This is a genomic window from Mesorhizobium sp. M0174 (genome assembly GCF_040322275.1).
In the GTDB taxonomy this organism is placed as follows: Bacteria; Pseudomonadota; Alphaproteobacteria; order Rhizobiales; family Rhizobiaceae; genus Mesorhizobium.
In genome coordinates this window covers 165,711-220,667 of sequence record NZ_JAMYTB010000004.1, presented here as the reverse complement: position 1 = coordinate 220,667, position 54,957 = coordinate 165,711, and the positions used below count along the sequence as shown (strand labels likewise).

Genomic DNA, 54,957 nt, shown 5'->3' with positions numbered 1-54,957 from the left:
CGCGCGGTCCAGGATGCGCTGCTCGACGTCACCCGCTTCTGGCTGGAGCGCGGCGTCGACGGCTTCCGCCTCGATACCATCAATTTCTACTTCCACAGCCAGGGCCTGGAAGACAATCCGCCGCTGCCGCCCGAGCAGCGCAACGACCAGACGGCGCCGGCCGTCAACCCCTACAACTACCAGGACCATCTCTACGACAAGAGCCGGCCTGAAAACCTCGGCTTCCTCGAACGCTTCCGCGCCTTGCTCGACGAATATCCGGCGACGGCCGCGGTTGGCGAGGTCGGCGATTCGCAGCGTGGGCTGGAAGTCGTGGCGGCCTATACGGCCGGCGGCAAGCGCGTCCATATGTGTTACTCCTTCGACTTCCTGGCGCCGGAGAAGATCAGCGCGGCAAAGGTGCGCTCGGTGCTGGAAACCTTCGGCAAGGTGGCCAGCGACGGCTGGTCGTGCTGGGCCTTCTCCAACCATGACGTGATGCGCCCTGCCTCGCGCTGGGCAGCCGGCGAGCCGGACCCGACCGCGTACCTCAAGGTCATCTCGGCGTTGCTGATGTCGTTGCGCGGCTCGGTCTGCATCTATCAGGGCGAGGAGCTCGGGCTCAGCGAGGCCGAACTCAGCTTCGAGGATCTGCAGGACCCATACGGCATCCGTTTCTGGCCGGAATTCAAGGGCCGCGACGGCTGCCGCACACCAATGGTTTGGGACGGCGCTGCCCGCAATGGCGGCTTCTCGACGGCAAAGCCCTGGCTGCCGGTGCCGGCCAAGCACCTTGCGCAAGCGGTCAATGTGCAGCAAGGCAAGGACGGCTCGCTGCTCGAGCACTACCGGCGCTTCCTGGCTTTCCGCCGTGCTCATCCGGCACTGGCCAAGGGCGATATCGAGTTCATCGAAAGCGACGGCGACACCGTCGCCTTCACACGCCGCGAAGGCAACGAGCAGATCGTCTGCGCCTTCAATCTCGGCGCAAAGCCGGCCGAGGTCGATCTTGGCGGCCGCTCACTGCAGCCCTTGCCGGGACACGGGTTTTCGGGACAGACTGGCGCCGGCACTATCCGCCTCGGCGGCTACGGCGCCTGGTTCGGGCGTATCGACTGAATTCAAGGAAGAACTGGAGAGTACCATGGCCGATGTCACGCTAAGGCAAGTGAGGAAATCATATGGCAATCTCAACATTCTGCACGGCGTCGACCTCGACATAAAGTCGGGCGAATTCATCGTCTTCGTCGGTCCGTCTGGTTGCGGCAAGTCGACCTTGCTGCGCTGCATCGCCGGGCTGGAGGAGATCACCTCAGGCGAGCTCAAAATCGACGGCGAGATTGTCAACGACGTGCCGCCGTCAAAGCGCGGCATCGCGATGGTGTTCCAGTCCTATGCGCTCTATCCGCACATGACCGTCTACGACAACATGGCGTTCTCGATGAAGATCGGCAAGGAAAGCAAGGCCGAGATCGACAAGCGGGTGCGCCAGGCGGCCGAGATCCTGCAGCTGACCAAATATCTCGACCGCCTGCCCAAGGCGATGTCGGGCGGCCAGCGCCAGCGCGTCGCCATCGGCCGCGCCATCGTGCGCAATCCCAAGGTCTTCTTGTTCGACGAGCCGCTATCCAACCTCGATGCGGCGCTGCGCGTCGCCACTCGCATCGAGATCGCCAAGCTCAAGGAATCGATGCCGGCCACAACGATGATCTATGTCACCCACGACCAGGTCGAGGCCATGACGCTGGCCGACCGCATCGTGGTGCTGAAGGAAGGCCATATCGAACAGGTCGGCACGCCGATGGAGCTCTACAAGCGGCCCGGCAATCTGTTCGTCGCCCAGTTCATCGGCTCGCCGGCGATGAACATCCTGCCGGCGACGATCGACAGGACCGGCAATCCGACGGTCGTCAGCCATGTCGGCGGCCGCAAGGCAACGGTGCCGATCGCAACGCCTGCCTCGGCGAAAGGCGCTGCGGTGAGCTTCGGGGTGCGGCCGGAGGATCTGATGACCGCAGCCGGCGCCGACTATTTGTTCGAAGGGACGGTCGACTATGTCGAGCAGCTCGGCGAGGTCCAACTCGTCTATGTCGACATCGGCCGCGCCGACCTGCCGCTGGTGACCAAGCTGCCGGGCAATGTCGAGGTCAAGCGCGGGGCGTCGATGCGGCTGACGGCGGATGCCGGCGACCTGCATATTTTCGACGCGGACGGACACTCCTTCGCGCTCCATGAAGCAGAAGCAAAGGCGGCTTGAGGCAGGCGTTTTTCCGCCACGCAAAAGACACGAGCGGTGGGCATGGCCCGCCGCTCGTGTTTTTAATTCCGGTTCGGCTGTTAGTTGTTGCCGAAGAGGTTGCGGTCGGCGCCCTGAGGCGCGGACTTGGGCACATCGCCAGACGAATTCAGCAACTTGTAGATCGGCGAGTTGCTGTTACGCACCGAATATGTCTGCGTCTTGTCGACATTGACGGTCGACTGCTTATTGATGTCGGTCCCGCCAACATTGTCGTTTTGGGCATAAGCGCCGCCGGCGGCAATCAAGAGAGCGGCGGCAGTAAGAACAATCTTTTTCATTTGGATACTCCTGGATTTCGGATCAAAGCGGCGGGCATGCCCGCCCGCCTTGATGGTGGGATCGGCTGTTAGTTGTTGCCGAAGAGGTTGCGATCGGCGCCCTGGCCGACCGGCTGCCTTTCAGCCTGATCCGACTTCTTGAGGGAGGCCGTGTACGAGCTGTCGACCGCGACGGCCGGCTGGTTGGCTCCGTTGGAACCATAATTGTCGCTGCCGGCGAAAGCGCTGCCGGTGATGGCCAAAACGGCGACGGTGGCAAGAAAGATCTTTTTCATTTCAATACTCCTGAATTTTTTCAGATCCCGGGCGGCGGATATGCCCGCCGCCCTGATGCTGGGATCGGCTGTTAGTTGTTGCCGAAGAGGTTCCGGTCGGCGCCCTGAACAGGCTGCTTGTCAGCATCAGCCGGCTTCTGAATGGAAGCCGTGTACGAGCTGTCGCCCGAGGCGGCAGGCTGGTTCGCACCATTGGAACCATAATTGTCGCTGCCGGCGAGGGCGCTTCCGGTGATGGCCAAAACGGCGACGGCGGCAAGAGCGATCTTTTTCATTTTAGTACTCCAGTATCTTAGTCTCAGTCCGTCTAGCGGCGTGTCTTGGGAGGAGTTCGCGTCGTTCGGACCGCCCCGATGTGGGAAAGCCAATGGCCAGTTTCCAATCACGAAGTTGTTTGGTGTGGACCAAGAATCTACACCTTGAAATTGCGCCACGGATTCCCTTCGCCACATTTTTATCGTTTAATGTCAACAAGATAGCCCATCGCCTCGGTCTGGCTGCAAGGTGACTTGGGAGGCAGCGTTCACAGCGTCCTGCACGCATTGTCAACAGAAACGAACCGTTCGGTTCGATTTTTTAAACCGATAAAAGTCGCAGCCGAGGTTGTTTGTCGAATCGTTAACCATTTCAGCCAAGCGCGGCCTCGCCGTTCTGCCGGTTTCGGCCCGTTTAGGCCGGCCGGCAAAGGCAGCAACCGGGCAAGCAGAACCGGGTCAGACCCCGTAGCGTTCGGTGCGGATGAGAGCCGCAGGCACCCCGGCATCGATCAGTGCCTCGGCGGCGGCCGTCACGAATGCGTTCGAGCCGCAGACAAAGGCCAGCTTCGGCGGCGCGGGCAGCCTGGTCATGGCTTGCACCATCATCGCGGCGTCGACCCGCCGCGCATAATCCGCCGGACGGCGGGCCGGCTCGCGCGTCAGCGTCAGCACCAGGTCGAAGCCATCCCGGCGCTCGGCGAGGTCGATCAGCTCGTCGCGAAAGATCATCTCGTCCCAGACCCGCGCCGAAACCACCAGGGCGGCGGCAACCAGAGACCCCCGCATCGCCCGGTGACGGACCATCGACATCAGCGGCACCACGCCCGACCCACCGCCGACGAGCAGGAGCGGTCCGCCATCGCCGTCGGACCAGACGAAATGGCCGCCGAGCGGCCCGCGCAATTCGAACTCGTCGCCCACTGCCGCGATCTCGTGAAAGAACGGCGAGACCTCGCCGTCCTCGAGTTTTTCAATCGCCAGCTCGATGGTCTCGCCGGTCTCCGGTGCCGAGGCGATGGAGTAGGAGCGCCGCGCCTGATAACCGTCAGGCGCCGTCAGCCTGACATCGACATGCTGTCCGGCACGGTAGGCGAAGGGCCGCGACGGCTGCAGGAAAAAGCTGGTGACGCGCGGCGTGCGCTTTTGGATGCGGGTGATGGTGACTATCTGCCAGGGCGACTGCGCCGCCGGTGCGTCGCTCATGGATCGTTCGTGTAGCGCTGCTCGCGCCACGGGTCGCCATAGATATGATAGCCTCGCAACTCCCAGAAACCCGGCTCGTCACGCTCGGTGAACTGCAGCCCGTTCAGCCATTTGGCCGATTTCCAGAAATAGAGATGCGGAACCAGCAGCCGCGCCGGGCCGCCATGGTCGGGGGTGATCGGCTTGCCCTCGTAAAGCAGCGCCACCATCGCCTTGCCGCCGGTAAGATCCTTCGTTGGCACGTTGGTGGAATAGCCGTCGAAACCCAACGCCAGCGTGAAGGCGGTGGGCGGCTCGATGCCGGCGTCGGCAAGGATGTCGTCGACCAGCACGCCCTGCCACGCCGTGTCGAACTTGGTCCATGCGGTGACGCAATGGATGTCGCGCGTCATCTTGGTCAGGGGCAGCGCGTTGAACTCGGCCCAGTTCCACTTCTTGATCGGCCGCGGCCCGTGCTTAAGCGTGAACGACCAATCCTCGGTGCGAACATGCGGCGTCGGGCCGGCCGACAGGACCGGGAAACCTTGCTCGAGATATTGCCCCGGCGGGATACGTGCACCCGTATCCGTCGGCGGCTTTCGTCCGGAAGAGAAACCTCGGGTAGCCATCGAGAATATCCGTTTGCGCAAGGTCCAATCGACCTTTGTCAGTTTTCTCGAAGACGCGCGCGCGGGCAACCGAAATCTTGGCTCGGCCGGCAATGCCCTCCATCGATCTTGGCAGCGCGGCGCCTGCCTCAGCCACTGACGAAGGGGACGGCGACAAACATCTGGGCGTCGCCGCGCTGGACAAGCAGCAGCACCGATTTCTTGCCGGATTTGGCAGCCTGCACAATCGCCTGGTTAGCCTGCCTGGCGCTTCTCACCGGATGCTGGTCGACGGCGACGATGATATCGCCGGGCTGGATGCCGGAAGCCGATGCCGCCTTGTTCGGGTCGACGCGCTCGACCAGTGCGCCGTGCTGGTTGCCTGCCAGGTTCATTGCCTGGCGTACATCCGGGGTGACATCCATCAGGCGGAGACCGAGCGCCGGTGCACGGAGGCCCTGCTCCGTCGACGGCTGACCCTGATCGCCGGTCACCGATCCCGTTGCCATGTCGTCTTCGTTGCGCCCGATCTCGACGGAGATCTGCAGGCTTTGGCCCTTGCGCCAGACATTGAGGGTTTCCCTCGTGCCGGGCGCAACGTCGGCGACAGCGCGCGACAGGTCCCTTGGGTCCTTTATGTCGCGATCGGCGAAGCTGGTGATGACGTCGCCGGTCTCGATGCCGGCCTTGGCGGCCGGCGATCCGTCGCTGACCTGCGCGACGAGCACGCCCGCGGGGTGATCGAGGCCGATGGCGCTCGCCATATCAGGCGTCACCGGCTGGATCTGGACGCCCAGGTAGCCATACTGGATGGAGCCGCCCTTCATCAGCTTGGCGACGACCTTTTGCGCCTGGTCGGAGGGGATGGCGAAGCCGACGCCGACACTGCCGCCATTCGGCGAAAAGATCGCCGTGTTGATGCCGACGACATTGCCGTTCACATCCGTCAGCGGGCCGCCGGAATTGCCCCGGTTGATCGGTGCGTCGATCTGGATGAAGTCGTCAAACGGCCCGCTGTGCAGGTCGCGGCCGCGCGCCGAGACGATGCCGGCCGTGACCGTGGTGCCAAGGCCGAAAGGATTGCCGAAGGCGAGCACCTGGTCACCCGGCATGAGCTTGTCGGAATCGCCCCATCTGACGGTCGGCAAGGGCTTGCCGGCCTTGACCTTGAGCACGGCAAGATCGTTCTTGGCGTCATGGCCGATCAATTTGGCGGGAAGCTCGGTGCCGTCGTCGAGCGTCACCTTGATCGATTGGGCGCCATCGACAACGTGATTGTTGGTGACGATGGTGCCGTCGCTGGCGACGATGAAGCCTGAACCGAGCGCCTCGGTGCGCGGCGCCTGTTCCGGCGGTGTTTTGGGAGCGGGCAATCCCTGGTCACCGAAGAAATGGCGGAAATAGTCGTCGAAAGGGGAGGTTCCGCCAAAGGGAGAGGCGTCGCTCATGGTGTCGGGCTGTTGTACTTTCATGACCGTCGTGATGGTCACCACCGCCGGCTTATCGGCCGCCACGACCGGCGCGAACGAGCCGCTCGGCGCCGTCATGCCGGTGACGGGAGGGGTGACCGTTGCCGCCAGGACATCATTCAGCCTGGGAGCGAGAGGCAGGGCGAAAGGGCTGACGATCAACGCTGCGCCCAGCAGAGCGGCGACGCGATGTCTGCGAAGGGTCTGAATTGGTGACATGGCCGTTGTCCGGGCGAGAGATTGGTGAAGCGCCCTAACGTTCCGTCACCGGAACAATTCATCGGCGCGTCGGTCGTCGGCCTTGCCTGTCTCGCCTGTCAGGCAGCCGACCGGATCGACAGCCCCGCATCTAGGGCGCCGATCATGGTTTCCAGATAATGTTACGAAGATTTAATTTTCGGCTGGCAACCGCCGTGCCGGGCTTGCGCCGAAACCCGAAAACAAAAACCCGCCTGACGGCGGGTCGTTGGGGCAAATCAGCACCATACCCAAGTTACTAGCATAGCTGCCGGCACAAAGCAAGAACAAAATAGTTGCCCAAGCCAATTCGCTTCAGGCCGCCCCTCACTGCCCCGCCAAGGCTTCTATGCCGCTGTCCCGTCCGTTCGCCTGAGATACGCCGAGGCGATCTCACGCATCCGCCTGCCGTCGAAGCTCGGTCCATGACCGCCATGGCCGATCCGGATCGGCAGATCGCGCAGCCGCTGCATGGTGCGGCGGTAGGCGGCACGATCGGAATCCGGCAGGTCGTCGATCAGCGTCGCGTCATAGATGGCGTCGCCGGCGAAGAACAGGCCGTCTGCCTCATCGAACAGCGCGATCGAATCCGGAGAGTGGCCGGGCAGGTGCAGGACGCGGAATTGCCGGTCGCCGAGGTCGATCCTATCGCCCTCGTCCAGGGTCCGGTCCAGCGGCGCCGGTGGAATCCTGTAATCGGCCGCTTTCCAGCCGTTTGCCGGCAGTCTGGAGACGGCGCCTTCGAGATCATGGAACATGTAGGCGTAGGTCACCGCTTCGTCCATGCTGTCGAACTGCGTGGCGCTGTGGCGCGGACCTGCCCGCAACGGAAACTCGTGCAGCGAGCCGACATGATCGAGATGGATATGCGTGGCGACGACGAGCAGCGGCTTGCCGGCCGGCGTGTCGATCTGCGGCGCCAGCGGGCAGATCCCCATGCCGGTGTCGACCAGCAGGTCGACATCGCGGCCGCGCACATGCCAGATGTTGGCGCGCACGAAATCATGCACGAACGGCTCGGTCAGCATCGTCGTCTTGGCGTCGACGATGGTTTTGCTGAACCAGCTGTCCATCAGATCAAGGCCGGCATCAGACGAACGGCTTGCCGATCTTGTACTTTCGCGGAACCAGCCGCTTCAGATAGACCATGCCCGCATCGGACAGCCGGTTGACGTCGGGCAGCATGAAATCATCCGGCATATGGCGCGTCTTGCCGGCGACGTTCTTCAGCGGCACCTTCTTCAGCACGGTTTTTTTGCCGTCATATTGCAGCGCCACCGAACCGCCGCCCTCGTCGGCCACGGTGACGGCGAAGGCGCCGGCATCGAAGGCCTCCTGCGCGTCCACCGCGCTGATGGCGCCGACATAGCCGCGCGGCATATAGCCGAGCGCATCGACGCGCGCTCGCTTGCCCGGCAATCCTTCGGCGAGCGCGCGCTCCAAGGCTGCCGGCAGGTCGCTGCCCGACAGCTTGACGTTGCCGTGCTGGTCGCGCTCCAGCCTTTCGGGCGGCACCAGGCTTTCGACCAGCGCCTTGCCGTCGGCGGTGCTGACGCCTTCGGAGACGGCAACGATGCAGCGCTTGTGGCGGTCGAGCGTGGCGCGCACGTCGTCGATGAAACCGGCCGCCGAGAACGGCCGCTCCGGCACGTAGACGAGATGCGGGCCGCTGTCCTGGTCGAGCTGCCAGGCCGCGGATGCGGCCGTCAGGAAACCGGCATGCCGCCCCATGACGATGCCGACATAGATGCCCGGCAGAGCGCGGAAATCGAGATCGACCGAAAGGAATGCTCCAGCGACGAACTCGGCCGCCGACATGAAGCCGGGCGTGTGATCGTTCTCCTCGAGATCGTTGTCGATGGTTTTCGGCGCATGCACGAAGGCGATCTTGCCGCCGGCGGCGTCGGTGAGGATCTGCTGCGTGCCCGAGGTGTCGTTGCCGCCGATATAGATGAAGGCGTCGGCGCCGGCTTTCTTCAAGCCATTGAGGATGAGGTCGCAATAGGCGGCATCCGGCTTGTCGCGCGTCGAACCAAGCGCGGCGCTCGGCGTCGCCGCGATCAGCCGCAGGCGGTCCTCGGGGATGGCGGAAAGATCGACGTAATTGCCGTCACGAATGCCGCGCACACCGTGGATGGATCCCAGCACCTTGGCGCCGGGATGCCGCTTGCGGATTTCGAGCGCAGCACCCACCACGGTCTGGTTGATGACGGCGGTCGGGCCGCCGCCCTGCGCGATGACAAAAGTTCCGGCCATTGTTCACGTCTCCCGGGCGATGAAATCGCAGGCACATTCGCCTGTCTTGCGGCATCGCGCAACGGCAGAGTGATCGCTGAAGGCGAAGCCGCCGTTCAGACGACGACGACCGGGTTCTTCTTGGAGACGCGGCTGTAGAGGTCGATGATGTCCTGGTTGATCAGGCGCACGCAGCCCGACGACATCGCCTGGCCGATGCTCCACCATTCGGGCGAGCCGTGGATGCGATAACCGGTGTCGCTGCCGTTCTGATAGATGTAGAGGGCACGCGCGCCGAGCGGATTGTCGAGGCCGCCCGGCTGTCCGCCTTGCCACTTCACTAGTTCCGGCCTGCGGGCGATCATCTCGGGCGGCGGGGTCCAGACCGGCCATTCCTTGCCGTACTGGATGTTGGCGCGGCCGGACCAGCGGAATCCGTCCTTGCCTATACCGACGCCGTAACGGATCGCCTCGCCGCCGGGCTGCACCAGATAGAGCAGCCGTTCCTGCGAGTGAACGACGATGGTGCCGGGCTGCTCGCCGGTCGGATCGACGACGATCTGGCGGCGAAACTCCGGCTTGATCTTGAGGTAGGGCACCTCCGGCACGTTGAAGCCACCGTCGGTAAGCGAAGCGTACATCACGTCGGGGCTGGTGATGTTCTTGTCGACGCTGATGCTCGGACGGACGGGCCGGATCGAGCCGGTGGTGACGTCGTCGAGCTGGAGCGACGGCAGATCCAGCGTCTGGCTGCAGCCTGTGACGCCGAGCAGCGCCAACGCGCCGGCGCCGGACAGCACCGTGCGGCGGGAAAGCTGTAGTTCGGTTTCGATTGCGTCGCCATTATGCGGCAGCGACAGACCGTGCGGCAACTCACGCATTTACCCAAACCCTACGCTGTCGGCGGGAAACACGGTCCGGCCGGATAGCAGGCATTTTCACCAATCATGGTTGAAAAAGCGTGAAGGCCAGCCGCCTGGCGTTAACGACGCGCTTTTTCGATTCTTGCCTCTTTACATCTGCGCGAGGCCAAGGATTTATCCTCTTCTTTAAGCTCAAGGAGAAGAAAATGTCCTTCGAAAACTGGGCCGCGTTTGCCGCCGCCTCGGCAGTCCTTCTGGTCATTCCAGGCCCGACCATCCTGCTGGTGGTTTCCTATGCACTCGGCCAAGGCTGGCGCACCGCGCTGCCGATGGCAGTCGGCGTGGCGCTCGGCGACTTCACCGCGATGACACTGTCGATGCTGGGCATCGGCGCGCTGCTGGCGGCGTCGGCCACCGTATTCACGGTGCTGAAGGTGATCGGCGCCGGCTATCTGATCTATCTCGGCATCAAGCTGTTTCGCGCCGGCGGCGCGCTCCGGGCCGAACCGCGCACCGATGCGGTGTCATCGGCGAAAATGGCGGCGCATGCCTGGCTGGTTACTGCGCTCAATCCGAAAAGCATCACCTTCTTCGTCGCCTTCCTGCCGCAGTTCCTCGACCGGCACGCGGATTTCTGGACACAGATGCTGATCTTCGAGACGACCTTCCTGACGCTCGCCTTCGCCAACGCCTTCGGTTATGCGCTGATCGCCGCAAGGGCGCGCAACGTCGTGCGCAATCCAAAGGCGATCCGCATCTTCAACCGCACTGGCGGCACGCTGCTGGTCGGCGCAGGCATCGCCACGGTGGCGATGCGATCGGGCAACTGAGGACACGCCATGGCGGTCAGGGATGCATTCGGCCTGACACTGTCTGGCGCGACGAAGGCCGGGTTTTCGTCCTACAGCCAGGCCGTGCGCGAATTGCAGTGCTTCATCGGCGATCCGGTCGGCTCCATTGACCGGGCAATCGCCGACGATCCCGGCTTCGTCATGGCGCAGGTGTTCAAGGGTTATCTCTTTGGCCTCGCCACCGAGCGTGAGGCGACGGCGGTGGCCAAGGCATGTCACGAGGCGGCGCTGCCGCTTGCCGGTACGACACGCGAGCAGGCGCATGTCGCCGCCCTTGGCCACCTTGCGGAGGGACGCTGGCATGAGGCCGCCCGCGTGCTGGAGGATATCGCCATCGAGTTTCCGCTCGATGCGCTGGCGCTGCAGACCGGGCACCAGATCGACTTCTTCACCGGCAATGCGCGCATGCTGCGCGACCGCATCGGCCGCGCGCTGCCGTCCTGGCAGAGCGGCATGCCGGGCTATCACGCCATACTCGGCATGCAGGCCTTTGGCCTGGAGGAAATGGGCGACTATGCGCGCGCCGAAAAACTTGGCCGCACGGCGGTCGATCTCGAGCCGCGCGACGGCTGGGCCCAGCATGCGGTGGCCCATGTCATGGAGATGCAGAGCCGGCAAAAGGACGGCATTCTGTGGATGCGCGCCAATCCCGAAGCGTGGACGCGGGAAAGTTTCCTGCAGGTGCACAATTGGTGGCACCTGGCGCTGTTCCACTACGATCTCGGCGAAATCGACGAGGTGCTGGCGCTCTATGACGGCCCGATCTACGGCGAGCGCTCGACGCTGGCGCTCAACATGGTCGATGCCTCGGCAATCCTGTGGCGGCTGCATCTCGGCGGCGTCGATGTCGGCAGCCGCTGGGCGGCGCTCGCCGCCAACTGGTTGCCCAAGGCCAGCGCCGGCCATTATGCCTTCAACGACGCCCACGCAATGATGGCGTTTGTCGGTGCCGGCCTCGACGCGCCGGCCAGCGGCTTGCTCGAGGCGCAGCGCGAGGCGATGTGCGGCAAAGACGACAACGCTGCTTTCACCCGGGATGTCGGCCATCCCCTGACGCTCGCCATCAAGGCATTCGGCGAGGGCAATTATGCCGGGACGATACGCCTGATCCGGCCGATCCGGGCGATCGCCCATCGCTTCGGCGGCAGCCACGCCCAACGCGACGTCATCGACCTGACGCTGATCGAGGCGGCATTGCGTTCCGGTGATGGCGCGCTGGCGAGGGCGCTTGCGGCGGAACGCGCGCTGGCACGGCCGGACAGCCCGTTGTCGGCACTGTTTTCACGGCGCGCAATCGCTCTCACGGCGAATTGACCAAGATTAAATCTTGCCTTAAAAACTGCCCCGGCCAGATTTTTTCGAGTGTCGAAAAAATCTTCGCGTGTTGACTGGAGCGTTTTTCCGGCAGCACGATTGCCGGGATATCTTCGCCGCTCGTGTCGCAGGACTAGGCTGGGAAGCAAGAAAGACCGTCGCCGCCAGGCCTGACGGACATGGGAGGAAGCATGTATCTCGGCCTCGATCTCGGCACGTCGGGCGTCAAGGCGCTGCTGATCGATGCAAGGCAGGGCATCGTCGGCTCCGGCCATGCGCCGCTCGATGTGTCGCGCCCGCATCCCGGCTGGTCCGAGCAGAACCCGGCCGACTGGATTCGCGCCTGCGAAGCGGCGATCGCCGAGCTGAGGTCCATGCATGCGAAGGAGCTCGCGGCGGTTAAAGGCATCGGCCTTTCCGGCCATATGCATGGCGCCACCCTGCTCGATGCCGCCGACCAGGTGCTGCGCCCCTGCATCCTGTGGAACGACACACGCAGCCACGCCGAGGCGGCTGCACTCGATGTCGACCCGCGCTTTCGCAAGCTGACCGGCAACATCGTCTTTCCCGGCTTCACCGCGCCAAAGCTCGCCTGGGTGAAAAACAACGAACCGGCTGTTTTTGCCAAAGTGGCAAAGGTCCTGCTGCCGAAAGACTTTTTGCGGCTCTGGCTCGCCGGCGACCATATTTCGGAAATGTCGGATTCGGCTGGCACGTCGTGGCTCGATGTCGGCAAACGCGCCTGGTCCTCCGAACTGCTCGCCGCGACGTCGCTCGACGAAAGGCAGATGCCGTCATTGGTCGAAGGCACGGCCAAGGCCGGTGCCTTGCGCGGCGAACTGGCTGCGAAATGGGGCATGCAGACGGGCATCCCGATCGCCGGCGGCGCCGGCGACAACGCGGCCTCGGCCTGCGGCATGGGCACGGTCGGCGCCGGCCAGGCTTTCGTCTCGCTCGGCACATCGGGCGTGCTTTTTGCCGCCAACGCGTCCTATCTGCCCAATCCGGAAAGTGCGGTGCACACCTTCTGCCACGCACTGCCCGGCACCTGGCACCAGATGGGCGTCATCCTGTCGGCGACCGATTCACTCAACTGGCTGTCGGCAATTGCGGGAAAAAGCGCCGTCGAGTTGACCGCCGAACTCGGCGATGCGCTGCAGGCGCCGACCGGTGTCTCCTTCCTGCCGTACCTGTCAGGCGAGCGGACGCCTCACAATGATTCCGTCATTCGGGGCGCCTTTACCGGGCTTGCCCACGAGTCCGGCCGCGCGGCGCTGACCCGGGCCGTGCTCGAAGGCGTCGCCTTCGCCTTCCGCGACAGCCTCGAAGCCCTGGCCAAAGCCGGCACGACGCTGACCCGGGTGACGGCGATCGGCGGCGGCTCGCGTTCGCGCTACTGGCTGAAGGCCATCGCCACAGCGCTTGGCCTGCCAGTCGATATTCCAGCCGACGGCGATTTCGGCGCCGCCTTTGGCGCCGCCCGGCTTGGCCTGATCGCGGCGACCGGCGCCGATCCCCGCGCCGTGTGCACGGCGCCGGCGACGGACGCCACGGTCGAGCCGGTCGCCGCCCTCGGCGGTGCCTATGCAGATGCCTATCAGCGCTACCGCCAGCTTTACCCGGCGATCAGGAGCGCCACGGCGTGAGCGGTTTCCCGCCCTCGCCGTGGCCTGCCGAGAAGGCCTCACTGTGCCGGCACCTTGTCGAGAAAGCCGGTAACACTTTTCAGCCGGCCATTCTCGATGACACCGATATCGGTGCCTTCGATGACGGACTCGACGCCTTCCGGCCCGAGATTCCAGGAGAAACGGACGGTATCGGCGAAGCCGTCCGGCTTGCCTTTCAGCGAGAACCTGAAGCCGGCAAAGCGCTGCTGCACGCCTTCGATCAGCGCGGCGATGCCGTCATGGCCGTCGCCCTGCATGATCGGATCGCGGTAGCCGACGTCCTCGGTGAAGGTCGCCTCGAGCAAGGCTTTCCTGCGTGCGGCGTCGCTCTCGTTCCAGGCGGCGATGTAGTTTTCGGCAATGGTGTTGAGGTCGGTCATGGTTCTGTCTCCTTCGTTGGGTGGCTTTGACATGAGCCTTTTCGACCAGCGCCAGCGCGAAACCAATTACGCCTGAGGTAATCAGGCCGAACCATGCGAGAGGAAAAGAACATGAGCAGCGGTTTTTTCGGCGACATCCAACAGATCAAATACGAGGGACCGGATTCGACCAATCCGCTGGCCTACCGGTTCTACAATCCCGACGAGATCGTCGCCGGCAAGCGGCTCGAAGACCATCTGCGCTTTGCCGTCGCCTATTGGCATTCCTTTGCCTGGCCGGGCGGCGATCCGTTCGGCGGCCAGACATTTGACCGGCCGTGGTTTCCGAAGGCCGGCAGCACCGACACCATGGAGTTGGCCAAGCTCAAGGCCGACGTCGCCTTCGAGATGTTTTCGTTGCTGGGCGCGCCTTATTTCTGCTTCCACGATGCCGACGTGCGGCCGGAGGGCCGGGACTTTTCCGAAAGTGCGGCGCGGCTCGACGAGATCGCCGATTATTTCTCGGAAAAGATGAAGCAGACCGGCGTCAAGCTGTTGTGGGGCACGGCCAACCTGTTCTCCAACCGCCGCTTCATGTCAGGCGCCGCCACCAATCCCGATCCGGACGTCTTTGCCTATTCGGCGGCGACGGTGAAACACTGCATCGACGTCACCAAGCGTCTGAACGGCGAGAATTACGTGCTGTGGGGCGGCCGCGAGGGCTATGAGACGCTGCTCAACACCGACCTTGCCCGCGAGCAGGAACAGGCGGGCCGTTTCCTCAATCTGGTCGTCGATTACAAGCACAGGATCGGCTTCGAAGGCACCATCCTGATCGAGCCGAAGCCTCAGGAGCCAACCAAGCACCAGTATGATTACGACGTCGCCACCGTCTATGGCTTCCTCAAGCGTTTCGGGCTGGAGAATGAGGTCAAGCTCAACATCGAGCAGGGCCACGCCATCCTGGCCGGCCATTCGTTCGAGCATGAACTGGCGCTGGCCAATGCGCTGGGAATCTTCGGCTCGATCGACATGAACCGCAACGACTACCAGTCGGGCTGGGACACCGACCAGTTCCCCAACAATGTGCCGGAGATGGCTCTCGCCTACTATCAGGTGCTGCAGGCCGGCGGCTTCAAGACCGGCGGCACCAATTTCGACGCCAAGCTCAGGCGCCAGTCGCTCGATCCGCAGGATCTGCTGATCGGCCATATTGGCGGCATGGATTGCTGCGCTCGCGGCCTCAAGGCGGCAGCGCGCATGGTCGAGGACAAGGCGCTGTCCGCCCCGCTCGCCGAGCGCTATGCCGGCTGGGATTCGGCCGAGGCCAAGGCGATGCTTGCCGGCAAGCGCACCCTGGAGGAAATCGCCGAGCGCGTCGTCAAAGAGAAGATCGAGCCGCAGCCCAGATCCGGTCGCCAGGAACTACTCGAAAACATCGTCAACCGGTACGTCTGAGGCATACCATCCCGCGGCCGCATTGTTCAGCGGCCGCGGGATAAAGACGACTTTCCGCGGGGCTGAAACCGACATGGTTTGCCCCGTGCGAAACTTTCGGTCTGCTTGCTGACCGGGCCTGGCATTTGCCTTAGCCGTGATCGAGGCCTCTCAGGTAGGCGCAGAACATGTCGGCCATGGCGTCGGCGTAGGCTTCAATCTCCGCGGTGGCCGCCTCATCACCAGCGCGTTCGAGCCATCCAAGGTGGCGCGCGCCAGGAACAATCTGACGGCAGGCGGTCTCATCGACCTGGTGGAAATCCGAGAAGGAGATGCGGTGCAAACATTAAGCGTCGATCTTCCCGAAACCGTCGACCTGCTTCTGCTCGACGGCGCCAAAGCGCTCTATCCAGAGATCTTGAGTCTGGTCGAAAGCCGCCTCAGGCCGGGCGCCTTCGTCGTTGCCGACAACGCCGATCTTTGCCCCGAATACCTCGAGCGGGTGCGCTCGACCGGAGGCGGCTACATGTCCACGTCGTTCAGCGAGGATGTCGAGCTGTCGATGCGGCTTGGCTGAAGCACTGCCTGACCTACTGGTACGATCGTGCCCAAGATGGGCGGCGGCGGACAAAACTTTGCCCGGCGCCGCCCATCAATCGCCTCGCTCTTGCCTTCAAACAGCCGTCACGAACCTCCTATAGTGTGGTTCGTGGCGGGAACGGAAAGAAGGAGGCGAAACGATATGCAGCACGAACGCGAAATCGACGCCCTGCTCTCATCTGGCGAGGCCGGATCGATCATCGACCGGCTGATGGCGCTGCCGCACCCGAAGCAAGGTGCGCTGAGTGCGAACGAATGGGATCGCGCGGTCGCCAGCCGCTTCGAGACCCATCTTGCGAGACAAATGCGCTCGCAGATCGACGGCAACAGCGACCGCCAGGACGCTGCCTGATCTACCTTTGTCTATGCATGCCGTTGTCCCAAAACCGCTACGGACTTTTGGGCGACATGCATTATCCCTGACGCAACCTGACCGGCGCTTCGCCGAACGCTCTTGAAAACGCTCTGGAAAATGCCGCGGCGGACGAAAAGCCCGTTCGCCCGGCAATATCGGCCATGGCCACGCGCGTGTCGACCACCAGCCGGCGCGCGGCGCCGAGGCGCAGCCTGAGATAATAGGCGCCGGGCGTTTCGCCGATCGACTTGCGAAAGATACTTTCCAGCGTTCGTGCCGTCACCCCGGCGCGCTTGGCCACCGCGGCTATGGTCAGCGGCTGGTCGATATGCGCTTCCATCAGCCGGATGGCTTGCGCCAACCTGGGATCGTAGCCGTCGAGACGGCCGAGCGAGACCAGCGGCTGCGCGTCGGTCGCGGCGCGCGCCTGGTCGTAGATGAAGACGCTCGCGACATCGAGCGCCACGGCCATGCCGAGCCGCGTGCGAATCAGATGCAGCATCAGGTCGAAGGTCGGCGAGGCGCCGCCGGAGGTGAACACCGGGCCGTCGATGACGTAGCGATCGGGGCGCACGTCGACGCCGGGAAAGGCCGACGAGAAATCCTCCATGTCCTCCCAGTGGGTGGTGGCGCTGCGCCCTTCCAGCAAGCCCGCGCGCGCCACCAGCCACGTACCCGCCTCGACGCCGCCGCAGGCGCGTGCCGCGCGCGCCGCCCGGCGCAGTCCGGACAGCAGGGCCGATGTGGCATAGTTCTGCGTGCCGAATCCGGCGACGACGACCAGCATGTCGGTTGGGTCAGCCGCATCGAAGCGGCCGCTGACCGCCACCGGCAGGCCGCATGTGGTAACCGGCGCCTCGCCCGTCACCGAGACCAGCCTGAAATCGAACAGCGTCTCACCGGCAATGCGGTTTGCGGCGCGCAATGGATCGACGGCTGAGGCGACGCACATGATCGATGAGCCGGAGAATACCAGCAGCGTTACCTTGAGCGGCAAACGCTCGGCCTGAAAGATCGTCGGTTTTTCGTTTTTGGTCACACGATCTTCGTAAAACGCAAAACAGTTTCCGGCAAGTCAGGCATTCTTGCCCTACGTCCTATTGGGAGAGAGTCCGATGCCGTTAGCGATGAACCGTGAGGTCTTCATTACCTGTGCCGTGACCGGGTCCGGCAGTTCGCAGGATCGCAGCCCGCATGTGCCGCGTTCGCCCAAGCAGATCGCCGATTCGGCCATCGAGGCGGCAAAGGCAGGTGCGGCGATCGTCCACTGCCATGTGCGCGATCCCGAAACTGGCAAGCCCAGGCGCGACGTACACCTTTATCGCGAAGTAACGGAGCGCATCCGCGCGGCGGATGTCGATGTGGTTTTGAACCTGACCGCCGGCATGGGCGGCGACATGGTGTTCGGCCCGCCGGAAAACCCGCTGCCGCTGAACGAAAAAGCCACCGACATGGGCGGTGCCAGCAACCGCATGGAGCACGTCCGCCAGTGCCTGCCGGAAATCTGCACGCTCGACTGCGGCACGATGAATTTCGCCGAGGCCGACTATGTCATGACCAATACGCCCGGCATGCTGCGTGCCATGGGCGGCATGATGACGGCGCTCGGCGTCAAGCCGGAAATCGAGGCTTTCGACACCGGGCATCTGTGGTTCGCCAAGCAATTGGTCGAGGAAGAAGTGCTGAAGCCGGACGCCTTGGTGCAATTATGCATGGGAGTGCCGTGGGGGGCGCCGGACGACCTCAACACCTTCATGGCGATGGTCAACAATGTGCCGGCGACCTGGAACTGGTCGGCTTTTGCCATCGGCCGCAACCAGATGGCCTACGTCGCTGCCGCGGTGCTCGCCGGCGGCAATGTCCGCGTCGGGCTGGAGGACAATCTCTGGCTCGACAAGGGCGTGCTGGCGACCAATGCGCAGCTGGTCGAGCGGGCGGTCAGCATCGTGTCGAATATGGGCGCCAGGGTCATCGGCCCGGACGAAGTCCGCAAGAAGCTCAACCTGACGAAGCGCGCACCGCTTTGAACGCGGAATCGGTTGGGAGGAGCCGCCGATGAAGACCGTGAAATTCACCGCCATGAAGGACGGCGACCGCGAGGATTACGCCTTCCTCACCGAGCACGAGATCGACTACGCGGCAAAGACCGGCGAACGGCTACTCGACGCGCTCGTCCGCCTGGATGCGGGCCTCTCGGGCTACAAGATCACCCGGCTCGGCCATTCGCTGCAAGCGGCAACGCGGGCCTGGCGCGACGGCGCCGACACCGACTGGATTGCCTGCGCCTTGCTGCACGACATCGGCGACATCTACGCGCCCTATAATCACGACGAGTATGCGGCGTCGATCCTGAAACCCTTCGTTCGCGAGCAATGCACCTGGGTGGTGGAAAAGCACGGCGACTTCCAGCGCCTCTATTACGCCCATCACCTCGGCGGCAATCCGCACGCCCGCGACCGTTTCGCCGGGCACATCTACTTCGACGATTGCGATGAGTTTTGCGAACGATGGGATCAGTCGAGCTTCGATCCCGACTACGAGACATTGCCGATCGATTTCTTCCGGCCCTTCGTGCTCGAAGTGTTCGCGCGCAAGGCCTATGACGCGTCCGTGATCCGTGCCGGCGAACGCGTCGCCCTCACCGACCCCGCAACAGCCAGCACAAGAACCGGAGCTTCCGCATGAGCATCATCAACAAGGCGGCAGCCATCGGCGGCGGCGTGATCGGCGCCGGTTGGGTCGCGCGGCTGCTGCTCAACGGCATCGACGTATCGATCTTCGATCCCGACCCCGAGGCATCACGCAAGGTCGGCGAGGTGATGAAGGGAGCGCGACGCGCCTACAAGCAGATGCTGCCCGGCGGCTTGCCGAAAGAGGGCAAGCTCACCTTCGCCAAGACGATCGCCGAGGCGGTGGCCGATGCCGATTTAATCCAGGAAAGCGTGCCGGAGCGGCTCGACCTGAAGCACCGCGTGCTGGCCGAAATCGACCTTTATGCGCCGGCCAACGCAATTGTCGGCTCCTCCACTTCCGGCATCAAGCCGACCGACATGCAGGTGGCGATGAAGAAGCATCCGGAGCGGCTGGTCGTCGGCCATCCGTTCAACCCCGTCTATCTGCTGCCGCTGGTCGAGATCGTCGGCGGCGAACAGACCTTTCCCGAGGCGATCGACGTCGCCAAGGAGATGTATGCCTCGATCGGCATGAAGCCGGTGGTGATCCGCAAGGAGATCGAAGCCTTCGTCGGCGACCGCCTGCTCGAAGCGGCATGGCGCGAGGCGCTGTGGCTGGTCAAGGACGGCATCTGCACGGTCGAGGAGCTCGACGACATCATGCGCTATGGCTTCGGCCTGCGCTGGGCGCAGATGGGCATGTTCCAGGTCTATCGCGTCGCCGGCGGCGAGGCCGGCATGCGGCACTTCATGGCGCAGTTCGGCCCGTGCCTGAAATGGCCCTGGACCAAGCTGATGGACGTGCCGGAGTTCAACGACGAGCTGGTCGAGCTGATCGCGACCCAGTCGGACGACCAGGCGCACGGTCTGTCGATCCGCGATCTCGAAAAGATCCGGGACGACAATCTGGTCGCCATCATGGAGGCACTGTCGAAGCAGAACAAAGGCAAAGGCTGGGGTGCCGGCGCCTTGCATAGGGACTACACCAGGCAGTTGGCCAAGCTTGCGGCAAAGAAGCCCAGCGCCTCCAGGGCGGCCGAAAAGGCCAAGGCTGAAAAGCCGAAGAAAAAGAAGAGAGGCTGAGACCATGGATTTTGGTCTTTCGGAGGAGCAGAAGCTCATCGTCGAGACGACGCGGGCCTTCGTCGAGAACGAGCTTTACCCGCATGAGCGCGAGGTTGAACGCACCGGCGTGCTGCGCCGCGAGCTGATCGAGGAGATCAAGGCCAAGGCGATCGAAGCCGGCCTCTATGCCGCCAACATGCCAACGGAAGTCGGCGGCGCCGGGCTCGATGCAGTGACCTGGCTGCTCTATGAAAAGGAACTCGGCCGCGCCAATTACGCGCTGCACTGGACCTGCGTGGCGCGGCCTTCGAACATCCTTCTCGCCGGCACGCCGGAGCAGCGCGAAAAATATCTGTTTCCCTGCATTCGCGGCGAGAAATGGGATTGCCTGGCAATGACCGAGCCGGGCGCCGGCTCCGATCTGCGCGGCATGAAGGCAACCGCCGTGCAAGACGGCGACGACTGGGTGCTGAACGGCACCAAGCATTTCATCAGCCATGCGGACCTCGCCGATTTCGCCATCGTCTTCATGGCCTCGGGTGAGGAAGAGTCTTCGCGTGGAAAACGCAAGAAGATCACCGCCTTTTTCGTCGACAAGGGCACCAAGGGTTTCACCGTGCGCGACGGCTACCGCAACGTCTCACATCGCGGCTACACCAATGCCATCCTCGAATTCGACGATTGCCGGTTGCCGGCCAGTCAGGTTCTGGGCGAGGTCCACAAAGGCTTCGACGTCGCCAATTCATGGCTTGGCGCGACGCGCCTGCAGGTCGGCGCCACCTGCCTCGGCCGCGCCGAGCGGGCGCTTGGCCACGCCGTCGAATACGCCGCGCAGCGCCAGCAGTTCGGCCAGCCGATCGGCAAATTCCAGGGCGTGTCGTTCAAGCTCGCCGACATGGCGACCGAGCTGAAGGCCGCCGACCTGATGGTGTTCGAAGCCGGCTGGAAGTACGATCAGGGTACCGTCACCGACCAGGACATGGCCATGGCCAAGCTGAAGGCCACCGAGATGCTTGCCTTCGTCGCCGACGAGGCGATCCAGATCCATGGCGGCATGGGGCTGATGGACGACCTGCCACTGGAACGCATCTGGCGCGACGCCCGCGTCGAGCGCATCTGGGAAGGCACTTCGGAAATCCAGCGACACATCATCTCGCGCGCGCTGCTGCGCCCGTTCGGGGGCTAGAGCGTGACCCCAAAAAGTGAAATCCGGTCTTTGGAAAAGATCATGCTCAGACGAAAAGATGACAATGCACAGGCTTGAACGTCTTTTGCGGCCGAAATCGATCGCTGTCTTCGGTGGTGCGCAGGCGGCGGCCGTCGTCGCGCAATCGATCAAAATGGGCTTTGCCGGCGAGATCTGGCCGGTGCATCCGACCAAGGACGAGGTCGCCGGCCGCAAGGCCTATCGCTCGGTGGCCGAATTGCCCAGTGCGCCGGATGCCGCTTTCGTCGGCGTCAACCGGCACTTGACCATCGAAGTGGTCAAGGCGCTGGCGGAGCGCGGCGCCGGCGGTGCGGTCTGCTTCGCCGCCGGCTTTCTCGAAACCGAGGCCTATGACGAAGACGGCGAGCGGCTGCAGGCCGAACTGGTCGAGGCGGCCGGCCAAATGCCGATCATCGGGCCGAACTGCTATGGGCTGATCAATTACGCCGACGGCGCGCTTTTGTGGCCCGACCAGCATGGCGGCATCAGGCTGCCGGAAGGCGGTCGCGGCGTTGCCATCATCACCCAGTCGTCGAACATCGCCATCAACATGACGATGCAGAAACGCGGCCTGCCGATCGCCTTCCTGATGACCGCCGGCAACCAGGCGCAGACCGGGCTTTCCGAAATGGCGCTCGGCCTGATCGAGGACGACCGCGTCACCGCGCTCGGCCTGCATATCGAGGCCTTCGATTCGGTAGCCGGCTTCGAAAGGCTGGCGGCACGGGCACGCGAGCTGAAGAAGCCTGTTATCGCCATGAAGGTCGGCCGCTCCGAGCAGGCGCGGCAGGCGACCGTCTCGCATACCGCGTCGCTGGCCGGCTCGGACGCGGCGTCCGGCGCTTTCCTGAGGCGGCTCGGCATCGCCCGGATCGATTCAATTCCCGCCTTCATCGAGGCGCTCAAGCTATTGCACGTCACTGGCCCCCTGCCCGGCTACCGGCTGTCATCGATGAGCTGCTCGGGCGGCGAGGCGTCGGTCATGGCCGACAGCGCCGAAGGCCGCTGGGTGACGTTTCCGCCACTCACCCCCGAGCACCGCGCGCGGGTCAAATCGACGCTCGGGCCGCTGGTCGCGGTGGCCAACCCGCTCGACTATCACACCTTCATCTGGAACAACGAACCGGCGATGACCGCCGCCTTCACCGCCATGGTGTCTGGCGGCTTCGACCTCAATATGCTGGTGCTCGACTTTCCGCGTCCCGACCGCTGCTCGGACACGGACTGGTGGGCGACGCTGCGCGCCTTCGAATCGGCGCTGAAGACCAACAGCGCGCAGGGCGCGATCGTCTCCTCGTTGCCGGAAAACCTGCCCGAGGAATACACTGCCGGCCTGATGGCGCGGGGCATGGTGCCGCTGTTCGGCATTTCCGAGGCCATGGACGCCGCCCAGGCGGCAGCCTTCATCGGCTGGGCGTGGCGCGAGCCGCAGGCGCAGCCGATCGACACTTCCGCGTCCGGCGCGCCGGCCGGCGACCATGTCACGCCGGACGAGGCCGAGGCGAAGGCGCGGCTCATCGAGGCCGGGCTCCCCGTGCCGAAGGGCGAGCGCGCCGGCAATGCGGTCGAAGCTGTGATCTCCTCGATGGCGCTCGGCTTCCCGGTGGCGCTGAAGGCTCTTGGCGTCATCCACAAGTCCGAGCTCGACGCGGTCCGGCTCAACCTCAGGGATGCCGAATCGGTCAGCACCGCCGCCCATGATCTCGGCCCGCTCGGCACCGGCCTTTATGTCGAGCGCATGGTGCGCGACGGCGTCGCCGAGCTGCTGGTCGGCTTCACTCGCGACCCGATGTTCGGCGCGGTGATGACGCTCGGCACCGGCGGCGTGCTGGTCGAGCTGTTGCGCGACAGCGTCACACTGATGCTGCCGGCGACCCGTGATGACATCGAGGCCGCTTTGCGCGGGTTGAAGCTGTTCCCGCTGCTCGACGGTTATCGCGGTCGGCCGAAGGCCGATGTCGCAGCTGCAATCGATGCGATATCGGGCATTGCTGCTTTCGTGCAGCAAAATGCCGGCGAGATCGAGGAGCTCGACATCAATCCTCTGATCGTCTGCACCGAGAGCAAGGGCGCCTGGATCGCCGACGCGCTGCTGGTGCTGGGAGAGAACAAAAATGTCTGACGTCATCACCACCCGCCGCGAGGGCACGATCCTCGAAGTCATGCTCGACCGGCCCAAGGCCAATGCCATCGACCTGAAGACGTCGCGGCTGATGGGCGAGACGTTCAAGGGGTTTCGCGACGATCCCGACCTGCGCGTCGCCATCGTCAAGACCGCCGGCGACAAGTTTTTCAGCGCCGGCTGGGACCTTAAGGCAGCGGCTGGCGGCGATGCCGTCGACGGCGACTATGGCGTCGGTGGCTTCGGCGGGCTGCAGGAATTGCGCGACCTCAACAAGCCGGTGATCGCCTGCGTCAACGGCATGGCGGTCGGCGGCGGCTTCGAGCTGGCGCTGTCCTGCGACCTCATCTACGCGTCGGACCACTCCTCCTTCGCGCTGCCCGAAATCCGCGCCGGCACGCTGGCCGATGCGGCAACGATCAAGCTGCCGAAGCGCATCCCTTATCACGTCGCCATGGACCTTTTGTTCACGGGCCGCTGGATGGATGTCGCCGAGGCGCATCGCTGGGGCCTGGTCAACGAGGTGCTGCCCAAGGAAAGACTGGAGGACCGCGTCTGGGAGATCGCCCGGCTGCTCGCCAGCGGCCCGCCGCTGGTCTTCGCCGCGATCAAGGAAACGGCCCGGGTCGCAGAATCGCTGACCTTCCAGGATGCCATGAACCGGGTGACGCGCCGGCAACTGCCGACGGTTGACGCGCTCTACGGCTCGGAGGACAATCTCGAGGGCTTTCGCGCCTTTGCCGAAAAGCGCGATCCGGTGTGGAAGGGGAAGTGACGCTGCGGAGATGATGGCGATCCTTCACACCCCCCTCTGCCCTGCCGGGCATCTCCCCCGCAAGTGGGGAGATCGGATGTCGCATCGGATTTCGCCAATTTCCAGCGTTGCAGGACAAGCGGCAAGGCCAAAGCTGCCGATCTCCCCCCTTGCGGGGGAGATGGCCGGCAGGCCAGAGGGGGGTGTCCAAGCTCAACCTTGGCGGCCCATTCGGCGCCCATGACCAACTACAAGAAACTCATCGACGCCGAGACCTGGGCCTTCATCGAACGGACCAATTCGTATTATCCGCCGGATACGATCGACTACACGATCGCCGAGCAGCGCGCGATCTACGACCGGATGTGCCGCGAATTCTCTGCCGGCTATCCGGATGGCGTGACGGCTGAAACCACCGTCATTGCCGCGCCAGCGCACGACGTCCCGATCCGCATTTATCGCAGCGCGGCGCCGAACGCCTCTGCGATGGTGCTCTATGTCCATGGCGGCGGCTACATCCTCGGCGGGCTCAACAGCCACGACGATGTCTGCGCCGAGCTTTGCGCCCGCACCGGCTATGAGGTGGTCTCGGTCGACTACCGGCTGGCGCCGGAACATCTGCACCCGGCCGCCTTCGACGATGCGATGGGCGCCTTCGAATGGGCCACCGCCACTTACGAACGCCCCGTCCTGCTCTGCGGCGACAGCGCCGGCGGCAATCTCGCCTGTGCCGTCAGTCATGCGACGCGTGGCCACGTGACAAAGCCGGTCGGCCAGGTGCTGATCTATCCTGGCCTTGGCGGCGACCGTTCACGCGGTTCCTATGTCACGCATGCCGAAGCGCCGATGCTGACAATGCGCGATCTGGAGTTCTATAACAACATCCGGACTGGCGGAGTGGACGCTACAGGCGACATCACTTTGTCTCCGCTCGCCGACGCCGATTTCGCCTATCTGCCGCCTACCGTCGTGATCACCGCCGAATGCGACCCGTTGTCGTCGGACGGCGAAGCCTATCGCGACCGCGTCGTTGCCGCAGGCGGACGTGCCTGGTGGCTCGAGGAGCCGGGCCTGGTGCACGGCTATCTCAGAGCCAGGCACACGGCCGGCCGCGCCCGCTCGAGCTTTACCCGGATTGTCGATGCCGTGACGGTACTTGGGAAGGGCGAATGGATCTGGTGAGGGCTGTCCTCCTCACCGCGAAGGGCCTTTATCGGCCGCTATAGCTCTACTTGCGGCGTCGGCGGCCGGAGACCCGCCTCAACCAAGGTCCCAAATGAAAGGCGCTCATCAGCAGGTACATCGGGACCATGCCGCCCAGCGGCGACGCGTCTTGCCCGGTCGAGCACATCATATCCGGCGCTCCGCCGAGAAACGTCAGCAGCGCGATGGTTGCGAAGGTCGGCGCGGCCGCAAAGGACAGCCAATCGGCTGCGCCAAGGCCGGCCGGGCTCGCATCGCCGGTGGATCCGCCTGCATGAATCTCGCTCATGGCCATAGTCCTGCATAACGAGCGGGATGCGGTCGAATGAACGTGCATCCCGCTCCTCCAATTGTCCTAGCCGCATTTCCGCGACGCCAAAGACGTTCTATTCGGTGCGGTTCCGGAACGCGGCCTCTCCGGCGTCCGACACCTCGACCCACTTTTTGTCGGGAACGGTTTCGGCGTCGTAATTGTCGTGCCAGTTCCACCACTTGTACGTCGGCGTCTGCGGATAGCCTTCGGGCGAATCCTCCCAAACCTCCTGGCGGCCGAGCGGCGACAGGTCGAGATAGCTCCATACGGTCCCCATCGCCTCGTCGCCGCGGTTGTTGATGAAGTAGGTACGGAACACGCGATCACCATCGCGGATGAACACGTTATGGCCGTGCCACTCGTCAACGCCGAAATCGGCATCGAAGCTGTCGGTGATGGTGTACCAGGGCATCTTCCAGTCCATCCGCGCCTTCAGCCGCGCAATGTCGGCCTGCGGTGCGCGCGAGGCGTAGGCAAGCGTGGTGTCGCGGGCGTTCAGATGGGCAAGATTGCCGACCTGGTCTGCCCCCAGCGAGCAGCCGCGGCAAGCGTGATCGGGCCAGCCGAAGACGCCGGGCTCGAAGAAAGCGCGATAGACGATCAGCTGACGGCGGCCCTCGAACAGGTCGAGCAGGCTCACCTTTCCGTTGGGGCCCTCGAACGTATAGGCCTTCTCCACCGCCATCCACGGCATCCGCCGACGCTCGGCGGCCAAGGCGTCGCGAGCCCGGGTCACGGTCTTCTCCTTCACGAGCAACTGCTGGCGCGCGGCCTCCCACGCGTCAGGCGAAACGACCGGTGGTGTCTTCATCGCGAGCCGCGTCGTCTGCTCGCCTGTGCCATTCTGATGTGCCGTCATTGTGCATCTCCCTTGCTGGTCTGTTGTCGCACCATTCCCGGCGCGACGTGTTGCTGATTGGTCATGAGCCAGGATAGGGGCGATAGCGGATTGGCGAGAGTGACAAGTGTGACGCGATTCCGACGGGTTCGCTGATCACGGCCGACTTCGCTGCCCGCGACGCCTCTGCTCATTCGTGCCGGACTGCTGAATGGGCCGCGCGCCGGCCAGGTAGCGATCATTGTCAAACGGTTCGGCCTGGTTGCTGTCCGGGCTCCACAGCTGCCGGTGCGTTCGTGTGAGATCGCCGAGATAGACATGCAGCGCACCGGATCGCGCGCTGCCCGTATTCGCAACCGCATGCACGGTATTCGACGCCATGTGCACGACGGCAGGCGCTGCGATGTCCTGCCTTTCGGGAACATCGAGTTCGCTGCCGGCAACGGGATAGATGAAGTTCGTCTCGCTGCCCCTGTAGATGCCGATCAAGGCATCCATCAGGTGGTTGTGGGGCGGGTACTGCAGGCCGGGCGACAACGTGATGTGATAGATCGTCAGGTTCGGGCTGGCATGCAAAAGAACCTCGTCGTCGTCTTCTTCGTGAGCGAGTGTTCCCGATGCGTGAAAACGGTTGATGTAATCGCCCAGGACCGTCCTTACCGCTTCGAGGGGATCTGGCCCCTTCGCGGCATTGACGATATCATCGGCAACAGCGTAGAGAGGCGAGTTGGCGGGTAAAGGCATATCAGTTATCCTCCCTGAGATGCTCAGATTTTCAACCTGAGGTGCTCACGCTAGCGAATGTCGATGCCAGCGTCAACCGGACAGCCAAACGGACAAAATATGAAAACGACGAAGTTGACCGCCGAACCGGCAAGGCCGGCCACGGTCGAGGCGACAGCACTGTCAGCCGCCGACGTCCTTCGCAGGGAACAGGCATATGAGCAGCTGAGGAACGACATCATTGCCTGCGTGCTGCGCCCCGGCGAAGCGCTGACCGAAAAACAGATCGGCGATCGATACCAGATCAAAAAGGCAACCATCCGCGCGGCGTTGGCCCGTCTGATGCAGGAAGGTCTGGTCAGGAGCGAGCCGCGCCGCGGCTACGTCGTTGCAACGCTCAGCCTGCGGGACGTCAACGAGATCTTCGATGTCCGCAGCTTGATCGAACCGGAAGTGTTCAGGGTGGCGGCATCGAACATTACCGAGCGCGGGCTGGAGGACATCGGGCTGGCAGCGAGAAAAGTGCTGAAGCCGGAGACGTTGCGTAGTCATGTTGCATTCCTGGCGGCGGATCGTGCGTTTCGTCTGGCCCTTGCGGGGCTCTCGGGAAATTTACGACTGGCGCATCTACTGGACCAGATACTCGACCAGTCGGCGCGGGTTCTCCACCTTGGGTTCAAATCCCGCGACTTCACCCAGTTGATCATCGCCCAGCAAAAGGAACTGGTTCTTGCCTGCGAGGCAGGCGACGTTTCCGGCATCGTCAAACTTGCCCGTTCGCAGTGCCTGTTTCTCAAGAAGCAGGTGCTCGAGGCTTTGCTTGCCGGTTCCAAGCTTCGGGACGTCAATTTGCAGCCCTTCGCCTAGAGCGGTTCTCCTGGAACCGGTAACCGGCTCTAACTATCTGTTTTGCCGCATTTATGCGGGCGCCGAATGATTCCATTTGGCTGCAAAATGCTCAGAGGGAAAGTTGGCCGTTCGGTGCGACCGCCACCTTGGCGCAACGGCGCCGGCGGGGCTTGTTCACCCCACCGAGGAAGATGCCGCCGAGCGACCAGAATGCCTGGCCGCCAAGCGACTGCTCCGGCTCCTGCTCGACGGCCTTTGCCGGCCGCAGTCAGTTCGGCGGCCGCGACAAAGCCGGCAAGGCCGGCGCCGACGATGATCACATCCGCATCGTCGGGCATCTATTTGGCCAAGATCTCGTCCAAAAAACCGGCCCGTTGCAGGATCACGGCCGGCCTAGACTGCCTCCCAGCCTTCCTTCTCGCCGGCGCGGAAGATGGCATCGATGACCTTCTGGTTGAGCACCGATTCTTCCAGGGTGAAGACACGATCCTTGCCACCCTGTGCCGCCCGCGCGAAGGCCTCGACTTCCAGCCGGTACTGTTGCGTGCCGGGAAAGCGGAAGACCTGCGCCTCGCTGTGGTTCTGGTTGTGCAGTTCGACACGGTGATGGTCGTAGAGTCCGGCATTAAACGGTGAGAACACCTCGATGAAGCCCTTCTCACCGTGAAAGACCATCACCTGGCGTGCCGCCATCTGTGTCGACAGGTAAAACGACAACTCGAAGTCGCCGAAATCGGCGCGGATCGAGGAATAGATGTCGGTGCCGAATGTCTTGTCGCGCTCGATCCTCGCCTGGACGCGCAGCGGCTCCTTGCCGGTCGAAAAGCGCGTCGATACCGTCGGATAGACGCCGATGTCGGGCAGCGCGCCGCCGCCGAGATCGAGCTTGTTGCGCATGTTGTTGGGGTCGACATTGTAGTAGGAGAACGCGCCCTGGACATGGCGCAGCCGGCCGATGGCGCCGTTGCCGATCAGCTCGCGCACCTTGATCCATTGCGGGTGGTAGACGACCATGAAGGCTTCGCAGACCAGCACCTTCCTGGCATCGCGCAGCTTGATCAGTGGCGGAATGTCCTTGGCGTCGAGAGCCAGTGGCTTTTCGACCAGAACATGCTTGCCGGCCTCGATCGCCTTGGCTGCCCATTCGACATGCTGCGAGGTCGGCAGCGGAATGTAGACGCCGTCGATGTCGCTGGAGGCGAGCAGTTCCTCATAGGAGCCGAAAGCATGGCGCGCCCCGAAGCGTTCGCCCAGCGCCCGAGCTTTCGACAGATCGCGGCTGGCGATCGCCGACAGCACGCCGTTCTCCGCCTCGACGATTGCCGGTAAAAGCTGCTCGCGGCCGATTTTGGCCGTCGACAAAACACCCCATCGGAACATCAGATTTCTCCTCTCGATTGCAGGCCTGGAGGTTTGCCTGAAATCGGCGGAAAAGCCAATGCGGGAGCATGGTTCCTCGCCCCACCAAGTGGGGAGAGGAACCCAGGTCCTGCAGCGACGGTGAAATCGCAGGGAGAACCGCTCAACCCCTTCTACCCGTCAGCGTCATGTCGAATTCGACGACGTTGGAATAAATCGGCGTGCCGACATCCATGCCATAGCGCGACCGCAACACCTTGCCTGTGACGTGGAACTTTATCGTGCCCGCCTTGAGGCTGCCGAGCTCGGCCGTGAACTTTTCCTGAAAGGTCTTGCCGCGCGCCGTCAGCCGGCCGGTGACAAGGGCCGACGTGTCGCCGGTGCGTTTGACGCTGGTCGAACGGAACTGGATCTCCGGATTGTTGGTCGCGTCGAAAACCGCGTCCGAGCGGAGAAAGGCATCGATGCGACTTTGGCCGGTACCGACGCTTTCGGGGAAGATGGTGAAATTGACCTGGGACCGGCCGACATCGCTGTTGTCGATAAGGATATTGCCCTTGAAGCGGGAGAAAGCACCGTCGAGCCCGCCGCCGCCGAGCTTGGCAATGGAGAAGTGGATGCTGGAACTCCCTGGGCTGATCGTGTAGCTGCCGGCCGCCTCGCCAAGGGCAACGGCGGCAAAAACAGGCATGGCAAAACAAGCGGCGGCTGCCGCAAATCCGAAGATGCGCGCGTACATGGAAATGGTCCTCTTGGCAGGCAACGCTTTCTTGCGTCCTCGCCCCATGAACGAATGAGCCGCCCGCTCTATTCCGTCTCGCGATGTGACGAAGCCGTGATCATGCGCGTCAGCACGGTATCCCTCAGCCAGAAATGATGACGCAGCGCAGCGGCGAGATGCAAAGCGACAAGACCGATGCCGGCATAAGCGAGATACCAGTGCGTCGCTGCCCAGAAGCTTTCTGCCATGTCCGATTCACCAAGCGGCAGATTGGGCATGACGAACAGATTGAACGGCACGCTCGGGATCTCCAGCACCGAGACCGAGACCAGCGCCCAGCCGGACAGCGGCAGAGCGAGCTGAAAAGCATAAAGCGCAAGATGGACAAGCGGCGCCATGCGGCGCTCGAAAGGGCCGACTGAGCGCGGCAGCGGCGGGGCCGGTCTGCCAAGGCGCCAGGCGATGCGCAGGATGACCAGCCCAAGCAATAGGAAACCGAAAGATTTATGCAGCTGAATCAGCTCGAAGGCGGTGCGCTGGCTGGACAGCCGCACCATGACGAAGCCGAGCACGAACTGGCCGATAAAGAGCGCCGCGATCAGCCAGTGAAGGATGATCGCTGTCCAGCCGTAGCCGGTCGGCTGGTGTTTGGGCAGTGCTGACATGGTCTGTGAACGAATGCCAGGTCGGCTTTCTTCCATCCCGGAAAGGCGGTTTCCACTTATGTTTGGAGACGACCAATTGCCGGTGCCAACGGCCGTAAGACGAGCATTCACGCCTGAATAGATTGCCCTCCGCAGTTCCGACGGTGCCCCTATGTACTCACTTTGAAGAAATCGACAAAGGCCCTGAGCGCCGGCCGCATCTGGCGTCGGCTCGGATAATAGACGAAGAAACCATCAAAGGGCGGGCACCAGTCCTCGAGCACGCGAACGAGCTTGCCGGCGGCGAGCGGGTCGCGGACATAGTCCTCGAACACGAAGGCGAGCCCGGCGCCGTCAACCGCAGCATTGGCAATCAGATGGTCCTCGTCGAGGATCAATGGCCCTTGCACCGGGATTTCGATCTCCTCGCCGTTTTTCTCGAATTCCCAGCGATAGATGATGCCGCTGGAGAAGCGGAAGCGGATGCAGCGGTGAGCGGCGAGATCGCGCGGATGCTGCGGCCTGGGCCTGGTCTCGAAGTAAGATGGCGTGCCGAACACCGCGCCGCGAAGGTTCGGCCCGATGCGCACTGCGATCATGTCGCGCTGCAGGCTCTCGCCCAGCCGCACACCGGCATCGAAGCCGCCCTCGACCACATCGGTGAAGCGGTCATCGATGACGATCTCCAGCACGATGTCGGGATAGGCAGCCGCAAAGGCGCCGAGCCTTGGCGTCAGCGCCAGGTGGGCGGCGGTGCGCGGCACGGTCAGCCTGAGATTGCCCGCCGGCCGGTCACGCGCCTCGATCGCCGATTCCAGCGCCAGGTCGATTTCCGACAGCGCCGGCCTGAGGCGCTCGAGCAGTTGCGCGCCCTCCTCGGTCGGAGCGACGCTGCGCGTGCTGCGCGCCAGAAGGCGCACGCCGAGGCGCGCTTCCAGGCTGGACACCGCGTGGCTGACCGCCGACGGCGCGATTGCCAGCTCCTTGGCGGCGCCGCGAAAACTGCCGCATTGGGCGACCGTTGCCAGCACGGCAAGCTGTGAAAGATGTGTTCGCTTCATTGATCTATTTTTGGGAACAGCCCGTGCAAATAAGAGGCGATTATCGAACGCTGCGCAAGACGGTATCTCTGTGGCATCACAACCATCACAACAAGGAGACACGTGATGCAAACCCGCAAGCTTGGCAATGAACTCGACGTCTACCCAGTCGGCCTCGGCTGCATGGGGATGAGCTTTGCCTATGGTGGCCAGCCGGAGGCGGAGGCGATTGCCACGCTGCGCCACGCCGTCGAGATCGGGGTCAATTTCTTCGACACCGCCGAGGTCTATGGCCCCTACGAGAACGAGATCCTGGTCGGCAAGGCGCTGAAGCCGGTGCGTGATCGTGTGACGATCGCGACCAAATTCGGTTTCAAGATCCTCGAAGAAGGCAGCGGCACCGAACGCATGGCCGGCGTCGACAGCCGCCCGGAGCATGTCAAGGCGGTGGCCGAAGCGTCGTTGAAGCGGCTGGATACCGAGATCATCGATCTCTACTACCAGCACCGCGTCGACCCCAGCGTGCCGATCGAGGATACGGTCGGCGCCATGGCCGAGCTGGTACGCGAGGGCAAGGTGCGGGCGCTCGGCCTGTCGGAGGCGAGTGCGGCGACCATCCGCCGGGCGCATGCCGTGCATCCGATCGCCGCGGTGCAGAGCGAGTATTCGCTGTGGAGCCGCGATCCGGAGGAGGAGGTGTTTGCCGTCTGCCGCGAGCTCGGCATCGGCTTTGTCCCCTATAGCCCGCTCGGCCGCGGCCTGCTCACCGGCACGATCGCCAGGCCCGATGTTCTCGGCGCCGACGACTGGCGCCGGGGGTTGCCGCGCTTCCAGGCCGACGCCATGGCGGCCAATGCGGTGGTCGTCGCCGTGCTGGAAAAGATGGCAGCCGAGAAGGACGTGGCGCCGGCGCAGCTGGCGCTCGCCTGGGTGCTGCATCAGGGCGACTTCATTGTGCCGATCCCTGGTGCCCGCAAGATCCGACATCTCGAACAGAATACGGCGGCAGCCGATATCGTGCTGACCCAGGCCGAGGTAGCAGCCATCGGCGATGCGCTGTCGCCGGACAAGGTTGTCGGCAAGCGCTACACCGAGGAGCTGCTGGCCCTGGTCGACGGGTGAACTGCAATCGACAGCGCAATCGAAACGGTGCGTTTCGGCACCCCGTTTCGAATGCCGCAGCGGTGCAAAATAATCGCGAGAAATTGGCACCCCCTCTGTCCTGCCGGACATCTCCCCCTCAAGGAGGGAAATTGGACGTCACCTCGGCTTTCGCCAATCACCGGCGCCGGAAAGGCGGGCAGGGCGATGGAACTGCCAATCGCCCTTCTTGCGGGAGATGCCCGGCAGGGGCAGGTGCCTCGCGCCGACATTCTACCAAGGCACGACAGTAATCTCCGGCCAGCACTCCTGTGCCCGCCTGCCCTTCATCTCATGGGTCCGCTGATTATCCAGCACCCTATTCGGCGTGATGCGGAACGAAAAGATGTCGTCGAGCCCGAACGGTGCCACCAGGTCGAGGCGCCCCTCGGCATCGAAGCGGACGCCGACGGCATGCGTCTTCGACGCAAAATAGCTGACCGATTCGCTAGCGCTCATATAACGCGGGCATTCCTGCCCGAACTTGCTCGGATACCACAGATGCACCCGCGCCTGATTGCGCACCTCGACCGGCAGCTTCAGCCCTTCGAAATGCTCCGCCGCACAACGAATGACCAAATCCTCGGCCTCGTAGGACAGATCGCTCTCATCGAAATAGAACAGGTCGACATCCCGGATGCCGTACCCCGAGGGCTTTCCGGTCAGATGATTCCAGACGCTGTTGTAGAGCGCGCCGGAGACGACCAGCCAGTCGGGGAGGTCAAGCGTGCGCACCCGCGACAGCGTCTCGCCGATCAGCGGATCGGACGAGACGATATCGAGAAAGACTGCACGCTGTTCCTCGAAGGGCAGCCCTGAATAGCGCAAATGGCCCATCGCCCTTTGGACGGCGATTCGCCAGGCGCTCGCAACCCCTCAGCCGCGCAGCACGCCGCCGGTCTGCTTGTGCACGTTCTCGACGATGCGCTTGGCCAGCGCCTCGAAATCCTCGTCGGTCAGCGTCTTTTCGACCGGCTGGATCGACACCTCGATGGCGATCGATTTCTTCGCCGCGCCGAGGGCTGCACCCTCGAAAACATCGAACACCGAGACGCCGGAAATCAGCTTCCTGTCTGCGGCAAGAGCGGCGCGAACGAGTGTGCCGGCTTCGACCGCCTTGTCGACGACGAAGGCGAAGTCGCGCTTGACCGCCTGGAAGGCGGACAGATCGAGCCTTGGCTTTGTCCGCGTCGGCTTGGCCTTAGGCTCAGGCACCGCATCAATGAATACTTCGAAGCCGCAGAGCGGGCCGGAGACGTCAAGCCCTTCCAGCGTCTTCGGGTGGAATTCGCCGAATGTGCCGAGCACGACCTTCGGCCCGAGCTTGATCGTGCCGGAGCGGCCGGGATGATACCAGGCCGGGCCGCCGGCCTCGATCTGCAGCCGCTCGACCGGCGCGCCGCAGGCTTCGAGTGCTGCGATCGCATCGGCCTTGGCATCGAAGACGCCGACGGCGCCGGCGTTGCCGGCCCAATGGCGGCCGGAGCCCTCGAGCTTGGCGGTGCCGCGCCGCACGCCGGCGGCAACGCGCCGCTGCTGGTCGGCGCCGTCGCCCTCGTAAGTGCCCGACACTTCGAACAGTGCGACATCCCCGATGCCCTTGTCGGCATTGCGCTGCGCTGCCGCGATCAGCCCCGGGAGCAGCGACGGCCGCATATCCGACATATCGGCCGCGATCGGGTTGGCAAGCTTTAGCGCCTGCTGGCCGCCGCCGAACAATTCGGCGTGTTTTGCCGGAATGAACGACCAGGTGACGGCCTCCATCATGCCGCGCACGGCAAGCGCCCGCTTGGCGGCGCGGGTGCGTATCTGCAGCACAGTCAGGATTTTGGCGTTGACCGCATCGTGGGAACCGAGCGGCTGCGGCGCGATATTGTCGACGCCGTGGATGCGCATGACCTCCTCGACCAGGTCGGCCTTGCCATCGACATCCGGCCGCCAGGACGGGACCGCGACATTGACGACATCGCCCGTGCCCTCCGGCCTGAAGCCGAGGCGGGCAAGAATGTCGAGGCTCGTCGAGCGCGGCACTTCGATGCCGGTCAGCCGCTTCACTTCCGACAAAGGGAACGAGACGATCTTCGGCCGATGGCCGGCATAGCCGACGACCTCGGTTTGCGCCGGCGTGCCGCCGCAGAAATCGAGCACCAGCTTCGTTGCCAGCTCCACGCCGGGAACCATCATTTCCGGGTCGACGCCACGCTCGAAGCGGTAGCGTGCATCGCTGATGATGCCGAGCGTGCGGCCGGTGCGGGCGGTGGCGATCGGGTCCCAAAGCGCCGACTCGATCAGCACATCGGTGGTGTTCTCGTCACACCCGGAATGCTCGCCGCCCATGATGCCGGCGATCGATTCGATGCCGTCCTGGTCTGCGATCACGCACATCTCAGGCGTCAGCGTGTATTCGCGGCCGTCGAGCGCCAGCACCTTTTCGCCGTCACGCGCCCGGCGCACGGTGAGATTGCCGGTGACCTTCCCAGCGTCAAAAACATGCAGCGGCCGACCGCGGTCGAAGGTGACGTAATTGGTGATATCGACGAGCGCGCTGATCGGCCTCAAGCCGATGGCGAGAAGCCTTTGCTGCAGCCATTTCGGCGACGGTCCGTTCTTGACGCCGCGCACCAGGCGCAGGGCAAAGCCGGGGCAGAGCTCCGGCGCTTCGATCGTCACCTTGACCGGCGTCGCGCCTTTGCCGGGGATCGGCTCTATCGGCGCGCTCTTCAGCGTGCCAAGCCCACTCGCCGCCAAATCCCGGGCGATGCCATGGACACTGGTGGCGTCCGGCCGGTTCGGCGTCAGATTGATCTCGATCAGCGGATCGTCGAGATGGGCATAGGCGGCGAAACTGGTGCCGACCGGCGCATCGGCCGGCAGGTCGATGATGCCGTCATGCTCTTCGGATAATTCGAGCTCACGTTCGGAGCACATCATGCCGTGGCTTTCAACGCCACGGATCTTGCCGACGGTCAGCGTCACGTCGATGCCGGGGATATAGGTGCCCGGTGCCGCAAAGGCGCCGATCAGGCCGGCGCGGGCGTTCGGCGCTCCACACACGACCTGCACCGGCGGCTTGCCGTCGCCGGTGTCGACGGTCAGCACGCGAAGCCGGTCGGCATCTGGGTGCTGCACCGCCGTCACCACCTTGGCGATGACGAAGGGGGCTAGGCTCGCCCGGTCGTCGACATGCTCGACTTCAAGGCCGATCGAGGTGAGACGCTCGACGATTTCCGCCAGCGAGGCGTCGGTCTCGAGATGGTCTTTGAGCCAGGAGAGGGTGAGTTTCATGACTGTGTTCCGTCTGGTCTGGGCACGTTGCACTTGAAGCTATGCGGCCGCGCGTCCGACATGTGCAGGAAGGCGAGCTGTCCGCGGATTTGCTGCTGCAGCCCGCTCGTCACGCGCTCAGGCCACCGAACAGCGTTGGCATGTCGAGCGGCCTAAAACCGTAATGCGAAAGCCAGCGGACATCGGCGTCGAAGAAGGCGCGCAGATCCGGCATGCCGTATTTCAGCATGGCGATGCGGTCGATGCCCATGCCCCAGGCGAAGCCCTGGTATTCGTCAGGATCGAGGCCACCGTAACGGAGCACATTGGGGTGCACCATGCCGCAGCCGAGGATCTCCATCCAGTCGGAGCCTTCGCCGAAGCGCACCTCGCCCGGCCGCGAACGATCGCACTGGATGTCGACCTCGAGGCTGGGCTCGGTAAACGGGAAGAAAGACGGCCGGAAGCGCATCTTCACGCTCGGCACCTCGAAGAAGGCCTTGCAGAACTCCTCCAGCACCCATTTCATGTTGGCGACGTTGGCCGACTTGTCGATCACCAGCCCCTCGACCTGATGGAACATCGGCGAGTGGGTGGCATCGGAATCCTGCCGGTAAGTCTTGCCGGGGATGACGATGCGGATCGGCGGCTTCTGCATCTCCATGGTGCGGATCTGCACCGGCGAGGTGTGGGTGCGCAAAAGCTTGCGTTCGCCCTGCGCGTCCGGCTGGAAAAAGAAGGTGTCGTGCATCTCGCGCGCCGGGTGGCCTTCCGGGAAGTTCAGCGAGGTGAAGTTGTAATAGTCGGTCTCGATGTCGGGACCTTCGGCGATGGCAAAGCCGAGATCGCCGAAGATCGCCGCGATCTCGTCGATGACCTGGCTGATCGGATGGATGCGGCCGCGCTCGGCCGGCGATTGCCTGACCGGCAGCGTCACGTCGACCTTCTCGGCGGCGAGACGCGCCATAATCGCCGCGTCCTTCAGCTCGGCGCGGCGAAGAGAAAGCGCCTCGGTGACGCGGTTCTTGAGGCCGTTGATCGCCGGGCCCTTGACCTGGCGCTCCTCGGCGCTCATCGAGCCAAGCGTCTTCAGCATCTCGGAAACCGAGCCCTTCTTGCCGAGGGCCGAGACACGCACCGCCTCGATCGCCTGCTCGTCGGCGGCCGAGGCAATCTCGGCCATCAGGGAATGTTCGAGAGTTTCCATGTCACTCATGTTCCAGATCCGATTGGAAGCAAAGAAAAACCCGCGCCAGCCCTGCCAGCGCGGGTTTCCCAAATCAAGTGTCGAATAGCTTGGGAAGCGCTGGTCTTAAGCGACAGCGCTTTCAAAAGCATTCGGCGTGGTGTTCTTGAGATATTCGAGCGCGACCTTGGCCTTGGCCACGAGTGCGGCGAAGGCCTGCGGCTCGTGGATGGCCATGTCCGACAGGATCTTGCGGTCGATCTCGATGCCAGCCTTGTTGAGACCGTCGATGAAGCGGCCGTAGGTCAGGCCATGCTCATGCGTCGCCGCATTGATGCGCTGGATCCACAGCGCGCGGAACGAACGCTTGCGATTCTTGCGGTCGCGATAGGCGTACTGCAGCGACTTTTCCACCGCCTGCTTGGCGATGCGAATGGTGTTCTTACGGCGGCCGTAAAAACCCTTGGCGGCTTTCAGGACCTTCTTGTGCTTGGCGTGCGAGGTGACGCCTCTCTTTACGCGTGCCATGTCATGATCTCCTTAAAAGCAATTCCAGGAAAAGTGCCTAGCGGTTTTCCGTTCGGAATTGCGTAAAACAAATGCGTGTCCAGACCGAATGCTCTTATTTTGGCGCATGATGTTTCCAAAAAGTCTGCAACTTTTTGGCATCATGCCTTAGAGGCCGTTCGGCAGAAAATTCTTGATGACCTTCTTGCCGTCCGGTTCAGCCAGAACCATCGTGCCGCGGGCATTTCGAATGAACTTGTTGGAACGCTTGATCATGCCGTGACGTTTGCCGGCCGCAGCCGACAGAACTTTACCCGTACCTGTGATCTTGAACCGCTTCTTAGCGGCCGACTTGGTCTTCATCTTGGGCATTTTGCTACTCCGTTTATATGCGCACCAATGCGCCTTTTGTTCGCTTCAGGCCGACCAAAGCCCGAAAAGCAAATGAAACCGCCACGGCATGCCCTGCCGGGCGGTTTTTTGGGAACGGCGGTCCTATACGTCAAAGCGGGCTGGCGCGCAACACCCCGTACCGAGCAACACTGCACTCAGCAACACTGCACTCAGGGGAGACGGAACAGCACCGGCAATATGCCGGACTGCTGGGCGCCGTCGATCAGTTCGAAAGCCGGCAAGGCAACCAGGAAGACCAGACCGTCCAGCAGCGTGGTTCGCAGCAGGCGCGGCTTGAAGCCGCGGGTGTCGCCTTCCTGGTACAGCGACAGCTTCGGAAAAAAGCGCGGCACTTTCGCCAGGTAGGCCTGGTATGGCGCGCCGAGAACCTCCTTGAGGAATTTCTCCTCGCGCAGGATAACGATGTAAAAGGCACCAGCGCAGAGCGCTGCAAAGCCGATCGTGGCGGTGATCGAGCCGATCTGTGCGCCGACACCGGCGGCAGCTAAAGTAGAGAAGACATAGAGCGGGTTGCGGGTGATCGAATAGGGGCCGCCGGTCACCACTTCGGAGGATTTGCGACCGCCGATATAGAGCGTCGACCACAAGCGCCCGACGATGCCGAGAAAGATCAGCACGACGCCAACCATTTCGATCGTTTCATGCACAGGCGTATCGGGCGGAAAAACCGACTGCCCGAACAAAAGCATCACGAACAGGACGACGACGACGACGGCAAGCACCATCCTGCGCGTGTGCTGGTAGCTGCCCAGCCCATATTTGGCTTCCGAATGCTTGACGTCATTGACCATGTCGGGAATCCGATCGTCGAGGGAACCAGAGCGTCTTTGCTCTCGCCGGCGATCGCAGCGTCTGGCCAAGAAAACAGGCGCCCCGCCGATCGCCGGGACGCCTTGCAACATGATTCAGGCGGATTTTATGCACGTCGCCCAAAAGTGCGCAGCGGTTTTGCGACAAGGACATCCACAAAACAGAACTAAAGCGCAACGCGCTTTAGCGGGGCGCCAGCACCATCATCATCTGGCGGCCTTCGAGCTTCGGTTCGGCTTCGACCTTGGCGATGGGCGCCACTTCCTCGCGAACCTTGTTCAGAAGCTGCATGCCGAGTTCCATATGCGCCATCTCGCGACCGCGGAAGCGCAATGTCAGCTTGACCTTGTCGCCTTCCTCGAAAAAGCGCCGGACAGCCTTCATCTTGGTTTCGTAGTCGTGGCTGTCGATGTTCGGGCGCATCTTGATCTCCTTGATCTCGATGACCTTCTGGTTCTTGCGCGCCTCGGCCGCCTTCTTCTGGTTGGCGTATTTCAGCTTGCCGAGATCGAGGATCTTTACGACGGGCGGCACTGCATTGGGCGATATCTCGACCAGGTCGAGCCCAGCCTCTTCGGCGAGCAGCAATGCGTCGTTGATGGAGACATCGCCGCGGTTCTGGCCTTCGGCGTCGATTAGCTGGACCCGGGGAACCCGGATGTCACGGTTGGAGCGCGGGCCTTCCTTGGTGGGCGCCGCTGCTTTGAAAGGTCTGCGAATGGTCGTGGTCTCCTTGAGCCGTTTCGTTAAGGGGTTCTTCAGTTCAGAATTGCGAACGCGCAATGTGGTGAGCGCGCGGTCGGAGTCAATAGCACAGCATTCTCAGGAAATCACCTGCCCGATGAATGCTCCTCTGCACCAAGCGAAGAAAGTAGCAGAGCACTTTTCGTTGAACCCCCGCTTGTGCCAAAAGACCGGCGTGAGGGAATACATCATGAGCACCACCCCGATCTTCCTAGACGTCGACGGGACGAGCATCGCGGTCAGGCATGCGGCAGGTGCCGAGCCCGGCATCGTGTGGCTTGGCGGCTACAAATCCGACATGCTGGGCACCAAGGCCGAAACCTTGTCGGAATGGACGCGCAAAGAAGGCCGCGCCTTCCTGCGCCACGATTATTCCGGCCACGGCGAATCGAGTGGCGCCTTTGCCGACGGCACCATCTCGAAATGGCTGGGCGAGAGCCTGGCGGTTTTCCGCCGCTTCACCCGGGGCAGGCAAATCCTGGTCGGTTCGTCGATGGGCGCCTGGATCGCGCTGCGCATGGTGCAGGAGTTGCGCAAGGCGGGCGAGAACAGCGTCGCCGGCCTTGTGCTGCTGGCGCCGGCGCCCGATTTCACGTTCGAACTGGTGGAGCCGGTGCTGACCGGGGCGCAGAAGCGCGACCTCAGGAAAAAGGGCTTTTTCGAAGAGCCGTCGGACTATTCCGCCGAACCGTACATCTACACGCGCGCACTGATCGAGGACGGCCGCAACAACCGGGTGATGACCGGGCCGATCGACACGCACTGTCCGGTCCACATCCTGCAAGGCCTGGCCGATCCCGACGTGCCGTCGAGCCATGCGTTGAAGCTGGTCAGCCTGCTGCCGGCCGACGACGTCACGCTGTCGCTCATCCCCGACGGCGACCACCGCCTCTCGCGGCCACAGGATCTCGACATGCTGGTGCGGACGGTGGACGCTATGGTGCGGCAGGCGGGATAGAGGCATGCGCATTTCCATTCCGGTGTCCGCCTTCGTCGCGGCGATCGTCGGCTTCGGCGGTACGCTGGCCATCGTCATTGCCGCCGCCAAGGCGGTCGGCGCAACGCAGGTCGAGACCGCAAGCTGGGTGACGGCGCTTTGCCTGGCGATGGCGATCGAGAGCCTGTGGCTGTCCTGGCGCACAAAAATGCCGGTCATCACCGCATGGTCGACGCCAGGCGTGGCGCTGATCGCCGCGTCGACCGGCTTTTCGATGGGTGAGGCGGTTGGCGCCTTCGTCGTCACCGCGGTCCTGCTGATCGCCACAGGCCTGTTCGGGCCCTTGACCAAGCTGATCGCCAGAATACCGGCGTCCGTCGCGTCCGGAATGCTGGCCGGCATCGTCGTCACCTTCGCCATCAATGCGGTCAAGACCGTTCCCGTCGACCCCTGGCTGATCCTGCCGCTGGTTGCGGCGTTCTTCGTCATCCGCCTGTTCAACCCGGCGCTGTCGGTGCTGCTGGTGCTGATCGGCGGCGGTCTCGCCGCCTTCCTCACCGGCCGGGTCGGCGGTCTGCCGGCACCGGAACTCTCGAGCTTGACACTGGTGATGCCGCAGTTCACCGCCACTGCAATCATCGGCCTCGCCTTGCCGCTCTACCTCGTCACCATGGCCTCGCAGAACCTGTCCGGCCTCGCCGTTCTGAGGGCAGCCGGCTATCATCCCAAACCCGGGCCGCTGATCGGCGTCACCGGCCTGTTTTCGCTGCTGACGGCGCCGTTCGGCGCCTCGACCACCAATCTGGCGGCAATCTCGGCGGCGATCTGCACCGGGCCCGACGTGCATCCCGATCCGGCCGAGCGCTGGAAGACCGGGCCGTTCTATGCGTTGGCCTATCTCGTCTTTGCCCTGTTCGGCGCCTCGCTGGTGGCGATCTTCGCCGTATTGCCGCAGAGCCTGATTGCGCTGGTCGCCGGCCTGGCGCTGATGGCGCCGCTCGCCAATGCACTGTCGATCGCCTTGAAAGACGAGGACGAGCGGATGGCCGCCACCGTCACCTTCGCCGTTACCGCATCGGGGCTGACGCTGTTCGGCGTCGGCGCGGCGTTCTGGGGGCTGATAGCCGGATTGGTCGTGCTTTTCCTCGAAAAGCTCAAAAAGCGATAATCATTTCAGCCGCTTGTCCGGTTTTGGCGATCGCTGTCTTGAATCGCCGTTTTCTCCATCCCATTTCGATTCAACGCAGCCGGATTTGGCTGTCTCCAACTGAAGGATTGGGAGAAATGAACACATCTGCATTGATCCGTCCGGCCTGGACGCCGGCGACCATCGCGTTGATGGTGATCGGGTTTATGGTGTTCTGGCCGCTCGGCTTCGCCATGCTCGCCTACATCATCTGGGGCGACCGGCTCGAGGGCTTCAAGCGCGACGTCAACCGCGCCACCGACGGCATCTTTGCCGGCTGCCGCCGCGGTTCCGACAAGGCCGCGCGCTGGGGTCATGGCTCCGCCCGCACCGGCAACGTCGCTTTCGATGACTGGCGCGAAAAGGAACTCGAGCGTCTTGCCGAGGAACGCCGCAAGCTGGACGAGATGCTGAGCGAGTTCGACGAATATGCCCGCGAGTTGCGCCGCGCCAAGGACCAGGAAGAGTTCGATCGCTTCATGGCCAATCGCAACAAGTCGACGTCCCCCACGACCGGGTCGGCGACGAACAACAAACCCAGCGGCAAGTCCACGCCAGGCCTGCTCGACGAGTAAGGTCCCGTGCGCAGATAGATAATCCAACGGCGTCGCGTCAGCGGCGCCGTTTCTTTTTTGTTCTAGTCGTTTCCCTCGAATCACGTATCGTCCCGGAATGTCCTTCGGCTTCTTTCGCACCCCGACGAAACCCAAGCCCACGCCCGTCGTGGAGCGCGAGCATTGCGTTGCCGGCCGCACGCTGCCGCTCAAGATCGTCGAGAACGACCGGGCGCGGCGCCTGACGCTGCGCATCGATTCCGGTGGCCGTGGTCTGCGCATCACCGTGCCGCCGGGGTTGCGGCGCGGCGAGGTGGAAAAATTTCTCGACCGCCATCAGGACTGGCTGGAGCAAAGGCTGGCCAAAGTGCCGAACCGGCCGCAGGTCCGGCCCGGCATCAAGATACCGGTGCGCGGCGTGCCGCATCGCATCGTCCATGAACCGTCGAAACGCGGCACCGTCACGCTGTCGCGCGACGAGCGCGGGCCGCTGATGATCGTGCATGGCGAACGCGTGCATCTGCCGCGCCGCATCGCCGATTTCCTCAAGCGCGAAGCCAAGCGCGAGATCGAGGCGCTGGTGACCAAGCACAGCGCGGCGATCGGCAAACGGGCCAAGGCGATCCGTTTCAAGGATACGTCGAGCCGCTGGGGGTCCTGCACATCGGACGGCAATCTGTCGTTTTCCTGGCGCATCATGATGGCGCCGCGGCCGGTGATAAATTACCTCGTCGCGCACGAAGTGGCGCATCTCAAGGAGATGAACCACGGGCCTAAATTCTGGAAGTTATGCGAGCAGCTTTGCCCGGATACCGAGCGCTGCAAGGATTGGCTCAAGCGCAATGGCGGCGCGCTGCAGGCGATCGCGTTCGAGTAGTTGTCCGATCAATCGTCATTCGCCGCGTTCAACTCCTCCGGCCGCAACCCCTCATCGACATGGCGGGGCCAGGGCAGAAAATCCTTCTCGAAGCTCTCGTTGCTGAAATAAGCCAGCGCCCGGTGCGCCTCGGCGCCGTTGAAAGCCGCCTTGTCCATCAAATGAGCGATGACTTCATGGGCCTGCGCCAGCTTTTGCCTGAGTTCCGCGACGGTCTTTTCCGGCATGGTCTTTGTTCTCCCGCCTTTGTGCCTGAGCAAGTAGCGTTGTGCTCTTATATCAGCAAGGTAGCGCGTTCCGCTCTTACATTAGCAAGGTAGCGCGTTCCGCGCTGGCGGCAAACAGGATGCTTTTTCTCGACTCTTTGGCCGTTTCGTGCCAATCCCGCGCCATGGCGCTCGACATCAAGATATGCGGGTTGAAGACCGACAAGGCACTGGCTGCGGCATTGGCCGGCGACGCCAGCCATGTCGGCTTCATTTTCTTTGCCAAAAGCCCGCGCTATGTCGAGCCGGCGGAAGCCGGCCGCCTGCGCGAAGCGGCGCGCGGCAAGGCCAAGGCGGTTGCCGTGACGGTCGACGCCAGCGATGCGTTCCTGGACGAGATCGTTGAAAAGATGCAGCCCGACATGCTGCAACTTCACGGCGCCGAGCCCCCCGAGCGGGTGGCCGAGGTGAAGGCCCGCTACGGCTTGCCGGTGATGAAGGCGCTGCCGGTCAGCGAGGCTGCCGATCTCGGGCGGGTCAAACCCTTCATCGGCATTGCTGACCGCTTCCTGTTCGATGCCAAGCCGCCTAAGGGTTCGGAATTGCCGGGCGGCAACGGTCTTGCCTTCGACTGGCGCATTCTGGCTGGCCTTGACGCCGGTGTTGATTACATGCTTTCCGGTGGGCTCAATGCCGGCAATATCGGCGACGCCTTTCGGCTGGCGAACCCGCCCGGAATAGATGTTTCCTCGGGCGTGGAGAGCGCGCCGGGCGTCAAGGAACCGGCGCTGATCGAACAATTTTTCCGCGCCGTCGGGGCAGCACGCGACAACCGCGCCGCCTGACCACGCTTCAAACCTCAGACCAGGAGATCGGCGATGGACAAGCCGGCGATACCGAATTCCTTCCGCACCGGCCCCGACGAGCAGGGCATGTTCGGCATTTTTGGCGGTCGTTTCGTTGCCGAAACGCTGATGCCGCTGATCCTCGAGCTGGAGCGGCACTGGAACGAGGTCAAGAACGACCCGAATTTCAAGGCCGAACTGACCGATCTCTCGACGCATTACGCCGGGCGGCCGTCGAAGCTCTATTTCGCCGAAGGCCTGACCAGGCATCTTCGTGAGGTGTCCTTGGCAAAGGGCGTCGGGGGCGGCGCAAAGGTCTATTTCAAGCGCGAGGACCTGAACCACACCGGCTCGCACAAGATCAACAACTGCCTCGGCCAGATCCTGCTCGCCAAGCGCATGGGCAAGACGAGGATCATCGCAGAGACCGGCGCCGGCCAGCATGGCGTCGCTTCCGCCACGGTCGCGGCGCGCTTCGGGCTTCCTTGTATCGTCTATATGGGCGCGACCGATGTCGCCCGGCAAAGCCCCAACGTCTTTCGCATGAAGCTTCTGGGCGCCGAGGTGCGGCCGGTGACGGCCGGCCACGGCACGCTGAAGGATGCCATGAACGAGGCCCTGCGCGACTGGGTGACCAACGTCGACGATACCTATTACCTGATCGGCACCGCCGCCGGCCCGCACCCCTATCCGGAGTTGGTGCGCGACTTCCAGTCGGTGATCGGCACCGAGGCGCGCGCCCAGATCCTCGAGCAGGAAGGCCGGCTGCCGGACACCATCATCGCTTGTGTCGGCGGCGGTTCCAACGCTATCGGCCTGTTCCATCCCTTCCTCGATGACAGTGAGGTGCGCATCATCGGCGTAGAAGCCGGAGGCCGCGGCCTCGACGGCCTCGAGCATTGCGCCTCGATGAGTGCCGGCGCGCCCGGCGTGCTGCATGGCAACCGTACCTACCTCCTGCAGAACGCCGACGGCCAGATCATGGACGGCCACTCGATCTCGGCCGGCCTCGACTATCCCGGCGTCGGGCCGGAGCACTCATGGCTACGCGATTCCGGCCGCGTCGACTACGTGCCGATCCTCGACAGCGAGGCGCTGGAGGCGTTCCAGTTGACGACACGCGTCGAGGGCATCATTCCTGCGCTTGAATCGGCCCATGCCATCGCACAGGCGGTGAAGATCGTGCCTGACATGGACAGGGACCAGATCGTCATCGTCAACCTGTCCGGCCGCGGCGACAAGGACGTGCATACGGTGGCCAACATGCTGGGCATGGAGATCTGATCATGGCCACCCGTATCGACCGCCGCATGGCAAAGCTGAAGGCCGAGGGCCGACCGGCACTCGTAACCTATTTCATGGGTGGCGACCCTGACTACGACACGTCGCTTTCGATCATGAAGGCGCTGCCCGGCGCCGGCAGCGACATCATCGAGCTCGGCATGCCGTTTTCCGATCCGATGGCCGACGGCCCGGCGATCCAGGCGGCCGGCCTGCGGGCGCTGAAGGGCGGCCAGACACTGGCCAAGACACTGAAGATGGCCTCGGAATTCCGCGCCGGCGACAGTGAAACGCCGATCGTCTTGATGGGCTATTACAATCCGATCTACATCTACGGCGTCGAGCGCTTCCTGAGCGACGCGCTGGCCAGCGGCATAGACGGGCTGATCGTCGTCGACCTGCCGCCGGAGATGGACGAGGAACTTTGTATCCCGGCACTCAAGGCCGGCATCAATTTCATCCGGCTGGCGACGCCGACCACCGACGACAGGCGCCTGCCCAAGGTGCTGCAGAACACCTCCGGCTTCGTCTATTATGTGTCGATGACCGGTATCACCGGTTCGGCGCTGGCCGACACCGGCAAGGTGGCGGCAGCTGTCAAACGCATCAAGAGCCATACCGACCTGCCGGTCTGCGTCGGCTTCGGCGTCAAGACAGCAGAGCAGGCGCGCATCATCGGCGCGTCGGCCGACGGCGTCGTTGTTGGCACCGCGATTGTCAATGCAGTCGCCAACGTGCTCGGGCCGAAGGGCGAAAAGACCGCCGATCCGGCCGAGGCCGTCGCCACACTGGTCAGCGGGCTTTCGCAAGGGGTTCGCGCGGCTCGCCTTGCTGCCGCCGAATAATCTTCCTACGTCTTCTTAAGGGACAGGAGCCGAAGCGATGAACTGGATCACCAATTACGTCCGTCCGAAGATCAATTCGATGCTCGGCCGCCGCACCGACATGCCAGAAAACCTGTGGATCAAGGATCCCGAGACCGGCGAAATGGTGTTCCATAAGGATCTGGAGCAGAACCAGTTCGTCATCCCGTCCTCCGGCCACCATATGAAGATATCGGCTAAGGAACGGCTGAAATTCTTCCTCGACGACGGCAAATACGAGACGCTCGAGAACCCCAAGGTCGTTCAGGATCCGCTCAAGTTCCGCGACGAGAAGCGCTACGCAGACCGGCTGAAGGATGCCAAAGCCAAGACCGGCATGGAAGACGCCATCATCAATGCGCTGGGCACGGTCGAAGGCGTGCCGGTGGTGGTGACGGTGCAGGATTTTGCCTTCATGGGCGGCTCGCTCGGCATGGCGGCAGGTGACGCCATCGTGCATGGTTTCGAGGTCGCCTTGCAGCGCAAGCGGCCGCTGATCCTGTTTGCGGCCTCCGGCGGCGCCCGTATGCAGGAAGGCATCCTGTCGCTGATGCAGTTGCCGCGGACCACGGTCGGCGTCGACAGGCTGAAGGAGGCCGGCCTGCCCTACATCGTCGTCCTGACCAACCCGACGACCGGCGGCGTCACCGCCTCCTACGCCATGCTGGGTGACGTGCATATTGCCGAGCCAGGCGCGCTGATCGGCTTTGCCGGACCGCGTGTCATCGAGCAGACGATCAGGGAAAAACTGCCCGAAGGCTTCCAGCGCGCCGAATATCTGATGGAACACGGCATGGTCGACATGGTGGTGTCACGGCTGGAGATGCGCCAGACGATTGCGCGGCTGCTGAGAATGCTGCTCAAGCTGCCGGAAGAGCAAAAACCGCAGGAGCCGGAGATCCTGCCGCCGTCGGTGATTCCGGCCGAAGCCCGGCCGCACGCCTGACGCGACAGCCCGCGGCGCGAGCGGCTGTTGTGTGCCGTTGCGCACGCGCCTAGGATTCTCCCATGACCACGCTTGCCGCGGACCGCGAAATCGAAAGCCTGATGGCGCTTCACCCGAAGGGCTTCGACCTTTCGCTCGACCGCATTTCGCGGCTGCTCGAACGCCTCGGCAATCCGCAGGACCAGCTGCCGCCGGTCATCCACATCGCCGGCACCAATGGCAAGGGCTCCTGTGCCGCCTTTTCACGGGCGCTGCTCGAAGCAGCCGACTACCGCGTCCACGTCCACACTTCGCCACACTTAGTGAACTGGCACGAGCGCTACCGGCTGGCCGCCGATGGCGGCGGCAGGCTGGTTGACGACAAGGTCTTCGCCGAAGCCATCGCCCGGGTCGCCGAGGCCAATCAAGGCCAGAAGATCACCGTCTTCGAAATTCTCACCGCCGTCACCTTCCTGCTGTTTTCCGAACATCCGGCCGATGCCGTCATCCTCGAGGTCGGCCTTGGCGGCCGCTTCGACGCCACCAACGTCATCGCCGAGCCGGCCGTGTCGGTGATCATGCCGGTCTCGCTCGACCACGAAGCCTATCTCGGCGACCGCGTCGAGCTGATCGCCGCCGAAAAGGCCGGCATCATCAAGCGCGGGTGCCCGGTCGTCATCGGCGCGCAGGAAAGCGAGACGGCCCAGCAGGTGCTCATCGAAACCGCCGAACGGCTCGACTGCCCCGCCTTCGTCTATGGCCAGGATTTCCTTGCCTATGAGGAAAACGGCCGCATGGTCTATCAGGACGAAGATGGATTGATGGATCTGCCGCCGCCGCGCCTGCCGGGGCGCCATCAATTCGCCAACGCGGCGGCGGCGATCGCGGCGGTCAAGGCGGCCGGCTTCGAGATCAGCCACCGCGCTGCCGAGAAGGCGATGGCGAATGTCGCCTGGCCGGGCCGCATGCAAAAGCTGCCGCAAGGCCGGTTGAGCGAACTGGCGCCGAAGGGCGCCGACATCTGGCTCGACGGCGGCCATAATCCCGGCGCCGGCGTGGTCGTCGCTGAGGCCCTGGCGGAGCAGGAGGAAAAGAACCCGCGGCCGCTGTTCCTGATCTCGGGCATGATCAACACCAAGGACCAGAGCGGCTATTTCCGGGCCTTCAAAGGGCTGGTGCGGCACGTCTACACCGTGCCGGTGAGCATGAGCGACGCCGGCGTGCCGAACGACCAACTGGCGACCCGCGCCATTGAGGCAGGCTTGTCGGCCGAACCGGTTAGTTCCGTTGCAAGCGCACTGATGCTGCTGCGCGACACATGGGACGGACCGCCGCCGCGTATCCTGATCGGCGGATCGCTTTACCTGGCCGGCGCGGTACTGGCCGAAAACGGCACGCCGCCAACCTGAGGCGTGCGTTCGCCCGGGCCGCGATGACGCCACACCTGTCAGATCACCGCGAGGAGCCAATCATGATCAAGGTAAAGCAGCTCGCACACGTTTGCATTTTCGCGAATGACCTGGAGATGACGCGAAGCTTCTATCGGGACGTCCTCGGAATGGACACTCAGTTCAATTTCCTGCGCGAGGGGAAGATTTTCGGCTTCTACCTCAATTGCGGCAGCCGCAGCCACGTCGAGGTGTTCCAGAAAGACGGCGCAAGCTATAGCGACTTGAACCAGATCAACCACTTCTGCCTCGAAGTGGAAAACATCGACGCCGCGATCGCCCATCTGAGGTCAAAGGGGGTCGATGTCACTTCCAAGAAACGCGCGTGCGATGACACCTACCAGGCTTGGATCCGCGACCCCAACGGTGTGAAGATCGAACTGTTCGAATACACTGAGAAAAGCGCACAATTCGTCGGCGGCGATCGTATCGCGGATTGGTGAATAGCGCCGCGCCGGACAATTGTAGCGGCGCAGCCGGTGGTTGGTGGACTACTTCAGTTCGACCTCGATGAAGGCGAATTCGCCATCGTTTGCGCTGATGACGTCATGTTCGACGCCCTCATTGCGGAAATACGGCGCGCCCTTCTTCATTTCGGCAAAAGATTCCCCATCCTTGGTCAGGAGCTTCACCTTGCCGTCGGTCAACGGCACGATCACATAGTCGTGGCCATGGCGGTGCCAGCCGGTGTTGTCGCCCGGGGCGAAACGGTATTCGGTGACAATGACTCGCTCATTGTCGATGAAGACGGTGGCCTTGGCGGATCCGGTCATATCGCTCCTCCTGCTCTAAGCCAGACAAGAGCATGAGACGACAAGTGGCGAGTGCCAGATCTGCGGATCGGTGGCGCCACAAGAAAGCCCGGCGCGAGGCCGGGCTTTTCTGCAAAATTCTGGTCGGATCAGGCGAGGCTGCCGTTGATCCAATGCGACAATGCCGTTTTCGGCGCAGCACCGACCTTCATGTCGGCGACTTCGCCGCCCTTGAAGATCATCAGCGTCGGGATCGAGCGCACGCCGAACTGCGCGGCCAGCTCAGGATTCTCGTCTATGTTGAGCTTGGCGATCTTTATCTTGCTGCCGAGTTCGATGGCGATGTCCTCGAGCGCCGGGGCGATCATCTTGCACGGGCCGCACCATTCCGCCCAGAAATCGACCACGACGGGCTCCTTGGCGTTGAGCACGTCGGCCTGGAAATTGCTCTTGTCGACCTTGACGGTGGCCATGCTGAGATCCTTTCGATTTGTTCGTCGCACCAAATGTGGTGGTGATCGCGTCCGTCTTCAAGCAAGTGTTGTGTCACGCTCCCGTGAGTCTAGCAAGCGCGTCGTCCATGGCCGCTGCCGGCAGATCGATCAGCCGCGGCGCCTCGGTGAACAGCAGCGCCGCCGAGACCTCGCGTCCCGGATAGAGCGGCTGAAGCAGCGCGCGATAGAGTGCGAGCTGCAGAACATAGGCTTGCGGGACTTCGGCGAGCGTAGCTGGCGCTGGCCGATTGGTCTTGTAGTCGACGATCGAAACCTTGTCCGGCGTTACTGTCAGCCGGTCGATCTTGCCGGAAATCGAGCGCAGTTTTCCCCTCACCTCCAGGCTGCCCATGATGGCGATTTCAGCGCGCGAGTCTGGCGCAAACAGCGGCGCGAAGCGGCTGTCAGCAAGAATTCTGAAAACGCCAGCCAGGGCCTTGTCGCGCTCGTCGTCGGGCCATGCCGCGCCGGCTCTTGCCAGATAGCGTTCGGCGGCATCCCGGCGTTTTCCCTCGTCGATGCCGGGCAGCATCTGCAGCAATTTGTGCAGCGCCAGCCCGCGCACGACGGCAAAGCCGGGCTCGGCGTCGGCATCCAGCACCGGCGAACGCATGTCGGCCACCGCTTGCCGCGCCTCGTCGATCAGCACCGAGGCGCCGGACGGCGAGAGCGGCCGCGGCAATTCCTCGAAGGGCGGCAGAGGCTGGAACAGGGTTTCCGGCAATGGCGCAAAGCGTTCAGTCTGTCGTGCCTCATCCACTGACGCCAGTGGCATGGGCCGCAGTTTCGTCGCCTGGAAACGATGCACGGTCTCGCCGGTGGCGGGATGCCGGCGTGCTTCGCTCTCCGCGGCACCGACCAGTGCGCGGCTGACGATCGAATGCCAGGTGCCGGTATTTGGCGCCCGCTTGCCATGGTAGCCGCAGACGATCAGCCGATCCTCGGCGCGGGTCATGCCGACATAGAGCAGCCGGCGATATTCATCGTCGGCGAGCTCTCGGGCGCGGGCCGATGCGGCGCGTGAAAATCCATTGGCGACATCGCTGGCCGAACGCCAGAGATAACCCTTGCCCTCCCAGCAGTCGCCCGAGCCTTCGAACGGCATCAATCTCGGCAGATGCTGGTCGCTGAACGGCGCGGAGCCGCCATCGACAAGGAATACCACCGGCGCCTCCAGGCCTTTGGCGGCATGCACGGTCATGACGCGAACCTCGTCGCGGGTCTGGTCCATTTCGCGCTTGATCTCGGGGCCGGCATTTTCCAACGTCGACAGGAAGGATTCCAGTCCCGGCAGGCCGGTCCGCTCCTCGGCCAGGCAGAAATTCAGGAATTCGTCGAGGATGTCGCCGGCCTCCGGCCCGAGCCGCGCGATCATCTTCTTGCGCAGGCCGTCGCGGGCGAGAGCTGCAGCATAGAATTCGAACACCGGCTTGAATGCGGCCTCGTTCGACCATGTGTCGAGCCGGCTGACGACAGCGGCCAACGCCTCGCTTTCGCCGGCATGCCGGCGCAGCGAGGCGATCAGCGAGACGCCCGACGGCCTCTCCGCAGCAAGCGCGAAAAGCTGCTCTTCCGAGACATCGAAGATCGGGCTGCGCAGCACGGCGGCCAGCGACAGATCGTCCTCGGGCTGGATGAGGAAATGACCGAGTGCGATCAGGTCCTTCACCGCGATATGGCCAGGCAGGCTGAGCCGGTCGGCGCCGGCCACGGGGATGTCGCGGCGCTTCAACGCCCGTGTCAGGGCATGGACGAAGCGGTCGCGCTTGCGCACCAGCACCAGCACGTCGCCGGGCCGGAGTTTCTTGCCACGCCCTTCGATGACCTCGCCGCCGCCGATCCAGCCGGCAACGGTCGCTGCAACGTTTTCGGCAACGCGCACCGCCGGTGCGTGGGCGTGATCCACCGCTTGCGTCCAGTCGTCCGGTTCGTCGACGGTGTCGGCGCCGAGCGAGGGCCAGACCTCGACATAGCCCGGCGCATCGTTGCGGATCGCCTTGTGGTCGAGCGGATCGGGATCGTGGCTGATGCCGCGCCGCACGTGCGGGTCGGCAAAGACACGATCCACCGCCGCAAGCACGTCGTCGGTCGAGCGAAACGACCAGGTCAGCTTGAGATCGGCGAAGGCGGCGGCGGCGGATCTGACTTTGCCGGCAAACAAAATCCGGCTGTCGGCAAAGGAGTCCGGGGCGGCTCCCTGGAAGGAATAGATCGACTGCTTTTCGTCGCCGACCGCAAAGATGGTGCGGTGGACGGCGTCGCGTGCGCCGAGTCCGGCAAAGAACTCCTCCGCCAGCCGCTTGACCACCTCCCACTGGTCGGGACTGGTGTCTTGCGCCTCGTCGAGGAGGATGTGGTCGATGCCCTGGTCGAGCTTGTATTGCACCCATGGGCCGGCGTCGGGCCGCGCCAGTAGATGGACCGTGCGGGTGATCAGGTCGTTGAAGTCGAGGAAGCCGCGGGCGCGCTTCAATTGCTCGTAGCGGGCGATCAGCCAGTCGGCGATGGTCAGCGCCGCACGCGTGCCCTCCAGCATCCTGAACAAGGCCAGCCGGTCGGAGATTTCGAGAATGGCGTCGACCGCCGCCAGATATCGTTCAGCAAGATCGGGCAACCGGTCAAGCAATGCCCTTTTGAACGTCTTTGCCGGATCGTAAGGCTCGCCGTCGGCCCTCAGGAAAGCCTTGGAGAGCAAATTCAGGCGACGGACCGGATGCTCCTCGGCGAAGGCGAGACGGGCGTATGGCAGCATATTGTTCAGCACCACGCGCGCATCGGCGGCCTCGGCCGCCCGCGAAAAGGTGACGAGATAATCCGGCAGGAAGCCGGGCAGCGGCCAGACGGAGGCGGCTATGCCTTCTGGCGTCTGGCCGGCGCGGAACTGAAACTCGTCGAACAGCGCCTGAAAACCATCGCCGCCGGCCGCGGCGATGAACGCACGCAAACCATCGCGCTTGCGCACGATCTCGGCCAGCAGTGCGTCGAGCCCATGTTCGCCGCCGCGCTCAAGCACGGTGGCGAAGGCCTCGGCCAATGCCGCATCGCCTGCAACGCCGCCCGAAATCATGTCGCGGCGGGCGGCGGCGAACAGCGAAGCCTCCATTTGCGGATCGAGCATTTCGAAATGCGCCGGGATATTGGCTTCCAGCGGGAACTGATGCAGCACCGATTCGCAGAAGGCGTGGATGGTCTGGATCTTCAGCCCGCCCGGTGTCTCCAGCGCCTCCGCAAACAACCGCCGCGCCCGGCGCATGGTTTCGCGGCCGGGCTGGCGGCCGTCCAGCGCCTCTATCCGTTTCGAGAGCTCGGCATTGCCCAAGGTCGTCCATTGCGACAGGGTCGAAAACACCCGGTTCGACATGTTGGCGGCGGCGGCACGCGTATAGGTCAGGCACAGGATCTTGGACGGATCGGTGCCACGCAGCAGAAGCCGGATAACGCGCTGGGCGAGTACATGGGTCTTGCCGGATCCGGCGTTGGCCGACACCCAGGCGGAATTGCGCGGGTCGGACGCGCTTGCCTGGCTCGCGGCAGTGTCGCTTGGAATGGGGTAGGCCTTTTTCACGCCTCCCCTCCCTCGTCGTCGGCGTCGCCGCCGGCCGACCATTCGAGCACGCGGGCGAGATGGTCATAGTCGCCGTCGGTCTCGCCCTCGCGGAACGGCAGCGCCCGCGACAGATAGCCGGTCGCCGGGTCGGCGTAGTGGATCAGCAGTTTTTCCAGCCGCGCCCACGCTTCTTCGGCGAGATCGGCGGCGGTTCGCGGCCTGCGGTTGTATTCGAGGATGGATTCCTCGAACACTTCGCCATTCGGCCTCAGCCGCACGAAGGCCAGTTGCGACGGCTCGCATGCGCCAAGCTCCTTGAAAGCGCCGCGCCTGAGCAGCGCGCCCTCCAGCGCCAGTTGCGGCGCGAGCAGCGTGTGCGCCTGTGCCTTGGATGGCGACGAGCCGGTCTTGTAGTCGAGGATGTCGGCCATTCCGCCAGCCAGCAGATCGATGCGATCAGCATAGCCGGACAGGGTTACGCCGGATCGGCCGACCCCGGTCTTTTCGGCGCGTTCCTCGGCCTGCCGCCGTGCCACGGCTGCGGCCCGGCCGCGCTCCCATTCGATGATGCCGGCGGCAAGCTTTTCGAAGCGTGGCCACCACACCGCCTCGACATCGGCGGGCAGGGCAGCCTCGGCAAAGCAGGAGCGGCCTGCGGCGATGAGCCCGTCCAGCGCCTCCGGCGCGCGCGGGTCGGCCACCCTCGCCGAGAAGAGGTGCAGAATTGCGTGAAACAGCGTGCCACGCTCGGCAGCGCCCGGATCGCGAATGACCGGATCGAGCGGCATCAGGCCGAGTATCCTTCTGGCATAGACCGCATAGGGATCGCGACGCAGCGTTTCGATCTCGGTGACCGAGAAGTGGTGCGGCCGTACGGTGAGCGGCGGCTTCGGCTGCGGCCGCGGCGCAAAGTCCTGCTTTTCGCCGGCATCGAGCACACGCGCCCAGGCAAGCAGTTCATCGCCGCGCCGGCGAAGTGCCGTAGCATGGTCCTCGCCGACGAAGGTAAGGATACGCTGCAGCCAGCGCGAGGGCACTGACGGTGCGTCGCCGGAACGGGCAGAGCGGGCCAGCACCAATTTCTTGGCGCCCATGGCCATCTGGAAATCATGGGCGGCAAGGCCGATGCGCCGCTCCGGCGGTTCAAGATCGATGCCGGTCTTCATCAGCCGCGACATGAAGCGGTCGCTCTCCGGCTTGCG

General features: G+C 63.7%; 56 protein-coding genes and 2 pseudogenes (2 of these 58 running past the window's edge). 27 read left to right on the top strand and 31 right to left on the bottom strand.

Annotated features, from left to right (window positions below; translation table 11 throughout):
* On the top strand, window positions 1–1,098 hold the 3' portion of the coding sequence (gene bglA / locus NKJ13_RS10570) for a beta-galactosidase BglA (RefSeq protein ID WP_352736834.1). The gene continues 567 nt to the left of window position 1, outside the view; 1,098 of the gene's 1,665 nt are visible here — the last part of the coding sequence; its start codon lies beyond the left edge, outside the window; it ends in the stop codon at window positions 1,096–1,098.
* Between the two features lie 25 nt (window positions 1,099–1,123).
* Window positions 1,124–2,236, top strand: a complete 1,113-nt coding sequence (locus tag NKJ13_RS10565) for an ABC transporter ATP-binding protein (protein ID WP_352736832.1) — start codon at window positions 1,124–1,126, stop codon at window positions 2,234–2,236.
* A gap of 80 nt (window positions 2,237–2,316) precedes the next feature.
* Here NKJ13_RS10565 and NKJ13_RS10560 read toward each other — a convergent pair whose 3' ends face one another.
* From NKJ13_RS10560 to NKJ13_RS10520, 9 genes are all read right to left on the bottom strand, one after another.
* Window positions 2,317–2,556: a DUF680 domain-containing protein gene (locus NKJ13_RS10560; protein WP_352736830.1), complete on the bottom strand. Its 240-nt coding sequence runs from the start codon at window positions 2,554–2,556 to the stop codon at window positions 2,317–2,319.
* A 68-nt stretch (window positions 2,557–2,624) separates the two neighbouring features.
* Window positions 2,625–2,831, bottom strand: coding sequence for a DUF680 domain-containing protein (locus tag NKJ13_RS10555; RefSeq protein ID WP_352736828.1), 207 nt, complete (start codon window positions 2,829–2,831; stop codon window positions 2,625–2,627).
* A 71-nt stretch (window positions 2,832–2,902) separates the two neighbouring features.
* Window positions 2,903–3,106, bottom strand: a complete 204-nt coding sequence (locus NKJ13_RS10550) for a DUF680 domain-containing protein (protein ID WP_352736826.1) — start codon at window positions 3,104–3,106, stop codon at window positions 2,903–2,905.
* A 438-nt stretch (window positions 3,107–3,544) separates the two neighbouring features.
* Entirely contained in the window at window positions 3,545–4,291 is a 747-nt protein-coding gene (locus NKJ13_RS10545; protein ID WP_352736824.1) for an FAD-binding oxidoreductase, read from the bottom strand.
* Window positions 4,288–4,899 (bottom strand): molybdopterin-dependent oxidoreductase, encoded by a 612-nt coding sequence (locus NKJ13_RS10540; RefSeq protein ID WP_352480239.1) that lies wholly within the window; start codon window positions 4,897–4,899, stop codon window positions 4,288–4,290. The genes NKJ13_RS10545 and NKJ13_RS10540 overlap by 4 nt, the downstream gene beginning before the upstream one ends.
* A 128-nt stretch (window positions 4,900–5,027) precedes the next feature.
* On the bottom strand, window positions 5,028–6,566 hold the full coding sequence (locus tag NKJ13_RS10535) for a DegQ family serine endoprotease (protein WP_352736822.1): 1,539 nt from the start codon (window positions 6,564–6,566) through the stop codon (window positions 5,028–5,030).
* Between the two features lie 365 nt (window positions 6,567–6,931).
* The gene (locus NKJ13_RS10530) at window positions 6,932–7,657 is read right to left on the bottom strand and encodes an MBL fold metallo-hydrolase (RefSeq protein ID WP_352736820.1); all 726 of its coding nucleotides are present in this window, start codon (window positions 7,655–7,657) and stop codon (window positions 6,932–6,934) included.
* A gap of 16 nt (window positions 7,658–7,673) precedes the next feature.
* Complete coding sequence (locus NKJ13_RS10525; RefSeq protein WP_352777715.1) at window positions 7,674–8,840, bottom strand: diphosphate--fructose-6-phosphate 1-phosphotransferase; 1,167 nt, start codon at window positions 8,838–8,840, stop codon at window positions 7,674–7,676.
* Window positions 8,841–8,935: 95 nt separating this feature from the next.
* Entirely contained in the window at window positions 8,936–9,700 is a 765-nt protein-coding gene (locus NKJ13_RS10520) for a L,D-transpeptidase (RefSeq protein ID WP_352505924.1), read from the bottom strand.
* 188 nt (window positions 9,701–9,888) lie between these two features.
* Between NKJ13_RS10520 and NKJ13_RS10515 the strand changes: the two genes are divergently transcribed.
* From NKJ13_RS10515 to xylB, 3 genes are all read left to right on the top strand, one after another.
* Complete coding sequence (locus NKJ13_RS10515; protein WP_352736816.1) at window positions 9,889–10,512, top strand: LysE family translocator; 624 nt, start codon at window positions 9,889–9,891, stop codon at window positions 10,510–10,512.
* Between the two features lie 9 nt (window positions 10,513–10,521).
* Complete coding sequence (locus NKJ13_RS10510) at window positions 10,522–11,847, top strand: tetratricopeptide repeat protein (RefSeq protein ID WP_352736815.1); 1,326 nt, start codon at window positions 10,522–10,524, stop codon at window positions 11,845–11,847.
* A gap of 191 nt (window positions 11,848–12,038) precedes the next feature.
* Complete coding sequence (gene xylB, locus NKJ13_RS10505) at window positions 12,039–13,493, top strand: xylulokinase (RefSeq protein ID WP_352736814.1); 1,455 nt, start codon at window positions 12,039–12,041, stop codon at window positions 13,491–13,493.
* Window positions 13,494–13,531: 38 nt separating this feature from the next.
* Here xylB and NKJ13_RS10500 read toward each other — a convergent pair whose 3' ends face one another.
* A complete protein-coding gene (locus NKJ13_RS10500) occupies window positions 13,532–13,894 on the bottom strand; it encodes a nuclear transport factor 2 family protein (protein ID WP_352480232.1) in 363 nt (120 codons plus the stop codon).
* 111 nt (window positions 13,895–14,005) lie between these two features.
* On the opposite strand from NKJ13_RS10500, the gene xylA reads away from it, so the two are divergent.
* The 3 genes and pseudogenes from xylA (at window position 14,006) to NKJ13_RS10485 (ending at window position 16,262) form a co-directional block, all read left to right on the top strand.
* Window positions 14,006–15,331, top strand: coding sequence for a xylose isomerase (gene xylA / locus NKJ13_RS10495; protein ID WP_352736813.1), 1,326 nt, complete (start codon window positions 14,006–14,008; stop codon window positions 15,329–15,331).
* Window positions 15,332–15,536: 205 nt separating this feature from the next.
* Window positions 15,537–15,887, top strand: a pseudogene (locus tag NKJ13_RS10490) (O-methyltransferase); the annotation flags it as partial.
* Between the two features lie 165 nt (window positions 15,888–16,052).
* Window positions 16,053–16,262, top strand: a complete 210-nt coding sequence (locus NKJ13_RS10485; RefSeq protein ID WP_254815980.1) for a hypothetical protein — start codon at window positions 16,053–16,055, stop codon at window positions 16,260–16,262.
* 61 nt (window positions 16,263–16,323) lie between these two features.
* Here the strand turns inward: NKJ13_RS10485 and NKJ13_RS10480 are convergent, their stop codons facing one another.
* Window positions 16,324–17,304 (bottom strand): GlxA family transcriptional regulator, encoded by a 981-nt coding sequence (locus tag NKJ13_RS10480; RefSeq protein WP_352736812.1) that lies wholly within the window; start codon window positions 17,302–17,304, stop codon window positions 16,324–16,326.
* Window positions 17,305–17,380: 76 nt separating this feature from the next.
* On the opposite strand from NKJ13_RS10480, the gene bcoG reads away from it, so the two are divergent.
* The 7 genes from bcoG to NKJ13_RS10445 all read left to right on the top strand — a co-directional run bounded on the left by bcoG (window position 17,381) and on the right by NKJ13_RS10445 (window position 25,267).
* The gene (bcoG, locus tag NKJ13_RS10475) at window positions 17,381–18,292 is read left to right on the top strand and encodes a 3-dehydrocarnitine:acetyl-CoA trimethylamine transferase BcoG (RefSeq protein WP_352480227.1); all 912 of its coding nucleotides are present in this window, start codon (window positions 17,381–17,383) and stop codon (window positions 18,290–18,292) included.
* Between the two features lie 28 nt (window positions 18,293–18,320).
* Window positions 18,321–18,950: an HD domain-containing protein gene (locus NKJ13_RS10470; RefSeq protein ID WP_352736811.1), complete on the top strand. Its 630-nt coding sequence runs from the start codon at window positions 18,321–18,323 to the stop codon at window positions 18,948–18,950.
* Window positions 18,947–20,020, top strand: a complete 1,074-nt coding sequence (locus tag NKJ13_RS10465; RefSeq protein WP_352505937.1) for a 3-hydroxyacyl-CoA dehydrogenase NAD-binding domain-containing protein — start codon at window positions 18,947–18,949, stop codon at window positions 20,018–20,020. The genes NKJ13_RS10470 and NKJ13_RS10465 overlap by 4 nt, the downstream gene beginning before the upstream one ends.
* A gap of 4 nt (window positions 20,021–20,024) precedes the next feature.
* Entirely contained in the window at window positions 20,025–21,188 is a 1,164-nt protein-coding gene (locus tag NKJ13_RS10460; RefSeq protein WP_352736810.1) for an acyl-CoA dehydrogenase family protein, read from the top strand.
* Window positions 21,189–21,252: 64 nt separating this feature from the next.
* Complete coding sequence (locus tag NKJ13_RS10455; protein ID WP_352505939.1) at window positions 21,253–23,331, top strand: acetate--CoA ligase family protein; 2,079 nt, start codon at window positions 21,253–21,255, stop codon at window positions 23,329–23,331.
* Window positions 23,324–24,106: a carnitinyl-CoA dehydratase gene (locus NKJ13_RS10450; protein WP_352736809.1), complete on the top strand. Its 783-nt coding sequence runs from the start codon at window positions 23,324–23,326 to the stop codon at window positions 24,104–24,106. Before NKJ13_RS10455 ends, NKJ13_RS10450 begins: the two co-directional genes overlap by 8 nt.
* A 219-nt stretch (window positions 24,107–24,325) precedes the next feature.
* The gene (locus NKJ13_RS10445) at window positions 24,326–25,267 is read left to right on the top strand and encodes an alpha/beta hydrolase (protein ID WP_352736807.1); all 942 of its coding nucleotides are present in this window, start codon (window positions 24,326–24,328) and stop codon (window positions 25,265–25,267) included.
* Between the two features lie 46 nt (window positions 25,268–25,313).
* On the opposite strand, the gene NKJ13_RS10440 is transcribed toward NKJ13_RS10445, so the two are convergent.
* From NKJ13_RS10440 to NKJ13_RS10430, 3 genes are all read right to left on the bottom strand, one after another.
* Window positions 25,314–25,583, bottom strand: coding sequence for a hypothetical protein (locus NKJ13_RS10440; RefSeq protein ID WP_502901900.1), 270 nt, complete (start codon window positions 25,581–25,583; stop codon window positions 25,314–25,316).
* Between the two features lie 91 nt (window positions 25,584–25,674).
* Window positions 25,675–26,460, bottom strand: a complete 786-nt coding sequence (locus NKJ13_RS10435) for a DUF899 domain-containing protein (RefSeq protein ID WP_352736803.1) — start codon at window positions 26,458–26,460, stop codon at window positions 25,675–25,677.
* A gap of 135 nt (window positions 26,461–26,595) precedes the next feature.
* Window positions 26,596–27,183 carry an autotransporter gene (locus NKJ13_RS10430; protein ID WP_352736801.1) on the bottom strand — a complete coding sequence of 196 codons (588 nt, stop codon included), beginning with the start codon at window positions 27,181–27,183 and terminating at the stop codon, window positions 26,596–26,598.
* A 99-nt stretch (window positions 27,184–27,282) separates the two neighbouring features.
* Between NKJ13_RS10430 and NKJ13_RS10425 the strand changes: the two genes are divergently transcribed.
* Window positions 27,283–28,029: a GntR family transcriptional regulator gene (locus NKJ13_RS10425; protein ID WP_352686559.1), complete on the top strand. Its 747-nt coding sequence runs from the start codon at window positions 27,283–27,285 to the stop codon at window positions 28,027–28,029.
* 136 nt (window positions 28,030–28,165) lie between these two features.
* On the opposite strand, the pseudogene NKJ13_RS10420 reads toward NKJ13_RS10425, so the two are convergent.
* The 5 genes and pseudogenes from NKJ13_RS10420 to NKJ13_RS10400 all read right to left on the bottom strand — a co-directional run.
* Window positions 28,166–28,349 (bottom strand): annotated as a pseudogene (locus NKJ13_RS10420) (FAD-binding protein); the annotation flags it as partial.
* A 55-nt stretch (window positions 28,350–28,404) separates the two neighbouring features.
* Window positions 28,405–29,391, bottom strand: coding sequence for a Gfo/Idh/MocA family protein (locus tag NKJ13_RS10415; RefSeq protein ID WP_352686556.1), 987 nt, complete (start codon window positions 29,389–29,391; stop codon window positions 28,405–28,407).
* 142 nt (window positions 29,392–29,533) lie between these two features.
* Window positions 29,534–30,109, bottom strand: a complete 576-nt coding sequence (locus NKJ13_RS10410) for a YceI family protein (protein WP_352686553.1) — start codon at window positions 30,107–30,109, stop codon at window positions 29,534–29,536.
* Window positions 30,110–30,177: 68 nt separating this feature from the next.
* Window positions 30,178–30,756, bottom strand: coding sequence for a cytochrome b (locus tag NKJ13_RS10405; RefSeq protein ID WP_352736799.1), 579 nt, complete (start codon window positions 30,754–30,756; stop codon window positions 30,178–30,180).
* A gap of 149 nt (window positions 30,757–30,905) precedes the next feature.
* Window positions 30,906–31,796 (bottom strand): LysR family transcriptional regulator, encoded by an 891-nt coding sequence (locus tag NKJ13_RS10400; protein WP_352736797.1) that lies wholly within the window; start codon window positions 31,794–31,796, stop codon window positions 30,906–30,908.
* 105 nt (window positions 31,797–31,901) lie between these two features.
* Between NKJ13_RS10400 and NKJ13_RS10395 the strand changes: the two genes are divergently transcribed.
* A complete protein-coding gene (locus NKJ13_RS10395; protein WP_352736795.1) occupies window positions 31,902–32,897 on the top strand; it encodes an aldo/keto reductase in 996 nt (331 codons plus the stop codon).
* 252 nt (window positions 32,898–33,149) lie between these two features.
* On the opposite strand, the gene NKJ13_RS10390 is transcribed toward NKJ13_RS10395, so the two are convergent.
* The 7 genes from NKJ13_RS10390 to infC form a co-directional block, all read right to left on the bottom strand.
* The gene (locus NKJ13_RS10390) at window positions 33,150–33,752 is read right to left on the bottom strand and encodes a nucleotidyltransferase family protein (RefSeq protein ID WP_352736793.1); all 603 of its coding nucleotides are present in this window, start codon (window positions 33,750–33,752) and stop codon (window positions 33,150–33,152) included.
* A 39-nt stretch (window positions 33,753–33,791) separates the two neighbouring features.
* Entirely contained in the window at window positions 33,792–36,200 is a 2,409-nt protein-coding gene (gene pheT, locus NKJ13_RS10385) for a phenylalanine--tRNA ligase subunit beta (RefSeq protein ID WP_352736791.1), read from the bottom strand.
* 109 nt (window positions 36,201–36,309) lie between these two features.
* Window positions 36,310–37,395: a phenylalanine--tRNA ligase subunit alpha gene (pheS, locus tag NKJ13_RS10380; RefSeq protein ID WP_352736789.1), complete on the bottom strand. Its 1,086-nt coding sequence runs from the start codon at window positions 37,393–37,395 to the stop codon at window positions 36,310–36,312.
* Between the two features lie 96 nt (window positions 37,396–37,491).
* Window positions 37,492–37,893 (bottom strand): 50S ribosomal protein L20, encoded by a 402-nt coding sequence (gene rplT / locus NKJ13_RS10375; protein ID WP_006201247.1) that lies wholly within the window; start codon window positions 37,891–37,893, stop codon window positions 37,492–37,494.
* 147 nt (window positions 37,894–38,040) lie between these two features.
* Window positions 38,041–38,244, bottom strand: coding sequence for a 50S ribosomal protein L35 (gene rpmI, locus NKJ13_RS10370; RefSeq protein ID WP_006201248.1), 204 nt, complete (start codon window positions 38,242–38,244; stop codon window positions 38,041–38,043).
* A gap of 191 nt (window positions 38,245–38,435) precedes the next feature.
* On the bottom strand, window positions 38,436–39,077 hold the full coding sequence (locus NKJ13_RS10365) for a methyltransferase family protein (protein ID WP_352736787.1): 642 nt from the start codon (window positions 39,075–39,077) through the stop codon (window positions 38,436–38,438).
* A 202-nt stretch (window positions 39,078–39,279) separates the two neighbouring features.
* The gene (gene infC / locus NKJ13_RS10360; RefSeq protein WP_023677573.1) at window positions 39,280–39,816 is read right to left on the bottom strand and encodes a translation initiation factor IF-3; all 537 of its coding nucleotides are present in this window, start codon (window positions 39,814–39,816) and stop codon (window positions 39,280–39,282) included.
* 214 nt (window positions 39,817–40,030) lie between these two features.
* Here infC and NKJ13_RS10355 point away from each other — a divergent pair, with 214 nt between their 5' ends.
* From NKJ13_RS10355 to NKJ13_RS10340, 4 genes are all read left to right on the top strand, one after another.
* Window positions 40,031–40,798, top strand: coding sequence for an alpha/beta hydrolase (locus NKJ13_RS10355; protein WP_352736785.1), 768 nt, complete (start codon window positions 40,031–40,033; stop codon window positions 40,796–40,798).
* A 4-nt stretch (window positions 40,799–40,802) separates the two neighbouring features.
* Complete coding sequence (locus NKJ13_RS10350) at window positions 40,803–41,945, top strand: benzoate/H(+) symporter BenE family transporter (RefSeq protein WP_352736783.1); 1,143 nt, start codon at window positions 40,803–40,805, stop codon at window positions 41,943–41,945.
* 116 nt (window positions 41,946–42,061) lie between these two features.
* Complete coding sequence (locus NKJ13_RS10345; RefSeq protein WP_352700954.1) at window positions 42,062–42,538, top strand: DUF2852 domain-containing protein; 477 nt, start codon at window positions 42,062–42,064, stop codon at window positions 42,536–42,538.
* 97 nt (window positions 42,539–42,635) lie between these two features.
* A complete protein-coding gene (locus NKJ13_RS10340; protein ID WP_254815956.1) occupies window positions 42,636–43,394 on the top strand; it encodes a M48 family metallopeptidase in 759 nt (252 codons plus the stop codon).
* An 8-nt stretch (window positions 43,395–43,402) separates the two neighbouring features.
* On the opposite strand, the gene NKJ13_RS10335 is transcribed toward NKJ13_RS10340, so the two are convergent.
* Complete coding sequence (locus tag NKJ13_RS10335) at window positions 43,403–43,621, bottom strand: hypothetical protein (RefSeq protein WP_352777713.1); 219 nt, start codon at window positions 43,619–43,621, stop codon at window positions 43,403–43,405.
* Window positions 43,622–43,785: 164 nt separating this feature from the next.
* Here NKJ13_RS10335 and NKJ13_RS10330 point away from each other — a divergent pair, with 164 nt between their 5' ends.
* The 6 genes from NKJ13_RS10330 (at window position 43,786) to NKJ13_RS10305 (ending at window position 49,405) form a co-directional block, all read left to right on the top strand.
* Complete coding sequence (locus tag NKJ13_RS10330) at window positions 43,786–44,445, top strand: phosphoribosylanthranilate isomerase (RefSeq protein ID WP_352736930.1); 660 nt, start codon at window positions 43,786–43,788, stop codon at window positions 44,443–44,445.
* Between the two features lie 33 nt (window positions 44,446–44,478).
* Window positions 44,479–45,729: a tryptophan synthase subunit beta gene (gene trpB / locus NKJ13_RS10325; protein ID WP_352736779.1), complete on the top strand. Its 1,251-nt coding sequence runs from the start codon at window positions 44,479–44,481 to the stop codon at window positions 45,727–45,729.
* Between the two features lie 2 nt (window positions 45,730–45,731).
* Window positions 45,732–46,571, top strand: coding sequence for a tryptophan synthase subunit alpha (gene trpA / locus NKJ13_RS10320; RefSeq protein ID WP_352736777.1), 840 nt, complete (start codon window positions 45,732–45,734; stop codon window positions 46,569–46,571).
* Between the two features lie 37 nt (window positions 46,572–46,608).
* Window positions 46,609–47,535, top strand: coding sequence for an acetyl-CoA carboxylase, carboxyltransferase subunit beta (accD, locus tag NKJ13_RS10315; RefSeq protein ID WP_352480200.1), 927 nt, complete (start codon window positions 46,609–46,611; stop codon window positions 47,533–47,535).
* A gap of 62 nt (window positions 47,536–47,597) precedes the next feature.
* Window positions 47,598–48,923, top strand: coding sequence for a bifunctional folylpolyglutamate synthase/dihydrofolate synthase (locus tag NKJ13_RS10310; RefSeq protein WP_352700958.1), 1,326 nt, complete (start codon window positions 47,598–47,600; stop codon window positions 48,921–48,923).
* 62 nt (window positions 48,924–48,985) lie between these two features.
* Window positions 48,986–49,405: a VOC family protein gene (locus NKJ13_RS10305; protein ID WP_352700959.1), complete on the top strand. Its 420-nt coding sequence runs from the start codon at window positions 48,986–48,988 to the stop codon at window positions 49,403–49,405.
* 48 nt (window positions 49,406–49,453) lie between these two features.
* On the opposite strand, the gene NKJ13_RS10300 is transcribed toward NKJ13_RS10305, so the two are convergent.
* The 4 genes from NKJ13_RS10300 to addB all read right to left on the bottom strand — a co-directional run.
* Window positions 49,454–49,735, bottom strand: coding sequence for a cupin domain-containing protein (locus tag NKJ13_RS10300; RefSeq protein WP_023718287.1), 282 nt, complete (start codon window positions 49,733–49,735; stop codon window positions 49,454–49,456).
* 128 nt (window positions 49,736–49,863) lie between these two features.
* On the bottom strand, window positions 49,864–50,187 hold the full coding sequence (gene trxA, locus NKJ13_RS10295) for a thioredoxin (protein ID WP_023677558.1): 324 nt from the start codon (window positions 50,185–50,187) through the stop codon (window positions 49,864–49,866).
* A 73-nt stretch (window positions 50,188–50,260) separates the two neighbouring features.
* Complete coding sequence (gene addA, locus NKJ13_RS10290) at window positions 50,261–53,773, bottom strand: double-strand break repair helicase AddA (protein WP_352736776.1); 3,513 nt, start codon at window positions 53,771–53,773, stop codon at window positions 50,261–50,263.
* Window positions 53,770–54,957 carry the final stretch of a double-strand break repair protein AddB gene (gene addB / locus NKJ13_RS10285; protein ID WP_352777711.1) on the bottom strand. The gene runs 1,950 nt beyond the window's last position, so the window shows 1,188 of its 3,138 coding nt (coding positions 1,951–3,138); its start codon lies off the right edge, out of view; it ends in the stop codon at window positions 53,770–53,772. Before addB ends, addA begins: the two co-directional genes overlap by 4 nt.

What these genes read in the sequence shown, in the direction of transcription:
- NKJ13_RS10565 (WP_352736832.1), top strand. Translation starts at nt 1,124, where the DNA reads ATGGCCGATGTCACGCTAAGGCAAGTGAGGAAATCATATGGCAATCTC.
- NKJ13_RS10560 (WP_352736830.1), bottom strand. Translation starts at nt 2,556, where the DNA reads ATGAAAAAGATTGTTCTTACTGCCGCCGCTCTCTTGATTGCCGCCGGC.
- NKJ13_RS10555 (WP_352736828.1), bottom strand. Translation starts at nt 2,831, where the DNA reads ATGAAAAAGATCTTTCTTGCCACCGTCGCCGTTTTGGCCATCACCGGC.
- NKJ13_RS10550 (WP_352736826.1), bottom strand. Translation starts at nt 3,106, where the DNA reads ATGAAAAAGATCGCTCTTGCCGCCGTCGCCGTTTTGGCCATCACCGGA.
- NKJ13_RS10545 (WP_352736824.1), bottom strand. Translation starts at nt 4,291, where the DNA reads ATGAGCGACGCACCGGCGGCGCAGTCGCCCTGGCAGATAGTCACCATC.
- NKJ13_RS10540 (WP_352480239.1), bottom strand. Translation starts at nt 4,899, where the DNA reads ATGGCTACCCGAGGTTTCTCTTCCGGACGAAAGCCGCCGACGGATACG.
- NKJ13_RS10535 (WP_352736822.1), bottom strand. Translation starts at nt 6,566, where the DNA reads ATGTCACCAATTCAGACCCTTCGCAGACATCGCGTCGCCGCTCTGCTG.
- NKJ13_RS10530 (WP_352736820.1), bottom strand. Translation starts at nt 7,657, where the DNA reads ATGGACAGCTGGTTCAGCAAAACCATCGTCGACGCCAAGACGACGATG.
- NKJ13_RS10525 (WP_352777715.1), bottom strand. Translation starts at nt 8,840, where the DNA reads ATGGCCGGAACTTTTGTCATCGCGCAGGGCGGCGGCCCGACCGCCGTC.
- NKJ13_RS10520 (WP_352505924.1), bottom strand. Translation starts at nt 9,700, where the DNA reads ATGCGTGAGTTGCCGCACGGTCTGTCGCTGCCGCATAATGGCGACGCA.
- NKJ13_RS10515 (WP_352736816.1), top strand. Translation starts at nt 9,889, where the DNA reads ATGTCCTTCGAAAACTGGGCCGCGTTTGCCGCCGCCTCGGCAGTCCTT.
- NKJ13_RS10510 (WP_352736815.1), top strand. Translation starts at nt 10,522, where the DNA reads ATGGCGGTCAGGGATGCATTCGGCCTGACACTGTCTGGCGCGACGAAG.
- xylB (WP_352736814.1), top strand. Translation starts at nt 12,039, where the DNA reads ATGTATCTCGGCCTCGATCTCGGCACGTCGGGCGTCAAGGCGCTGCTG.
- NKJ13_RS10500 (WP_352480232.1), bottom strand. Translation starts at nt 13,894, where the DNA reads ATGACCGACCTCAACACCATTGCCGAAAACTACATCGCCGCCTGGAAC.
- xylA (WP_352736813.1), top strand. Translation starts at nt 14,006, where the DNA reads ATGAGCAGCGGTTTTTTCGGCGACATCCAACAGATCAAATACGAGGGA.
- NKJ13_RS10485 (WP_254815980.1), top strand. Translation starts at nt 16,053, where the DNA reads ATGCAGCACGAACGCGAAATCGACGCCCTGCTCTCATCTGGCGAGGCC.
- bcoG (WP_352480227.1), top strand. Translation starts at nt 17,381, where the DNA reads ATGCCGTTAGCGATGAACCGTGAGGTCTTCATTACCTGTGCCGTGACC.
- NKJ13_RS10470 (WP_352736811.1), top strand. Translation starts at nt 18,321, where the DNA reads ATGAAGACCGTGAAATTCACCGCCATGAAGGACGGCGACCGCGAGGAT.
- NKJ13_RS10465 (WP_352505937.1), top strand. Translation starts at nt 18,947, where the DNA reads ATGAGCATCATCAACAAGGCGGCAGCCATCGGCGGCGGCGTGATCGGC.
- NKJ13_RS10460 (WP_352736810.1), top strand. Translation starts at nt 20,025, where the DNA reads ATGGATTTTGGTCTTTCGGAGGAGCAGAAGCTCATCGTCGAGACGACG.
- NKJ13_RS10455 (WP_352505939.1), top strand. Translation starts at nt 21,253, where the DNA reads ATGCACAGGCTTGAACGTCTTTTGCGGCCGAAATCGATCGCTGTCTTC.
- NKJ13_RS10450 (WP_352736809.1), top strand. Translation starts at nt 23,324, where the DNA reads ATGTCTGACGTCATCACCACCCGCCGCGAGGGCACGATCCTCGAAGTC.
- NKJ13_RS10445 (WP_352736807.1), top strand. Translation starts at nt 24,326, where the DNA reads ATGACCAACTACAAGAAACTCATCGACGCCGAGACCTGGGCCTTCATC.
- NKJ13_RS10440 (WP_502901900.1), bottom strand. Translation starts at nt 25,583, where the DNA reads ATGGCCATGAGCGAGATTCATGCAGGCGGATCCACCGGCGATGCGAGC.
- NKJ13_RS10435 (WP_352736803.1), bottom strand. Translation starts at nt 26,460, where the DNA reads ATGACGGCACATCAGAATGGCACAGGCGAGCAGACGACGCGGCTCGCG.
- NKJ13_RS10430 (WP_352736801.1), bottom strand. Translation starts at nt 27,183, where the DNA reads ATGCCTTTACCCGCCAACTCGCCTCTCTACGCTGTTGCCGATGATATC.
- NKJ13_RS10425 (WP_352686559.1), top strand. Translation starts at nt 27,283, where the DNA reads ATGAAAACGACGAAGTTGACCGCCGAACCGGCAAGGCCGGCCACGGTC.
- NKJ13_RS10415 (WP_352686556.1), bottom strand. Translation starts at nt 29,391, where the DNA reads ATGTTCCGATGGGGTGTTTTGTCGACGGCCAAAATCGGCCGCGAGCAG.
- NKJ13_RS10410 (WP_352686553.1), bottom strand. Translation starts at nt 30,109, where the DNA reads ATGTACGCGCGCATCTTCGGATTTGCGGCAGCCGCCGCTTGTTTTGCC.
- NKJ13_RS10405 (WP_352736799.1), bottom strand. Translation starts at nt 30,756, where the DNA reads ATGTCAGCACTGCCCAAACACCAGCCGACCGGCTACGGCTGGACAGCG.
- NKJ13_RS10400 (WP_352736797.1), bottom strand. Translation starts at nt 31,796, where the DNA reads ATGAAGCGAACACATCTTTCACAGCTTGCCGTGCTGGCAACGGTCGCC.
- NKJ13_RS10395 (WP_352736795.1), top strand. Translation starts at nt 31,902, where the DNA reads ATGCAAACCCGCAAGCTTGGCAATGAACTCGACGTCTACCCAGTCGGC.
- NKJ13_RS10390 (WP_352736793.1), bottom strand. Translation starts at nt 33,752, where the DNA reads ATGGGCCATTTGCGCTATTCAGGGCTGCCCTTCGAGGAACAGCGTGCA.
- pheT (WP_352736791.1), bottom strand. Translation starts at nt 36,200, where the DNA reads ATGAAACTCACCCTCTCCTGGCTCAAAGACCATCTCGAGACCGACGCC.
- pheS (WP_352736789.1), bottom strand. Translation starts at nt 37,395, where the DNA reads ATGAGTGACATGGAAACTCTCGAACATTCCCTGATGGCCGAGATTGCC.
- rplT (WP_006201247.1), bottom strand. Translation starts at nt 37,893, where the DNA reads ATGGCACGCGTAAAGAGAGGCGTCACCTCGCACGCCAAGCACAAGAAG.
- rpmI (WP_006201248.1), bottom strand. Translation starts at nt 38,244, where the DNA reads ATGCCCAAGATGAAGACCAAGTCGGCCGCTAAGAAGCGGTTCAAGATC.
- NKJ13_RS10365 (WP_352736787.1), bottom strand. Translation starts at nt 39,077, where the DNA reads ATGGTCAATGACGTCAAGCATTCGGAAGCCAAATATGGGCTGGGCAGC.
- NKJ13_RS10355 (WP_352736785.1), top strand. Translation starts at nt 40,031, where the DNA reads ATGAGCACCACCCCGATCTTCCTAGACGTCGACGGGACGAGCATCGCG.
- NKJ13_RS10350 (WP_352736783.1), top strand. Translation starts at nt 40,803, where the DNA reads ATGCGCATTTCCATTCCGGTGTCCGCCTTCGTCGCGGCGATCGTCGGC.
- NKJ13_RS10345 (WP_352700954.1), top strand. Translation starts at nt 42,062, where the DNA reads ATGAACACATCTGCATTGATCCGTCCGGCCTGGACGCCGGCGACCATC.
- NKJ13_RS10340 (WP_254815956.1), top strand. Translation starts at nt 42,636, where the DNA reads ATGTCCTTCGGCTTCTTTCGCACCCCGACGAAACCCAAGCCCACGCCC.
- NKJ13_RS10335 (WP_352777713.1), bottom strand. Translation starts at nt 43,621, where the DNA reads ATGCCGGAAAAGACCGTCGCGGAACTCAGGCAAAAGCTGGCGCAGGCC.
- NKJ13_RS10330 (WP_352736930.1), top strand. Translation starts at nt 43,786, where the DNA reads ATGGCGCTCGACATCAAGATATGCGGGTTGAAGACCGACAAGGCACTG.
- trpB (WP_352736779.1), top strand. Translation starts at nt 44,479, where the DNA reads ATGGACAAGCCGGCGATACCGAATTCCTTCCGCACCGGCCCCGACGAG.
- trpA (WP_352736777.1), top strand. Translation starts at nt 45,732, where the DNA reads ATGGCCACCCGTATCGACCGCCGCATGGCAAAGCTGAAGGCCGAGGGC.
- accD (WP_352480200.1), top strand. Translation starts at nt 46,609, where the DNA reads ATGAACTGGATCACCAATTACGTCCGTCCGAAGATCAATTCGATGCTC.
- NKJ13_RS10310 (WP_352700958.1), top strand. Translation starts at nt 47,598, where the DNA reads ATGACCACGCTTGCCGCGGACCGCGAAATCGAAAGCCTGATGGCGCTT.
- NKJ13_RS10305 (WP_352700959.1), top strand. Translation starts at nt 48,986, where the DNA reads ATGATCAAGGTAAAGCAGCTCGCACACGTTTGCATTTTCGCGAATGAC.
- NKJ13_RS10300 (WP_023718287.1), bottom strand. Translation starts at nt 49,735, where the DNA reads ATGACCGGATCCGCCAAGGCCACCGTCTTCATCGACAATGAGCGAGTC.
- trxA (WP_023677558.1), bottom strand. Translation starts at nt 50,187, where the DNA reads ATGGCCACCGTCAAGGTCGACAAGAGCAATTTCCAGGCCGACGTGCTC.